The following is a 41,666-nucleotide window of genomic DNA, read 5'->3' on the forward strand; positions in this document are numbered from 1 at the left end:
CCGTTGGTCGCTTTCTGGTCCGCATCAAGGGTGATCCGGGTGTGCTGCGCGCGCTGTTTGGCACGGTTGCCGCATTCATGGCACTGGATTTCATGCGCAACCTGTCGCAGCTTGACCTGCTGAACGCCCGCAAGGGCGCATGGTTCGATCAGTTGACCAGCAGCCGCGATGATCGTCGCCCGACCCAGTTCGGATTTCACCCCGACCGCCACATTCAGGTGATGATGGCGGATCTGCCGGATGACGGATCGGTGTTTGGCCCTTACCGCGTGCTTTCTGCGCTGCAGGAAGCACTGCCGATCCGCAATGTGCTGGCCTTTCACCGGGACGAAGGGATCGTGCTTACAATCTCGGCCTCGACGGCGGCGGCGCTGGAACGCAACATTGTGGCCGCGGCCAAGGCGGCTGCGGATATGGGGCTGCATATGGGCGCCAGCACGGCGCGCGAGCAGTTCGACAATCTGGACGAAGCGGTGACCGAGGCACGGCAGGCCGCACATGCGCAACAGCGGCGCAATCAGGCGGGGCTGTTGCGATATCGCGATATGGGCATCGAACGGCTGTTCACGGACCGCACCCGGAATGAGATTCTGGACTTCAGCCGCCAGATCCTTGCGCCCCTGACCCAGCCGCGACATCGCCAGCTGCATCAGACGCTGATCCGTTACGTGGCCGAGGGAAAGTCCGCCGCGCGAACCGCGCAGGCGCTGAACATCCATCCCAACACGCTTTATCAAAGGCTTCAACGGATCGAGGCGCTGATCAGCCGCAGCCTGTCGGACCCTGCCGATTACACCCTGCTTAGCCTTGCCTGCCAGCTTGAGGCAGAATACGGCGCAGGCCCCATCTTCGATCCAGATACGCGCTGACACGCCCATGCTGTCCGCAGCGCCACAGGGGCCGGCCATCTTGGCGCTGCAGGGACTATTTCATGGAACCGGCTTGCATCTGGATATATGCGCCAGATCGCCAGATTCGACTGGCAGACCTCTCCCCCGATTTCCAAGACATTTGATCAAGGACATTTCCGTGCAGCGCATGCAATTGAGCGGGATCCACATGATGGTGATCGCGACCGCGTGTTTCACACTGAACGACACCGCGCTGAAACTGGCAATGGCCGAAATCCCGCCTTTTCAGGCGCTGTTCATGCGTGGCATCGGGGTCGTGGTCTTGGGGATGGTGCTGCTGCGCCCGTTCGGCCTGCGCCGCGCGGCCCGCATGATGCTTGAGCCGCAGGTGCAGGCAAGAAACTTCTTCGAGCTGCTTGCGGCCCTGGGCTTCGTCTTTGGGCTGGCCCATGCGCCGATCGCCGACCTGACGGCGTTGGGACAAACCTCGCCGCTGATCCTTTTGCTGGGTGCCGTGGCGTTTTTCGATGAAAAGCTGCGGCCTGCCCAGATGGGCCTGATCGTCGCGGCCTTCATGGGGGCGCTTCTGGTTGCGCAGCCCGGACTTTCGGGATTCAGCCCGTATTCGCTTCTGGGTCTGTGGGCCGCTGTTGCCGTTGCGGCACGCGACCTGCTGGGCCGCCGTATCCGCCCCGAAGTGCCCGGTCTGGTCATCGCCGTCGGCGCTGGCGCGATGGAGGTCATGGGGGCGGGCATCGCGGGTGCCCTGACCGAAAGCTGGGTGGTCCCCTCGGCGGGCACCTTGCTGCTGACGCTGATCTCCAGCGCGTTCCTGATGACCGCCCATTGGCTGATCGTCAGGATTTACCGCGTGTCCCATGTCACGGCGGTCGCGCCGTTTCTTTACGCCGCGACGGTCTGGGCGCTGCTTTCGGGATGGCTCGTCTTCGGCTCGGTTCCGAACGAACTGGCGCTGGTCGGGATGCTGGTCATCGTGACGACGGGCGGCGCGCTGGTCGCACCCGAATTCTGGGCACGGCGCAGGTCGGCGCCAAAGGGCGGTTTGGCCACAAGGGCGATCCGGCTTATGTCGCGCGGCCTGCGGGCCTGACGAAACGCTGTTCGCGAACCTTTGTCCCCCATTGCGCGCCGACCACTTCGTCGGCCAGCGCAAAGCCCGCCCGTTCATAAAGCCGACGCGCGGCATCAAGACCGGCAAAGGTATCCAGATGCGTTTCGGCAAAGCCGTATCCATCGACAAATGCCATCGCCGCCGCCAGCAGCTGGCGTCCCGCTCCTGCACCGTGCAACGCCTGATCCACGACGAACCAGCGTAGATGGGCCTTGCCCCCGCCCAGATCCTCGCCGTCGATGGCGATTGAGCCGCTGATCACGCCGTCATGGACCACGGTCCAGACGCGATTGCAGTCACGGTCCAGACGATTGCTGAATTCGGCAAGACCGGCAGCGACGCGGGATTCGAACAGCTGACCAAAGCCATGTTCCCGCGCATAGAAATCGATATGCAATTGCGTGATCCGGGCGATCAGGCCCGGCTGATAGCCCTGAACCAATGACAATTGCGGCCGTTCGTCGGTCCGGCTGCGCCCGCCCAAGGCGTCTGCATAAAGCGCTAGTCCTTGCAGGACGACGCCGGTCTGGTGAACAGGCAGTCGCGCAATCGCATCCGACACTTGTCGCTGGGCAAAGTCATGGATACCGGCGACCGACACCTTGCCCGATGGCGTCAGGGCAAGGATTTTCGCGCGGCCGTCTGCGGGGTTCGGCCGCTCTTCGATCAGCCCGGCGTCCACCAGTTTGCGCAGCATCCGGCTGACGCTTGATTTATCCAGCCTCAGCCGCGCTGCAAGATCGGCAGCAGTGGCGCTACCGCCTTCCACCTCGATCAAGGCATGGACCGAAGACGGCGGCAGCGTGGTCCCGGCGATCGAGCCATTCATAAAGCCTAGCTCGCGCACCAATGCCCGAGACGCTGACCGGATGGCGCTGATGGTTGTGTTGCTGGAAACCGGCATCGTCATCGGGCATATCCATATAGTTGCATAACGCAACTATATTCCGATTGTTTTTGCGGTTTCAAGATGGATTTGACGCGCGGGGTCGTTGATGGTGGACCGGCATGACATTCGACAAGGGGGAGACAGCCGAATGAACCGTCTTAAACAACGCATCACCGCAGGCGAACAGGTCGCCGCAGCCTGGGTCGGACTGGGCAACCCCGACATCGCCGAGATCATGGCCCGCCACGGCTGGAACACGCTGGTCATCGACGGCGAACACGGTGTGGGCGATCTGGACGATTGGGTGGCCGTCGCCCGTGCCGCCGAAGCGGCCGGGGCGGATGTGGTGCTGCGTGTGCCGGACGGGTCCGAAACTTTGCTGAAACGGGTGCTGGACCGCGGGTTCCGGTCGCTGATCGTGCCAATGGTGAACACCCCCGAACATGCCCGCGCCATCGTCGGTGCCTGCCGCTATCCCGCGCTTGGCCGTCGCGGCTATGCGGCGCCTGTGGTCCGCGCCTCGGGCTGGGGCGCGCGTCCGGGTTATGCGCGCAACGAAGCGGCGGATGAGTTGCTGCTGATCTTGCAATGCGAACATATCGAGGCGGTCGAAAACCTGCCCGAAATCGCCGCCTTGCCGGGTGTGGACATGCTTTTCATCGGCCCCAATGATCTTGCAGGCTCGATCGATCATCTGGAACGCATGATGGAGCCCGCCCCGCAAGAACTGCTACGCCGGATCGAGGCGGGCGCGGCGGCGGCAGGAAAGCCGCTTGCCACGATCACGGGCGCGGGGCGCGACTGGGACAAGCTTCGCGCGCTTGGCTATCGCTTCATCGTCGGGCCAAGCGACATCTCATTGCTGATCGCGGGCGCCCGAGGTGCGGCGGCCGAGCGTGACCAGACCGTGGCGCAGGTGGTGCGCGCCTACTGACACCGCGCCGTCTGCGCGACCGGCGCATGTGTGGTCGCTGACGGAAAGCACCGGGGAAATGCCGTGCGGATATTGCTGATCGAGGATGACAATGACCTTGGGGCGGCGGTGCGGGAACGCATCGGCGCGCAGGGCCATGTCGTCGATTGGATGACGCTGCTGGCGGATGCGGAAGCCTGCATGGACACCATAGGCTATGATCTGGTGCTGCTGGACATGATGCTGCCCGATGGCAGGGGCATCGACTTTCTGCGCGCGCTTCGCCGTCGCGGCGGGCATGTTCCCGTCATCATCCTGACGGCGATGGACCGCATCTCGGAAAGGATCGCCGGGCTGGATGCGGGGGCGGATGACTATCTGGTCAAACCCTTCGATCTGGCCGAGCTTTCGGCCCGGATCGGCGCGGTCGGGCGGCGCTATAACGGCAATCCCAGTCCGCTGACCCGGATCGGCGCATTCGACATCGACCTTGCCCGCCGCGCGATGACCGGACCAGACGGGCCGGTCACGCTAAGCGCCACGGAATGGATCGTGCTGGAAACCCTGCTGTCCGGCTCCGGGCGTCCGATCAGTCGGGCGATGATCGAGGATAGGCTGTATTCCTTTGACCAGGGCGTCGAAAGCAACACGGTCGAGGTCTATGTCAGCCGCCTGCGTCGCAAATTGGGCCGCGACTGCATCCAGACCCAGCGCGGCATCGGATACAGCATCATCATCTAAGCCGTTCAGTTTCCTTTCAGCTTCATGGGTTCATTGTGCCTTCGGATAACCGACGGGGGCTAAGATGATCATGACGCCATTCTGGCTGGCTTTCGGACTGGCAGGCCAGTCCATGTTCACGGCACGATTTCTGGTGCAGTGGATCGTCAGCGAAAAGCACCGGCGCAGCACGATCCCCATCGCCTTCTGGTGGCTCAGCCTTGGGGGCGGGGTGATGCTGCTGGTCTATGCCGTCGCGCGGCGCGATCCGGTTTTCGTCTTTGGACAGGCGGCGGGACTGATCGTCTATATCCGCAACCTTTTCATGATCCGCAAAGTCAAGCACGCGGAGGGCGCATGAGCGTGCAAGACGTCACCGCCCCGCCCCACGCGGCAGTTCAGGCGGGCCATCGTCCGCTGGTTGCCGCGCTGTGCATCTTTGGCGCGGTTTCGCTGCTTGGCATCCTGATCCGCCCCACCCTGCCCATTGATGAGACGCGCTATCTGGCGGTGGCATGGGAAATGCGGCTGGGCCATGACTGGCTGGTCCCGCATCTGAACGGCCACGCCTATAGCGACAAGCCGCCCATGCTGTTCTGGCTGATCAATCTGGTCTGGCTGTTCACCGGACCGTCCGGGTTCGCGGCGCGTCTGGTCGCGCCGGTCTTTGGGCTTGTGACCATCGCACTGACCGCCCGGCTGGGCGCGCGTCTGCATCCCCAGCGGCCGGAATATGGCGGTTGGGCCGCGCTGATCCTGTCAGGCTCGTTGGGCTTTGCGCTTTATGGCGGGCTGACGATGTTCGACACGATGCTGAGCGCCGCCACCGCAGCAGGCGTTCTGGCACTGACCCATGTCGAACGGCGCGGGCTGCGGCCCTGGCTGGTCCTTGGTGCGGCGCTTGCCTTTGGTGCGCTGGCCAAGGGGCCGGTCATCCTGATCCACCTGTTGCCCATCGCCGTGGCTGCGGCGTGGTGGAAAGGCATCGGCCTGCGCGCCATGGCCCAGGGACTGGGCGCGGCGATCTGCCTGGCGCTGGCCATCGTCGGGCTGTGGCTTGTGCCCGCCCTGACCGTCGGCAGCCCGGAATACCGCGAGGCGATCCTGTGGACGCAATCCGCGGGCCGCATGGTGCAATCCTTCGCGCATGGCCGTCCGGTCTGGTTCTTTCTGGCCGTCCTGCCGCTGCTGCTCTGGCCTTGGGCATGGTCGCCCCGGATCTGGCGGCAGGCCCGGTTCACCCCTCCGCTGGTGGTCTGGAGCGTGGCGACCCTGCTGATCTTCAGCCTGATCAGCGGCAAGCAGGCGCATTACCTGATCCCGGTGCTGCCCGCCTTTGCCATCGCATTCGCACCCGCGCTGGCGGGCAGCAAGCGCCGCGCACCCATCGCTTGCCTGCTGCCTTTTGGGTTAGCGTTGGCCATGTGTGCGCTGATCGTAGGGCTTGCGCCGCAGGAATACATCACGGCGGCGAACCCGCACCCCGTCGCCCTGCTGGTCGTGGCGTTGCTGGCCGCCGCCGCTGCGGTGGCGCTGATCGACGGGGTGACGGTATTTCTTGCCGCGCCGCTGGTCGTCTGCGCATCCGCCTGCATCTTTCTGGGCGAAATGGGCGAGTCGCATGACGCAGCCCCGCTGGCGCGCAGGCTGGCCCCGCATGACACCCAAGGCATCGGGCTGATTGACGGCAAATATCATGGGCAGTTCACCTTTGCAGGGCGGCTGCATCATCCGGTCATCGTCTTTGGCGACGCCGGATCGGCCTTGGACTGGCTGCAGGAATGCGCGGGTCGGGTGCTGACCGCACCGCTGAAGAACGGACCGGGCCAGCCCGCCGACACGATAGATTTCCGGGGGCAGCCTTGGGGCATCTGGCTGCCGCAGACCCAAAGCGACAGGGGGCAGCCATGCCGCAACTAAACCCGATCACGGTCGTCATCCCCTGCCACAACGAAGCCGGGGCAATCGCCGATCTGGTGGCCGAGACCTTTGGCGCCCTTGGGCCGGTCTGTGCAGAGATCCTTGTCGTCGATGACGGCTCGACCGATGGCACGGCGGCGGCGCTGCTGCGGCAATTCCCCGACGATCCGCGCCTTAGGCTGATCCGGCATGGGCGCTGCTGGGGCCAATCGTCGGCCATCCGCACGGGCGTGCGCGCCGCCACAACCGCTTGGATTGCCACGCTGGACGGCGACGGCCAGAACCCGCCCGACCAGATCCTTACCCTGATCGCGCGTCTGGAACAGGCGGACGCGGCAAGGGTCGGGCTGGTGCAGGGCCAGCGCCGCGACCGGCAGGACGCGGGCAGTCGCAGGCTTGCATCCGTGCTGGCGAACCGGATCAGGAATTACTGCCTGCACGACACGGTGGCCGATTCCGGTTGCGGGCTAAAGCTGTTCCGGCGCGATGCGTGGCTTGGCCTGCCGTTCTTCAACCACATCCACCGCTTTACTCCGGCCATGATGCAGCGCGAAGGCTGGCTGGTGCTGGTCAGTCCGGTCACCCATCGCCCCCGCATCGCCGGAGCTTCGAAATACACCAACTTTCGCAGGGCGATGGTCGGAATTGTTGACCTTGCGGGGGCGGCGTGGCTGATCATGCGGGCCGGTGTGCCCTCGACGACGCTGGAAGGGCCCGGAGCTGCGAACGGGGAAAGTTGATGCGCAAATCCAGTCTGCTTCGCGACCTTGTCGGCGGGTTCGGCGCGGGGATCATCGTCGTCTGGTTCGTTGCGATGTTCGTAGGCTGGATCGCACTCCGCGAGGAGCTGGACGAGATTTACGATGCCAGTCTGGCCCGCGTGGCCGATCATGTCCTTTCGATCTCGGATCGAAGCGGGGGTGGCACACGCGGATCGGACCTGTTCGTGGAACTGACCGCGCCCGATGGCACGGTTCAGTTCCGGTCACCCGGCACGGACAGCACCCTGTTTTCGATGGCCGCCGATCAGGGTTTCAGCGAGGCGGGCGATATGCGCGTGCTGACGCTGCACAACCCCGATGGCAGCGCCCTGCGCGTGGCCGACCCGCTGAAAGAACGGCGCGAGGCCGCGCGCGAAACGCTTGTGGCGATGCTGCTGCCTTCGGTCCTGCTGCTGCCCTTGGCATTTCTGGCAACGCGCGCCTTCATCCGGCGCAGGCTGGCCCCGATCCGCGCCCTGTCAGCCGAGGTCGAGGGCCGCAGTGCCGCCGATCTGCACCCCATTGACGCCCCCGCGACCCCCGAGGAGCTTGAGCCGGTGCGCGATGCGATCAACCGTCTGATGGCGCGCCTGTCCGACGCGTTCGAGGCCGAGCGCAGTTTTTCGTCAAACGCCGCGCATGAATTGCGCACACCCATCGCCGCCGCCTATGCCCAGACGCAACTGCTGATCGACAAGGCCGACGACCCCGCCATCCGGTCGCGGGCCGAGGCAATCGCCCGCACCATGCAGCGCCTGTCGCGCCTGTCGGCAAAGCTGCTTGAACTGGCCCGCGCCGAGGTGGTGCGCGACGATGATCCCGGCCTGCACGATCTGGCCCCGGTGCTGCGGCTTGTCGCATCGGACTGCAAGGGCGGGCATCGCTATGACATTCCCGACCATCCGGTGATGGTGCGCATGGATGTCGATGTCTTTGCCCCTATGGCCCGCAACCTGATCGAGAATGCGGAACTGCACGGTCAGCAACCCGTCACCATCCGCCTGACAAAGCAACTGTTTCAGGTCAGCAACCACGGCCAGATGGTCGCGCCGGACAAGCTGGCCCGCCTGACCCGCCGCTTTGAACGGGCGGGCAGTCGGGAAATCGGTTCCGGCCTTGGCCTCGCAATTGTCGATACACTGGCCCAAAACGCCGGAGGGTGGCTGGAACTGCAATCCCCGATCCCCGGCAGCGTGGACGGTTTTCGCGCCACCGTGCATTTCGGCCCGATGCGTCAAGATTCGTAGCCGAACATCGCTTCCAGCTTTTCCCAGGTCTGATCCATCGGCCATGCGGCGGTGTAGGGGATCGACAGATGACCATAGCGGATCGAGATCTGCGCCTCGGCGCGGTCTTCGTCATGCCCGCTTTGGGCCAGATACAACGCGGCGGCAAGGCCGGTGCGGTCGGCGCCGGACATGCAATGGATCAGCACGGGCTTGGGCGCATCGCGCAACATCCCGATCAGGCGTTCCGCATCCTGCGCCGACAACTCCTTGCGCGCCGACATGGCGAAATCGAAATGCTGCAAGCCAAGCTTTTCCGAGGCCGCGATCTCGGCATCATACCAGGGCGTGCCGACATGCGTGCCCCGCAGGTTGATGACGCTGCGGATACCATGGCTGTAGGTCCAGCGCGTCAGATCCTCGGCCGATGGCTGGCCCGAGCGATACGCCTCGCCCGGAACGACGGCATGGAAATTGCCCCCAAACTGCAAACCAAGCAGATGCGCTGCCAACAGGGTTACAGCCACAAGCACCAAAGACAGAAGATAGCGAAAGCGTTTCATATTGCGACAGCCCGTGCGTTTTTCGGCACAAAGCACTGCGAAACTGAACCCAGACTGAACGGCGCGCAGGCACGCAAGATTTGGTGCGTGAAAATTGACTGCGGCAGGAAAGTCGCACTTCCTGACTGAAATACTCAGCTAAATTCCCACGGCGATCCGCTCTGGCTATGATGCCTGCCACCCGCGTCGCTTGCGGACGTCCATCCTGTCGGGAGATCTGAATTGTCCAATCGTTTTCTGGTGCTGCTGCTTGCCGGCACGGTCATGCCGTCCTTTGCCATCGCGCAGGAAGCCGTCCAGCTGGATGAGATCGTGCTGAACGCTGAAAGCGGCGACACGCTGGACCAATACGGCTATCTGGCGCGCTCGGGCCGTCAGGCCATGCGGATCGATGCCGAAATCAAGCGCCTGCCGCAGTCGATCAGCGTCATCACGCAGGACCAGCTTGAAGATCAGGCCCCCCGCACAATGCTTGAGGCGCTGAGCTATACCGCGTCGGCCACGCCGGGAGTGTTCGGGTTCGACACCCGCTATGACGCATTCTATCTGCGCGGTTTTCCCGCCTATCAGACCGGGGTATTCCGTGACGGCCTGCGCAGCTTCAACGGGCTGTCGTCTTGGTATCGCAACGACCCCTATACGCTGGAGGGGATCGCCGTGCTGAAAGGTCCGGCATCGTCGATGTTTGGTGTCAGCACGCCGGGCGGCATCGTGAACCTTGTCAGCAAACGGCCCAAGGACACGCCGTATCACGAAACCAGCCTGAGCTATGGCAGCAACGCCCGTGCGCAGGCATCCGTCGATTTCACCGGGCCGCTGGATGCGGACGGCGATGTGCTTTACCGTTTTATCGCGGTTGGCCGTGATGCCGACACGCATCTGGACGGCTATGCCGACGATCACGTGCTGATCGCGCCCTCGATTTCCTATCAGCTGTCCGACACGCAAAAGCTGTTGGTCATGGCCGAATATGCCAAAAGCCGGACCGGCGCGGTGGCCTATAACTGGTTCGATTCCAGCGTTACCCCTTCGGACTGGAGCGTGACGGACGAACCCGCAGGCGATCCCGATTACAACATCTATGATCAGGAACAATTCCTGCTGGGCTATGAATTCACGCAGGATCTGGGCGACAGCACCCAGTTCCGCCAAAGCTATCGCTATACCAAGGTCCGCACCGACATGCGCTATGCGATCCGGTCCGGGACTTCGGCTGACGATCTGGCCCCGTCCTATTGGACGCGCTACCACGAAGACGCCAGCACGCATGTGATCGACGCCATGCTGGAACATAAATTCCAGACCGGCAGCTTTGGCCACACGCTGGCCTTTGGCGCGGATTACACGCTGGCGAAATACAGCGCCGACACGGGTTATACGACGCTTGGCCCGGACGCGAACGATGCGATGGATGTGCCCTTCTATGCGTCGCGCAAGCAGACGCAGAAAGGCATCTACATTGCCGACCAGATCGAGCGGGACGGGCTGACCATCTCGGCCTCGGCGCGCTATGACTGGGTGACGACCGATTATGCCGATGCGGATCTGGCGACCGGCGCGGTCGATGCGGGTCAGCAAAAGGACGAAGCCTTCACCGGCCGCCTGGGCGTGTCCTATGAACTTGCCAACGGCATGACGCCCTTTGCCAATATCTCGACCTCGTTCGCGCCCAATATCAGCCAGGTGTTCGAAAACACCTCGGACACCAGCGGCGCCCCCGCCGAAGCGACCGAGGCGCTGCAAAAGGAAATCGGCCTGAAATACGAACTGCCCGATGGCAACACGATGATCACCGCATCGCTGTTCGACATCCGGCAGGATCACGGCATGGTTCTGGTCGTGGGCAATGACGGGCGCAATCGCGGCATCGACTATAACCTGACCTCGCGCGGGTTCGAGCTTGAGGCGAACAGCACGCTGGACAACGGCCTGAACCTTGTCGCCTCATATGCGCATATGAAGGTCACGATCGACAAGGGCAGCGCAGGAACCGAGGGCAAGGAATTGTCCGGCACGCCCAACGATACGCTGTCGCTGTTTGCGAAATACGCCATCCCTTCAGGCGCGCTGGAGAATTTGGCGCTGATGGGCGGCATCCGCTATGTCGGCAAAAGCTATGGTGACGACAGCAACACGATCCGCAATTCCAGCCGCACCTATGTCGATCTGGGCCTGTCCTATGACTTCGCGAAACAGGGCTATGCGGGCACGCAGCTGCAACTGAACGTGCGTAATGCGCTGGACCGCCGGGAACAGACCTGCACCGCCGGCTGGTGCTACAAGGATGAGGGTCGGACCATCGACCTGAACCTGTCGCGCCGCTTCTGACACGTTTCCAGATACGAGCCGAGCGATGAAAAACGCCCTTCCGGTTGCCCTGATGTCACTGGGCGGGCTTTACGTCTCGCAAAGCGTGCTTGGCGGGTTCATGTGGACTGCCCTGCCCGCCTATCTACGCAGTCAGGGCATGGCGCTGGACCATCTGGGCTTTCTGTCGCTGCTGGTCCTGCCGTGGGCGTTGAAGATGCTGTGGAGCCCGCAGGTCGAACGCTGGCGTCGCCCCGCACCGGGCATCACCCGCACGCGCGGCGTCATCTTGATCGGCTGGGCCGCGACCGTGCTGACTGGCATCGGGCTGATCTGGGCAGAAACGGCGCCCTTTGCCATCCTGCTGGCGGGGCTGATGCTGATCGCCACGGCCACCGCAACCGTCGATATTGCCTGCGACGGCCACGCGGTCGAGGCGTTCGCCCCCAAGGATTACGGCTGGGCCAATGCGATGCAGGTCGGCGGGGCCTATGCTGGCGCGGCGCTTGGCGGCGGGCTGGTTCTGGTCGCGCTTGGCCGCTGGGGCTGGGGTCCGGGCATGATGACGATGCTGGCGCTGATGCTGCTGTGCAGCATGCCCTTTGTGCTGCTGCGCCAGCCGCAGCCGCTTGGTCCACCCGCAGCGGCGGGGCCAAGCCTGCGTGCGGCGCTGGCCCGTCCCACGACGTTGCAGGGGCTGGCCGTCACCGCGCTTTATGTCTCGGCCATGAAATCCTCGACCGGGTATTTCGGGCCGTTTCTGGTCGATAGCGGTTTCAGCCTGACCAATATCGGCATCTTTGGCGCGACGGGTGCGATGATCACGGGACTGGCCGGGGCGATGCTGGGCGGCCTGATCGTATCCGCGCTGGGAGCGCCCTTAGTGCTGCTGGCCGCATTGGGGGCGCAGGCGGTCGTGCTGATTTATTGCATGATTGCCGCATCGGGCGCGTCCGGGCTGGTGCCGGGTCTGCCGTGGATGGTGCAGATTGTTTCGCCTGCCTTCATGGCCGTGGGTTTCGTGGCGCTTTACGCGCGTTTCATGGCCTGGTCCGATCCGGCGCAGGCAGGCGTGGATTTCACGATTTTCCAATGCGCCGACGCGCTGATCAGCATGGCCTTCGGCGTGCTGGCGGGCCAGATCATTAGCTGGCTGGGCTATCCGGCGCAATTCGGGTTGTCGCTGGCCTTGTCGGCGCTTTGCTTTGCCAGACTGCGCGCCTTGCTGCCTGCCCCCGTGCAGGCCAGCCCTTAGGTCAACTGCCCCGGCTGCCCGCTTTCATCCTTAAGCAAGACCCCGGTCGCGCCGATACGCTGCGCCTCGGCCACCAGCCATGCCAATCGGTCTGCGGCCGCCTCATGTGTCAGCCCGCCGCGCAGATGGATGTTCGACACGCAATTGCGCGCGCTGTCGCGCAGGCCGGGCCGGGGGTTCAGCGTGAGATAGGCGCCAAGGCTGTCGGCAACCGACAGGCCCGGACGTTCGCCGATCAGGACCAGCACCATCTGCGCGCCCAAGGCCGCGCCGATGGGATCACCGATCGCGACCCGCCCGCCGTGCACCAGAACGACCGGCTGATCGGCCAGCAGAGGCAGGCGTTCCGACAGGGCCGCGACCACCCCCGGCACCTGTGCCATGACGGCAGGGGCGGACAATCCATCGCAGATCACCAGTGCCAGCGGGCAATCAAGGCGGGGCAGATCGGCACCGTCGGCCAGTTGCCGACCCAGATCGGGACGGCGCAGATAGGTGGCGCGGTCCACGGCGCGGCTTTCGACCAACAGACAGGGGCGCGGGGCCAGCCTTTCGGCCAGCGCGGCCATGTCGGGTGCGGCATGAATGGCATCGCGGGCCGCCGCGTGATCTTCCTGAAATGCCAGCAGCGCGGAAAGCGGCATGGGCCGCGCCGCCGCATCCAGCCGCACACGGGCGGGGGTCAGTCGGCGCAGACCTGCGAAATCAGGCGCGCTCATGCCGACAGCCCCATGCGGCGGGCCATTGCCGCCGGATCGGGCAACGCGCGGGTGCCCTGCCCCGCCAGCCCGAATTCAGCCAGCCAGCGGGCAAATTCCGGCGCGGGACGCAACCCCGTCACCTCGCGGAGATAGGTGATATCTTCAAAGGCAAGGCTTTGATAACCCAGCATCACGTCATCGGCCCCCGGCACCGTGATCACAAAGCTGACGCCCGCCTGCGCCAGCAGCGTGGCAAGGTTGTCCATGTCGTCCTGATCGGCCTCGACGTGGTTCGTGTAGCAGACATCCACGCCCATCGGCAGGCCAAGCAGCTTGCCGCAGAAATGATCTTCCAGCCCGGCGCGGGTGATCTGCTTGCCGTCATACAGGTATTCTGGCCCGATGAATCCCACGACCGTATTGACCAGCAACGGATGAAAAGCGCGGGCCACGGCATAGGCCCGCACCTCCAGCGTCTGTTGATCGACGCCGTGATGCGCGTCCGAAGACAGCGCCGCCCCCTGCCCGGTTTCGAAATACATGCAGTTCTGTCCAACCGTGCCCCGCGCGGCGGCCAGCCCCGCATCATAGGCTTCGGCCAGAATATCCAGCGAGACGCCGAAGCCGTCATTCGCGGCCTGCGTCCCGGCGACCGACTGAAAGATCAGGTCCACGGGCGCGCCGCGTTCCAGCAGGGTCAGGGCGTTCGTCACATGGGTCAGCACGCAGCTTTGCGTGGGAATCGCAAAGGTCTGGCGCATGTCGTCCAGCGCGACCAGCAGCGAATGGCAGTTCGCGATATTGTCCGAGGCAGGGTTGATCCCGATGACCGCATCGCCCGCGCCCTGTAAAAGCCCGTCCAGCACGGATACCGCGATGCCACGCGGATCGTCTGCCGGATGGTTGGGCTGCAGCCGCGTGGCCAAAGTGCCCCGTCCGCCGATGGTATTGCGGAATGCGGTGATCACCTCGACCTTGCGGGCGACGCGGATCAGGTCCTGATTGCGCATCAGCTTGCTGACCGCCGCGACCATCTCGGGGGTCAGGCCCGGCGCCAGCTTTGCAAGCGATGCCGCATCGGCGGCAGGCGACAACAACCAGTCGCGCAATTCCCCGACCGTCATCGAGGCGACAGCCGCAAACGCCGCCCTGTCGTGGCCGTCGATGATCAGCCGAGTCACCTCGTCGGTTTCATAAGGGACCAGCGCGTTGTTCAGGAATTCGGCCAGCGGCAGGTCCATCAGAACCCGCCGCGCGGCCACCCGCTGCAGCGCGGATTCAGCAGCGATTCCGGCCAATTGATCGCCCGACCGCTCGGGCGAGGCGGCGGCCATCACCGCAACCAGATCATCGAACCGAAAGCTTTCGCCACGGGCTGTCGCGCGGTAAGTCATCAAAGCGCCTTCAGTTGCGCGGGCCAATCGGGATCGCCGGTGATCTGGCGAAAGCGCATAAGCTTCCACATGCCGTATTTGTGGAAATCGAAATCCAGCCGCGAAACGCGCAACTGCACCATCGACCACAGCGCCCATTTCACATCCGCCAGCGCCTTGTGCACCGTAACGCGGGCCACAAGATCGCGCGGGGCGCTGCCGAAATATTCTTCGATCAGTTCCATTTCCTGCGCGGGCGTAAAGAACATCTCGCCGAACCAGATGCCCAGATCATAGCAACGGTCATTCATCGAGCTGTATTCGTAATCGATCAGCATGATCGACCCGTCCGGCCCGATCATGAAATTGCCGGGCATCGGATCGTTGAAGCAGGGAACCAGATCCATGCCAGCCGCCATCAGGGCCTCGCGCGCCATCGTCTCATTCAGCATGACCCAATCATGGTGCCGAAAACGCGGCGCGTCCAGCGTGGCGCATTGCGCGGCATGTTCGTCGATCATGTCGAATACGGTCTTTGTCAGCCCCAGCGCGGGAAGCCCATGCATCCGGCGATAGGCCGCGATTGCCGCGACGCGCTTGTCCAGCGACGCGAAATCGCTGTGGGTAGACGGGCGGTGCGCAGGCAGGAAATCGTTGATCTCGACCCCGCGATGGGCCAGATCGTCATGCACGCGCGGTCCCAGCCCCGCCGCCGCCGCCTTTTGCGAGGCGTCAAGCGCGGCCCGGCGGTCGATGAACATTTCGGTCCCCTGCCCCGGCACCTTGACGAACCAGTCACCCGTGCCGTCGGTCGCCTGCACACGCCAGTTTTCGTTCGAAATCCCGCCCGAGACGGGGCCATAGACCATACCCCTGCCGCCCCGAAACAGCGGCGCGTCGCGGATGACCTGCTCGATCGTTTCTTCCAGCGGGTGGGCTGCCGCACCGATGGGTTTCATCATCATGCTGCAATCCTTTCGCGGCTCAGGCGGATCAGCTGTTCGAAATCCGGGTGGTTCAGCACCAGACGCAGGCGCATCAGCCGCCATTCGCCATATTTCAGCCATTCGACATTGCGGCGGACAGAGACAAGGGCCAGCCGCCGCGCCCAAAATGCGTGCAGCATGTCGTCAACCGCCGACCATAGCCGGGCGCGGGCAAAGGCTGCCTGATCGAAATGCCCCCAATAGACGCTAAAGGCCGCGTGCATGTCCTGCGGGAAATCCGTCGCCTCGGCCAGCAGACAGCCCACATCGTAAAGCGGGTCGTTCATGCCGGCGCGGTCGAAATCGACCAGCATCACTTGCCGATCAGGCCCCAGCATCAGGTTCGAGGCCGAGCCGTCATTGCGGCACGGTGCCAGTGCGGCATCGTCCAGCATGGGTTCCAGCAAGCCGATCACCCGACGCAGCCAGATGCTATCTTCGGGCAAAACCTGCAGCGCCGCCAAGGCTTCGATCTGCGCATCGATCGCAGCGAACGGATCAAAGCGATGCGTCAAAGGCGCCGTTTCATGCAACTGCCGCAAAGCCAGTATCGCGTCGGGCAATGCCGCTTGCAGGCTGTATTGCGTGGCCGTGCGCCAACCTTGCGTCAAGCCCTGCATGGCTATGCTGCCAAGCCCGGAATCGGACCAGATGACACGCGGTGCGACACCTGCCGCACCGGCCTGCGTTGCAAGTTGCATCGCGGCGGGCAGATCGAACCCGTCCCGCATTTCGGGATGCATCCGCTTCAGAAAGACCGGCCCGTCCGGCGTTTCGACCAGAACCGAGCGGCTTTCCAATGCCTTGTAGCTGGGCGAGGCAAGGGGCGACGGTCCGGGTTCAAAAGGCAGCCCGCCAAGTCCCGCCGCCGCCATTGCCTGCGCCATATCGACATCTTCGGTCAGCGCCGTCATCACGCGCGATCCAGATTGCCGCCCGCCGCGTCGATGCGTCGGATCATCTCGACCAGCACGTCGCCACCTGCGGCCAGGTCTTCGGGGCTGGTATATTCGTCATTGCGGTGAATGACCCCCCCGACCGAGGGCACTGCGACAACGATCGAGGGCACGACCGCATTCACCGCCACCGCATCATGGCCGCCGATGGTATCCAGCCGCATCCGGGCATAGCCGAAGTCATCGGCGATCTTTTCCGTCAGCGCCACCAGCCGGGGATCGAACTTGCCCGCATCTCGCCGGTCGATCGACATGATCTGCGCGCTTGTGGCCGCTTTGGCGGCCAGCCCCGGCAGGGCCTCGCGCAGCCTGGTTTCGGACCATTCAAGCATCACGGGTTCGGGTGCGCGCAATTCGACAAAAAGCACGGCCTTTCCCGGCACGATATTGGGCGAGTTGGGCGACACATCGACCCGCGCGACCGAGGTGAACAGCGTATCTGCCGCCGTATCAGCCAGCTCGCGGACAAAGGCGATGATATAGGCCGCGCCCAGCACGGCGTCTTTGCGATCTTCCATGGGCGTGGGGCCGGTATGGTTCTGTTCGCCCGTCACCTCGATACGAACCTTCAGCGCGCCCCAGTGACGCAGGAATGGTGCGATACGGGTGCCTGCCCGCTCCATCTTGGCATCGCCTTCGATATGGATTTCCAGATACAGATCGGGACGCGGCGCGGGATCGCTGCCCTTGTAGCCGATGCGGACCAGTTCCTCGGCCACGGACTTGCCGTCGCGGTCGCGCCGCTCAAGCGCCCAGTCCAGATCGACCGCCCCGGCAAAGACCGATGATCCCAGCAGGCTGGGCTGGAACCGCGCGCCTTCCTCATTCATCCAGTCTGCGATGACATAGTTGCAGCGCGGGGTGATGCCCTGCTCGGCCGCGTCGCGGCGGAAGCTTTCGATGGCGGCCAGCGCCGCTACGACGCCATAAGTGCCGTCAAAGCGCCCGCCCTTTGGCTGGCTGTCCAGATGCGAACCGATCATCACCAAAGGCGCATCCGGCCCTGCCAGATCAATGCGCCCGAACAGGTTGCCGATTTCATCGACAAGGACGCGATAGCCCCGGTCGCGCATCTGCCCGGAAAACCAGTCGCGCGCCGCCTTATGCGCATCGGTCAGCGCGGGCCGGTCGATACCACCATCGCCGGTCGAGCCGAATTCGGAAATCCTGTCCATCAGCGCGCCCAGCAGATCAGCGTCGATGCGGGTCAGCGAAAGGGTGTCAGACATGCGTGGCCTCATTGGTCGGATTCAGGAAACAGGCGGCGAGCGCCTGACCGCCGCGCGACAGCAATGCCGGGTTCTGGCTGCGGCAACGGTCGAAAGCCTGCGGGCAACGGCTGGCAAAGGCGCAGCCGGGCGGCAGGTCGATCGGACTGGGTGGCTCGCCCTCCAGCAGGCAGTCTTCGGGACGATAGCGGCGCAGCTCCAGCGTCGGGGCTGCGGACAAAAGCGCGCGGGTATAGGGATGGCCGGGGTCAAAGAACAGCCGGTCATTCGGCGCGACCTCGACCGCTTCGCCCAGATACATCACGGCGATGCGCGAACAGACCTGCCGCACCATGGTCAGGTCGTGGCTGATAAAGATATAGGTAAAGCCGTGCTGCGCCTGCAGCCGCTCGAACAGGTCCAGAAGCTTGCCCTGTTCCGTCTGATCCAGCGCGGACAGGGTTTCATCCATGATCAGCAGGCTAGGTTCCAAAATCATGGCGCGGGCCACGTTCAGGCGCTGGCGCTGCCCGGCCGACAGCCCTGTCGGCAGGCTTTCATACAGGCCGGGATGCAGGCCCACTTCGGACATCACCGCCCGCGCCCGGTCCCGCCGCTCGGCGCGGTTGCCGATGCGGTGGATCTTCAGCGGCTCCTCAAGGATTGCGCCGATGGGCGATTGCGGCGGCAGCGAGCCATAGGGGTCTTGCAGCACAAGCTGAAACTCGCGCCGCAATTCCCGCAGGCGTCTGGCCGAGGCCGCGCCGACATCTTCGCCCTGAAACAGGATCTGCCCGCCATCGGGACGCTCAAGCCCGGTCAGCAGCCGCATCAACGAAGATTTGCCGCAGCCGGATTCGCCCACGATGCCGAAATTGTCCCCGGCAAAGACATCGAAATCGACGTGACGGACGGCCTGCACCAGCGCCTTGCCGGATTTGCCGCGCGTTTCATAAGCCTTTGAAACCCCTCGGACGGACATGATCGGCTTTTCGGTCGCCGCAGGGCGACGGCGTTGCGGACCTTCCTGCCAAAGCGTCGGCAATTCAGCGATCAGCGCGCTGGTATAGGCGTGCTGGGGCGCGGCTGTCAGCCGATCGGGCGTCTGGCGTTCCACCACCCGCCCCTTGTTCAGCACCATCACCTCATCCGAGGCGTCGCAGGCCACTGGCAGCGATGAGCAGATGAACAGGATCGCGGTGGAAAATTCACTGTTCAGCTCACGCATAAGCTTCAGGATCTGGGCGGCGACGGTCACATCCAAAGGCTGGGTGATGTTGTCGGCAATCAGCAGCGCCGGGTCCGAAATCAGCGCATCGACGATCATCGCGCGCTGCATCATCCCGCCGGAATACTGGAACGGATATTCGTGAAAACGCCGTTCAGCAGCCGGGATGCGCACCGCTTGAAGCAGCCGGATCGCCTTGGCCTTGGCGTCAGAGGCGGAAATATCGGGACGCACGGCGCGCAGCTTTTCGACCAGTTGCGCACCGACCGTCATGGTCGGGTCCAGCGCCCCCGCAGGATTGCCACCGACATAGGCGATCTCGCGGCCCGCAAGGCCGCGGGCATAGGCGCGATCCGCCAGCAGGTCACGGCCCTTGAACAGAACCTGTCCGGCGGTGACGCGCAGGGGGGCCGCGATCCAGCTTGCCAGCGTGCGCGCCAGCACCGTCTTGCCCGAGCCGCTTTCACCGATCACCGACAGGATCTGGCGTGGTTTCAGATCGAACCCGATGCCTTCAAGGATTTGACGCGGGCCGTCGGGGCCGTCGGCAACCACCGACAGACCGCGCACGGAAAGCAGCGTGGTTTCGGATGCGGTGTCCAGCATCTCAGGCCCCTCCGTAGATGGCGTTGCGGGCACGTTCCAGACTGGCGCCCATCAGGTTGATCGAGGTCAGGACCAGCACCAGAAACACACCGGGCATGGTGGCGATCCACCAGGCGTTCATCAGGTATTTCCGCCCATCCGAGATGATGTTGCCGAATGTCGGCGTCGGCGGCTGCACCCCCAGCCCCAGAAAGCCCAGAACGGATTCGAAGATCATCATTCGGGCAATATCCAGGACGGCAACAAAGGCCATGGGCGGCAGCACAAGCGGCAGCAGCAGCGTGAACATGATGCGCCAGTCCGTGGCGCCAAGCACCATGGCACCGCGCACATATTCCTTTTTGCGCTCGGCCATGACGGTCGAACGCATCACGCGGGCATAGACCGGCCAGCCCGCAAGCCCCAGGACCAGAATGATCGACGGGATCGTGGGGCGCGACACACCCAGAATGGTGATGGCAAGGATGATCATCGGGATCGAAAGCTGCGCATCGGTCAGCCGCATCAGCACCGTGTCGATGCGCCCGCCGAAATAGCCGGCAAAAAGCCCGATCAGCGCCCCGACCAGCAGCATGAGAACCGTGGTGGAAACACCGATCAGCAGCGAATAGCGCAGCCCGACAAGCGCCCGGACCAGCATGTCGCGGCCAAGCTGGTCGGTGCCCAGCGGATGGGCCCAGGTCCACCCCTCGCCCATGAAGACGGGCGGGGTCAGCTTGGCCTTGATGTTCATCTTGGTCGGATCAATCCCCGACAGCTGCGGATAAAGCAGCGCGGCGGCAATCAGCAGCGTCAGCACGATCAGACCGATGCGGAACTCGACCGAGGCGAAAGCCTGTTGCCAGATCCGGGTCGAGACCTTGCGTTCACGCGCGATCTCGGGCGGGGCAGAGGTAATATCCATGCTGCTCATCAATATTCCAGCCTTGGGTCGATGGCCGTCGCGATCAGATCGACGGCGATGTTGATCAGGACAAAGGCGGCGGCGGTCACGATGGCGATGCCCTGAATCAGCGGGAAATCGCGCTGCATCACAGCATTGATCGTCAGAAGGCCAAGGCCGGGATAGTCAAAGATGAATTCGATCACCAGGACGCCGCCCAGAAGCATCGAGAACTGCACACCCAGCAGATTGAGCAGCGGCACTGACGAATTTTTCAGCGCATGACGAAAGACGATCTGGTTGCGGGTCAGTCCGCGCACCCCGGCAATATCAATGAAATTCTGCCGCATGACCCCTGCGACCGATACGGTCAGCGTGCGGATGACAAAGGGCGCGATTTCGATGGCCAGCACCAATGCAGGCAGGATCGTGTAAGCAAACCCCTGATAGCCGATGGCAGGCATAAGCTGCAGTTTCACCGACAGGATCAACGCCAGCACGATCCCCAGCCAGAAATTCGGCAGGCTGACGAACAGCGATGACAGATAAAGCGCCATGCGATCCGGCCAACCGCCCGGACGAAGCCCGCCCCAGACCCCGATGGGTACGGCAATGATCAGCGCAAAGACCATTGCCAACAGCGCAAGTTGCAGCGTCATCGGCGCAGTTTCGGCGATTAGCGTCAGCACTTCGGCACGTTCGCTGCGCGTCGTGTCATCGAAACTCGCGCCGCCCACGGCCGCGCCATTTGCCGGGCGCACAAAGGACTGACCCAGATCGCCCTGCATGACGCCGCCCATATAGCGACCGAATTGCTGCCATATCGGATCGCGCAGGCCCATGTCGGTGGCGATCTGTTCGATCAGCGCCTCGGGGGCCATGCCGCCGGCCATGAGGCGCACCGGATCACCGGGCACGACACGCAGCAGTGTGAAAATCAGCGCCGAGACCAGAAAGACGATGATCGCCCCCTGAAACAACCGACGCGCTAGGAATCGAAGGATGAACATCTGCGGCTCCGCAAAGCGTGGCGACAGGCCGGGGCCCCCGTATCACGGGCCCCGGCTGGACAGGCATCAGGCGATGGTGGTGGTCGCCGCGTCGCTTTGCCCGTCGGGATAGATGAACAGGCCGTCCACATCCGCCCGCATCCCGTGGATAAGGACCGAGGTGAACAAGCTGAGCGCCGGAACCTTGTCGGCCAGCATCGGCATCAGATTGGTCTGCAACGATTCCTTGCGCGCTTCCATCGAATGGGCGTTCCGCTCGGCGTCCAGTGCGGCGTCGATTTCAGGGTCTTCGATGCCGGTGATCCGCTTGGCGCTGGAATGGAAATGCGTGCGCAGAACCAGATCAGGCTCGGGCGAGCCGGTGGACCAGCCGCAATCGACCATGTGGCCCGGCCCGCCGCCCGGACGGTCGTAAAGCCGCTCGTTCCATGCCGCGACCTCCATCACGTTCAGCGTGACGGGAAAGCCCTGCTCCTGCAGCAGCGCGGTGATGACCTCGCCATATTCCTTGGTCTTGGGATAAAACCCGGTCGAGGTGATGTATTCCAGATCCGGCAAGCCTTCGCCGCCCGGAAAGCCCGCCTCGGCCAGCAGACGCTGGCATTCTTCGGGATTGTATTCGGGATAATTCGGAATATCGAAATATCCGAACTTGATGGGCGAAATGAAGTTGTTCGACGCCTCGCCCGCCGTGCCCATGATCTCCATGATCATGCTGCGATCGATCGCATGGGCCGCGGCCTTGCGCACACGCGGATCGTTGAATGGCGGTTTCGAGCAGCGGAACCACAGGTATTTGTTCTCGACCGAGACAAGACGCGACAGCTTGATCCCCGCCTCGCCCTGCAGGGTTTCGACCTGCTCGGGTTCCAGACGTTCGATCACGTCGGCCTGGCCGTTCATCAGCGACAGCATCCGCGTGGTGGCATCGCCGACAAAGCTGAACGTAACGCCCGGCACCTTGGGCGCGCCACGGAAGTAGCCGGGGAACGCCTCCATGACGGTATTGTTGCCTTGCTGGGCCACGAATTTGAACGGCCCCGTGCCGTTCAGGCGCTGCGACAAAGGCCCCTTCGGCCCGGCCGCCACATCGGTGGCCGACAGGATCGGCAGATAGGACGCAAGGAAGATGAACAGCGACGCACCATAGCCGCCCTTCGAGGTATCGACCACGACGGTATAATCGTCCGGCGTCGTCACCTCGAACGTATCTGTCGGACCGGGATAGACCTGTTTGGGGCGATCCGCCATCGCGCCGTATTCGAAGGTCGCCTTGACGTCTTCGGCCTTGAAGGGCTTGCCGTCATGGAATGTCACGCCCTCGCGCAGCTTGATCTGCAGGCGGTGGGCGTCCAGTTCGGTGATCTCGGTCGCCAGCTCATAGACGACCTCATCGGGCTGTTCCGGGCGCATCGGCGCACGGGTCAAATAGCCCATGACGAAGCCTTCGATATTGGTCTGCGACAACGTGGTGTGCGCGGTCGGGTCCCAGTTCCCGGTGATGTTTTCCGCCGACAGAAACACCAGCGGCCGCGCGCCCTGCGCATAGGCCGAGCTGAAGAAGAAGTCGGGATTGATGCGGGCCGCGCCGAAAAGCGCCCCGGCGGCCGCGCCGTAACGAAGGAAGTTCCGTCTATCCATCTCACTCTCCTGTTGGATTGGGTCGCGGTCTTACGCCGCTTGTTGCTTGCGGGTGTCGGCCAGCTTTTCCAGCATGGCGCGATGCAGTTCCGGGGTGGCCGCGGCAAGCACGTCACCTGACGAGTCGACGCCCAGTTCATCCCCGTGCCAGTCGGTGATCACGCCGCCCGCGCCGCGGATCACCTGAACAACCGGCAGATAGTCATAGGGCTGCAGCCCGGTTTCCAGCACCAGGTCGCAATGCCCCGAAGCCAGCAGCGCATAGTTGTAGCAATCTCCGCCAAAGCGGATCAGCCGTGCCGACTGGCGCAGCGCCTCGAACGCGGCAGCCTTTGTTCCGGTGAATAGCAACGGGTCGGTGGTATAGGCAAAGGCCTGCGACAGGTCGCGGCATTCGCTGGTCTGGCAAGGCTGGCCGTTCAGTGTCGTGGGCCGCCCGGCGATCCCGCTCCAGCGTTCGTCGGTCGCGGGCATGTCGATCTGGCCCAGACAGGGTTTGCCGCCATCCAAAAGCGCCAGAAGCTGGCCGAAAAGCGGATGACCTGTCACAAAGCTTTTCGTGCCGTCGATAGGATCGACGATCCAGACATGCTGCCGATCCGCATGAAGGGGGGCTTCCTCCTCTCCGAAGATGCCGTGATCGGGCCATGCGGCGATGATGCGGGCGCGAATGTAAGCCTCGATCTCGCGGTCGGCCACCGTCACGGGGCTGTCATCGCCCTTGTGTTCAACCCCAAGCGGCTGGCGAAAATAGCGCGCCGCAATGTCGCGCGCACCGTCCGCCGCAAGGTTTGCGAAACGCAACGCTTCGTCCAGATTGACCATCAGCCGCCCTTCGTGGATTTATGTGGAACTTATCGCCAGACAAACCCAATACGCCAATCTAATCCACATAAAAATTAACAGATCGTCATATTATCGCAGTTTAGCCGTGTTTTTGTGCGGAACTGCCCCAAAATTCGCCGCTGAACCTATGGCATTTGGCAAAAATCGCATATAAATCCACAAACGAAAGTTGCAAATGTGGCATTTCTCTGGCGGCGTGCTAGGCAGAAGCCAATCAGAAGGAGATCGGCATGTGGTCGCACGAGCGTCAGGGCAAGATTCTGGAAATGCTGGTCCGCGATGGCAAGGTGATGACGAATCAACTGGCCGATCTGTTCAACGTCTCGCGTGAGACCGTTCGCCGCGACCTGCTGGAGATGGAGGAAACCGGCAGTCTGACGCGCGTGCATGGCGGCGCGATCCAGTCAGGCCCCGACATCACGCCCGAAGCCGCTTTCGACATTCGCCGCAGCGCCGATGCCAGCGCAAAGGATGCAATCGGCGAAGCGGCCTGCGCACTGATCGAGCCGGGCATGACGCTGATGATCGACACCGGAACGACGACATTGGCCTTTGCCCATGCGCTGGTGCGGCGCGGTCCGGTGCGCATCATCACCAATTCCATCGAAATCGCCCAACTTACCGCCGCCAGCGACTGCGAGACGCTTTTGCTGGGTGGTCGCCCGCACCGCGAGGTTCCCGGCACGTTCGGGGAGATGACGCTTTCCGAGGTGGACCGTTTTCTGGCCGATATGGCCATCATCTCGCCGGTGGGTCTGCATCCGCATCGTGGTGCGACGGATTATGAACTGCACGAGGCGGAGCTGGCCCGCGCCATGATGCGGCGTGCCAAGTCGCGGATGATCCTGTGCCATTCGGCCAAAATCGGGGCCGAAAGCCGGGTCGCGATCTGTGGCCTGGACGAAATCGACCACGTTGTGACCGATGCCCGCCCGAACGAGGTTTTCAGCCTGCCGCGCGGCCAGATGCATTTTACCGAGCCACGGCTTTCCGTCGCCGATCGGTCCATGCTGCAACGCTAGGCGGCTGGGGCAAGACCCGCTATCCGCAGGTCCTGCCATGCGCCGAGATCAGGCGAATTCGCGAACCTCTTGCCGCTGTTCGCCCAGCCCCTCGATTCCCAGCGTCATCACATCGCCCGCCTTCAGGAACATCGGCGGCTTCATTCCCATGCCGACGCCGGGCGGCGTGCCGGTCGTCACGATGTCGCCCGCTTCCAGCCGCATGAACTGCGACAGGTAGCTGACAAGATGCGCGATACCAAAGATCATCACCGAGGTGGTGCCGGTCTGGCGGCGTTCGCCATTCACGTCTAGCCACAGGCCAAGGTTCTGGACATCGCCCACCTCATCGCGCGTCACCAGCCAGGGACCGACCGGGCCAAAGGTCGGCAGACTTTTGCCCTTGAGCCATTGCCCGCCGCGCTCCAACTGATAGCTGCGTTCCGACACGTCATTGCAGATGCAGTATCCGGCGACGTGATCCAGCGCCTCGGCCTCGGTCACGCGGAATGCGGGGGTGCCGATGACAAAGGCGATTTCGACCTCCCAATCGGATTTTTGCGAACCCGCCGGGATCAGCACAGGATCGGTCGGGCCGGACAAGGATGACGGCGCCTTGCTGAAGACAATCGGCTCGGACGGGATCGGCATGTTCGATTCATGCGCGTGATCGACATAATTCAGACCGACCGCGATGAAATGCGACGGGCGTGGCACGCAGGGGCCAAGCCGGGTGTCGGCAGGGACCACGGGCAGCGATGCCGTGTCCAGCGCGGCCAGACGGGCCAGACCATCGGGCGACAGCGCGGCGGCGTCGAAATCGGCGATCACGCCGGACAGGTCACGGATCTGGCCGGATGCATCCATCAGGCCCGGCTTTTCACTGCCGGGGGCGCCGAAGCGGAGAAGTTTCATCTGTGCTTTCCTTGGGCAAGAAAAAGCCCGGCGGGTGTGAAGGCCCGCCGGGTCAGGGGGGTCAGTTGGTCAGCATCTCGGCAGGCAGGGGCTGGCCGAAATAATGTTCGTAAAAGCCGTTCAGCACGCCGTTATGCAGGTTCGTCGCAACCCATTCGTTGACCCATGCCTCAAGCTCGGGTTCGTTCTGGCGCAGGCCGACAGCCATGGGATAGGCGGCAAGTTCCAGCTTGATGTCCAGATTGCGCTGCGGGTTCTGCTTGATGACCGTCTGCGCGGTCGAAAGCGCGCCTGCCAGATAATCCTGTTGGCCGGTCTGGATCGCGGTGGTCGCCGTCGCCTCATCCTCATAGCGCACGATGCGGGCGTCGCCGCCGGTATCCTTGGCAGCCTTGGCCAGTTCGATATCCGAGGTGGTGCCACGCGCCACCGAAATCGCCTGCCCGTCCAGCGCCTTGAAATCCGCGACCGCCGCGTCTTTCGGCCCAAGGATGACCACCGGGATCACACCATAAGGACGCGAGAAAGAGATGACCTTTTTACGCTCCTCGGTGATCGAGAAGGATGCGATCACCAGATCGGCCTTGCTGGACAACAGGAACGGCACGCGGTTCGCGCCCGAGACCTGCACCACCTCAAGGTTGACGCCCAGATCCTTGGCCAACGCCTTGGCGGTATCGATGTCCAGCCCGGTCTGCTGCGCCTTGGCGTCCAGCATCCCGTAAGGCGGATGCGCGATGTCCACGGCGATGCGAACCGTGCCGCGCGCCTTGATTTCGTCCAGCGTATTGGCCTGCGCCTGCGGGCCAAAGCCCACCAGACCCAGCATCAGGGCCAGCGCCCCTGCCCCAAGAACGCCTCTGCGGTTCGTCTTAGTCATGTCATTCCCTCCCGGTTTATTATGAATTACAACCCGCTGCCGACGAATTGCCGCAACTCGTCGGTCTGGGGATTGGCCAGCATTTTTCCTGAACCCTGTTCCCAGACTTTGCCTTGATGCATGTAGACGACCTGATCTGCGACCTGCCGGGCAAAGGCCATTTCATGCGTGACCAGCACCATCGTCATGCCGCCCGCCGCCAGCTTGCCGATGACGCGCAGAACCTCTCCGGTCAGTTCGGGGTCAAGCGCGCTGGTCACTTCGTCAAACAGCATCAGCTTGGGGCGCATAGCCAAGGACCGCGCAATGGCGACGCGCTGTTGTTGCCCGCCCGAAAGTTGTTCGGGATAGGCGTCCATGCGGTCGCCCAGACCGACCTGCGCCAGTACCTCGGACGCCAATTCGCGGGCTTGGTCGCGGTTCAGCTTGCGGACCTTGCGCGGGGCCAGCGTGACGTTCTGTTTCACCGTCAGATGCGGGAACAGGTTGTAGCTTTGAAAGACGATGCCGACTTCCTGCCGCAGCGCCCGCAGATCGACGCCGGGACGGTGCAGGGAATAGCCGCAGACCTCCAGTTCACCGGCGCTGATCGGTTCCAGCGCGTTGATACAGCGCAGCGCGGTGCTTTTGCCCGATCCGCTGCGCCCGATCAGCGCAACCACCTGCCCCGGCGCGACGGTCAGGTCGATGCCCTTCAGCACCTCAAGCGCACCAAAGCTTTTGCGGACGCCCCGGAAGGTGACCAAGGGGGCGGCAGTGCCGGAAAGGCTGGCGGTGTCGATGGCGGACATGCTGGTCATGCGGCGCTCCGTGCTAGCTTGCGTTCAAAGCGGCAGGCGAACAGCGACAGCGGAAAGCAGATCGCGAAATATAGCGCCGCGGCGATGGTAAAGATGGCAAAGGGGGTGAAGGTGGCGTTGTTCAGCACCTTGGCCGAATAGGTCAGGTCAAAGAACCCGATCACCACCGAATAGGACGAGTTCTTGACGATCTGCACAAGGAAACCGACCGTCGGCGGAATGGCGATGCGCAGCGCCTGCGGCAGGATCACATAGATAAATTGCTGCGGTGCGCTGAGTGCCAGACATTCCGCCGCCTCGCGCTGGGTCTTGGGAACGGCCATCAGGCAGCCCTTCCAGATCTCGCCCAGATAGGCGCTGGAATACAGCGTCATGGCAATAGCCGCCGCCACCAAGGCAGACACCGAAAAGCCATAGATGCTGACCCCGAAATACACGACGAACATGATGACGGGCAGCGGCACGCCCTGCACGAACTGGACGTAAAGGCTGGATATGCGCCGCAGCCAACGCGACTTCGCGGATCGCGCCAGCGCCACCGGCAAGCCGATCACAGTGCCGCCGACAAAGCCCATCAGCGACAAAAGCAGCGTCCAGCCCGTGCCTTGCAGCAGAAATTGCAGTTGTTCTGGTGTCAGTCCCAACATCTCTGTTCCCCTCCCCGGACTGGATAGCTTGGTCTAAAGCGGCGTCCCCAAGCGCCGCAGTCGCGGAAAGCTGCCCCGCGCGACAAAGTGCAGCAGCAGGCGCAGCCCCGTCGCCAGGGCCAGATAGACCAGCGCGATCACCACATAGACGTCGAAGCCCCGGAAAGTGATGGACTGGATCTGATAGCCGACGCCCGTCAGCTCCTCGACCGAGATTTGCGACATGATGCTGGTCGCCAGCATCATCAGGATGAATTGGCTGATCAGCGCCGGGTAGACCCGTTCCGCCGCCTGCGGCAGCTGGATCGACCAGAACATCTGCCAGCGCGACAGGGCCAGACATTCGCCAGCCTCAAGCTCTCCCTTCGGGATCGACTGGAAACCGGCGCGCATGATCTCGGCGGAATAGGCGCCGGTGTTGATGACCAGCGCGATGACCGCCGCCGGGAACGGCCCGATGCGCGCGCCAAGCACCGCAAGGCCGAAGAACAGCCAAAAGACCTGGATCACCAAGGGCGTGTTCCGAATACCCTCGATATAGCCGGTGACAATCCAGCGCAGCCAGCGCGGTCCGTTCATCCGCGCCACAGCGCAGGCGGTGCCAAGCGCAAAGCCCGGCAGAATAGTCAGCAATGTCAGCCATATGGTCAGGCGGATGCCCGACCATATTTCGGCGCTGAAGCTGCCGATAAAGCTGAAGTCGAACGTATAGGCCAAGCGCGTCCCCCTCCCCTAAGCCGCGTGGTCATGGGCCTTGACAGCCCTTGGGTCAAAGTGAAATGACTTTTGCAGGCAATGTCAATTTATTTTCCGAGGGAGGGAAGGACATGACCGAACAGGGCGGGATCGTCGCGGGCGTCATCGTGCTGGATCAGGCAGATAACGTCGCAGTGGCACGGGCGGAAATTCCGGCGGGCGGGGCCAGCGGGCTTGCAGGAATCGCAGCGGCGCAGACCATTCCCAGCGGCCACAAGATCGCGACGCGGCCCATCGCGGCAGGCGAATCGGTGCTGAAATACGGGCAGAAGATCGGGCTGGCGAAATGCGACATCGCGCCGGGCGACCACGTGCATCTGCACAATCTTGCGATGCAGGACAGCGATGTGGGTCATGATTTCTGTTCGGACCTACGGGCGGTGGATTTCGTCCCCGAAGACCAGCGCCGGACGTTCCAAGGCTATGCCCGCCCCGATGGTCAGGCGGGGACGCGCAACTATATCGGCATCATTTCGTCGGTGAACTGTTCGGCCACGGTGTCCCACGCGATTGCCGACCATTTCAACCGCCACGGCGGTTTGGATGGCTTTGACAATATCGACGGCGTGGTCGCGCTGACGCATGGTCAGGGCTGCGCCATCGGCACGGATACCGAAGGGTATCAATACCTTATCCGCACCTTGCACGGCTATGCCAGGAACCCGAATTTTGGCGGCATCCTGATGATCGGGCTGGGCTGCGAGGTGAACCAGATTTCGCTTATCCAGGAAAAATACGGGCTGAAGGACGGCCCGTTCCTGCGCACGATGACGATCCAGCAGCTTGGCGGCACGCGCAAGACCGTCGAGATCGCCTGTGGCCTGATCACCGAGATGTGCGAAGCACTGCGCTCGGTGGAACGGACCGAGCAGCCGCTGTCCAAGCTGAAGCTGGCGCTGCAATGCGGCGGCTCGGACGGGTATTCGGGAATTTCGGCCAATCCGGCGCTGGGGCACGCATCGGACCTGCTGGTGCGCCATGGCGGCACCGCAGTGCTAAGCGAAACACCCGAGATCTATGGGGCTGAGCATCTGCTGACCTCGCGCGCGGTCACGACCGATGTGGCGCAGAAACTGATCGACCGGATCGACTGGTGGGAAGGTTACACCAAGCGCCACGGCGCCGAGATGAACAACAATCCCAGCCATGGCAACAAGGCAGGCGGGTTGACCACCATTCTGGAAAAATCGCTGGGCGCAGTGGCCAAGGGCGGCTCGTTGCCGATGCAGGCGGTCTATGAATATGCCGAGCCCATCGACCAGACCGGCTTCGTCTTCATGGACACGCCCGGCTATGATCCGGTTGCCGTGACGGGCCAGATCGCAGGCGGGTGCAACATGCTGGTTTTCACGACCGGGCGCGGCTCGGTTTCCGGGTTCAAGCCGGTGCCCACCATTAAGGTTGCAACCAATTCCCGGATGTATTCGCATATGGACGAGGATATGGATATCGACTGCGGCGGCATCGTCACGGGCAGTCAGACCATTCAGGAAGCGGGCGAAGCGATCTTCGAAATGGTGCTGGCCGCTGCCTCGGGTCATCGGACGAAAAGCGAGATCTATGATTACGGAAACAACGAATTCGTCCCGTGGCAGATCGGCGCCATCACCTGATGAAAAGCTGCCCGCCTATCGCCGCATCGCCGATATTCTTGGCGATGCGATCCGCGATGGGCGGCTGCCTGCAGGCGCGTTGATCAAGGTCTCGGATGCGGCGGTGGTGTTCGAGTCCAGCCGCTCGCCCATCAAGCAGGCGTTTCAGATATTGCTGGATGACGGCCTGCTGTACCCCCATGACGGGCAGGGCTTCATCGTCGGCCAGCCCCAGCCCGTCAACCGCGCGACGCTGAGCCGTGAGTTGCTGGGGCTGGACGCAGCGCCCCTGACCTCATCCGTGCAGGACGATCTTTATTTCAAGCTGGAGCATGACCTGATCCTAAGCTCGATTTCCGGGCCTGCCCGGTTGAACGAACTGGCGCTGGCGCGGCATTACAATATCGGACGCAGCACGATCCGAGAGCTGATCTTTCGCGCCCAGACGGTCGGGATCGTCGAACGTGCCTCGGGCAAGTCATGGCGCATCGTGCCCTTCGATGTCGAACGCTGCCGCAATCTTTATGATCTGCGCATCCTGCTGGAGCCTGCGGCCCTGCTGCAAGCCGCGCCCCGCCTGCCCGCGGAGAAACTGGAACAGATGCACCAGCGATTGGTGCGCGCGGTGGCCGATCCCATGGCGCTTGGCGTCGGTCAGCTGGACCAGCTGGAATCCGACCTGCACCGCGACCTGCTGTCCTATTGCACCAATATCGAAATACCCGAGGCGTTGATCCGCACATCTCCGACCTATATCTGCGGCAAGCACGTGCAGGTCGCGTTGTCCGACAGCCCGACGATCGAGACGTTTCTGCACGACCATCTGGAGATCATCGAGCATTTGCGCGCCGGTCAACCGGACACCGCTGCGGAACTGCTGCGCGGGCATCTGGACCGTTCACGGGACCAGATCATCGGCAAGCTGCGTGAATTCCTGCGCCTGCCTGCACGCACCAACCGATTGCCGGGCTTTGGCAACAACGGCTGAGCTGCGTCAGGACAGCAGCTGGACGTATCAGGTCAGCAATACCGCTCGACATAGGCCAGTTGATGGTCGCCATATCGGTCGCCATGCGCAAATCCGACGGGCAGAATACGCTGAATTTCGGCCATATCCGCAGCGGTCAGTTCCGGCACCTGCCAATCGCCAAGGTGGTCAGCGGTGCGTGTGCCGGGGATGGGAATGATATGATCGCCTTGTGCAAGAACCCAGGCCAGTGCTGCGCCGGCAACCGTCCAGCCACGCGCAGCGCAAAGGTCGCGGAACCGCGCGATCGCAGCAAGGTTGGCGGACAAATTGGGCTCGACAAAGCGCGGATTGGTGTCGCGGAAATCAATGCCTTCACGGAAATCCCGCTTTAGCGGGGCCCGTCCGAACATCCCCCGTGCCAGTGGCGAAAAGGCCACGAAGGCGACGCCCAGATCGCGGCAGGTCTGCAGCAACCCAAGTTCGGGCAAACGGGTCCAAAGGGAATATTCGTTCTGCACCGCAGTCACCGGATATTCAGCATGTGCGCGGCGCAAGGTCGCAGGCGCAATTTCCGATAGCCCATAACCACCGATCTTTCCCTCGGCGATCAGGCGACCCATGGTCCCGGCCAGCTCCTCGATCGGCACATCCGGCTGGCGGCGGTGGATATAGTAAAGATCGACATGCTCGCGCTTCAGTCTGCGCAGTGATCCTTCAAGACATTGGCGGATATACGCTTCGTCGTTGCGCACGGTTCTTGGTGGCCCGTTGAGAATGCCGCATTTCGTTGCAAGGTGAATGCTCTGCCTGCCCCATGTGCCGATGATCTGTTCCGACACACCCATGCCGTAGATGTCGGCTGTGTCGAAATGGCTGATGCCCGCATCAACCGCCGCGTCAAGGCACGCAAGCGAGGTCGCGTTGTCGGTTGCCCCGAATATGCCGCCAAAGCTCATTGTGCCGAAACCGATGGCACCCACATTGCTTTTGCCAAGCCGTCGTTGTTTCATGGATAACCTTTTCCGCCGCGCTGCGGCAAGGAAGCGCGAAGCGGAACCACAGTCAAGCATGTGTCCCCGCCAAGACATGCGCAACAGCCGGAACCGGGACGCGCAGCGGGTCATAGCGGCCGCATCGGGGATCAATTCGGCCTGAAACAGACAAAAAACGTCCTTGATCGCAGCTTTAAAGGCGCGGAGCCTGTCCCGTGGGCGGGAATGGCAGCACCGATCCAGCGTCGCTGAGACGCTTGCCGGCGGCAGGGCGGAAAGCGCGTGGCGCAGGGGGCCACAGATGTGTTGTCTGCCATGCACACTGGCGTGTTCTGCATCAGCCCAGCATTGATGATGATGCCGGCATCACTGCGACCGACGATCGCATCCTTCGCCGGTGTCCGGTGAAAATGACAGACGGGGTGCAAGGGTCACAATACCGAACACCCCCATTCAAATATCTCTGGCAATATGCGCTGCGATTGCGCCGCGATGACCACGCAAGGCGACACTTACATGGATCAGGCCGCGTCGATGGGCTTGATGAACAAAATCCATTCACTTGCATCGACATCCCAATCGCCCTTGACGACAGAACGGCGGGCGACTTCGCTGTAGCCCTTGGCCTGATACAGCCGCAGTGCATCCTGATGCGTGTCAGCGGCGATCAGGCTGATGCTGGCTTGCCCGGCATTCGCCGCAATCTTTTCGGCATGTGCCAACAATGCACTGCCCAAGCCCTTGCCGCGAAACGCATCGTAGGTCGCCAGGACGTTCAGATACCACGAACCCGGTGCCAGTGCCTCAAGCTCCAGCAGGGGCACGAAGATCGGCGGTGTGTCCGGGTCGATCGGGCCGGGTTCCTCGGCCGTATAGCCCAGCAAGCAGGCACCGACTTCGCCATCCAACTCGGCCAGCCATGCATTGTTATACGAGAAGTTGCCCGTCTCACGGGCCGCACGCTCTTGCCCCAAGGCCCAGGGATCGCCTTCGGGGCCAACCGTCTTGCGCCAGAAATGCAGCGGCAGGTCATCCGCAGCCATGTTGATGAATCGCACCAGATGCGCGGCATCCGATGCCGTTGCGTTGCGGATGTCCATGTTCGTTTCCGTCCCTTTGTCTGCCTTAGTCTTTGACGATTTGGCGATGACCCACCAGCCCCCTTGGCAACGTCCCGCACCTATCGTCTGGCTTGCATGGGGCGTGGGCGCCGCCTACCAAGAACCATGACCCACGAAGCGCCTAACGAGGATCGATATGAGCGATACGATTTTCCGCTTTCCCGCACCCGGCCCAGAGCCGATCACCACCGATCTGGACGGCTGGATCAAGGTCGAGGGCAACCCGACCATGCGGTATTGGATACAGCATAGCTCGGTCGATGGCAGCGTGATCTCGGGCACGTGGGAAGCGACCCCCGGCACCTATCACGCGACCTATCAGTTCTATGAATTCGTACACCTGATCGAAGGCCGCATCACGATCACCCCCGATGGCGGTGAGCCTGTCACGCTGAATCCTGGCGATGCCTTTGTGGTCGAGCCGACCTTCAAGGGCACCTGGGTTATCGAAGCGCCGGTGCGCAAGCACTTTGCGATCAAGCTGAAGTAAGCGCACGCCGCTTTCGATGCCTGCCTGCGTCCCGGTCGGGGCGCAGATATTCATTGCGACCGACCGTTCCGGGATACGCCCCCCATGACCCTTGCCGATCTGATCGTGACCCATGCCCGCGTCCTGACCATGGACCCGGATCGTCCCCGCGCCGAAGCGGTGGCGGTGGCGCATGGGCGCATCCTTGCCGTGGGTAGCGTGGCCGAGATTGCGGCATTGGCCGGGCCGGATACCAAGGTCATCGACGCCGCCGGACGGACTCTGCTGCCCGGCTTTTTCGAGGGGCATGTGCATGTCGGTCTTGGCGGCGCGGACCTGACGCATCTGCATATCGGCCATTTGCATGGGGCTAAGGCGGTTGGCGATGCGTTTCGCGACTTTGCCACCGCGAACCCCGATATGCCCCTGCTGATGGCGCAAGAGGCGCATTACGACATTCTGGACAAGCCCGCCACGCGCCAGGATCTTGACGCAATGATCGCGGATCGTCCCATCGCGATGATGTCGCCCGACCTGCATACGGTCTGGGCCAATACTGCAGCCTTGGAAGCCGCTGGATTGCTGCGCGGCGCCGAGATGCCGCACGGCCACGAAGTCGTCATGGGCGATGACGGGCTTGCAACAGGAGAGCTGCGCGAGTTTGAGGCTTTCGGCCCCTTGATCGCCTTTGCCGGCGAAGGGCGCATCAACCTTGGCATCGCCACTGGCGAAGAACCCGATCCCCGACCCTCTGCCGCCGAACGTGCCGCCGACAAGGCGCTGCTGCGCAGGGGCATGATGCACTGCGCCGCGCATGGCGTCACCAGCTTGGTGAATATGGACGGCAACCGCTATACACTGGAACTGCTGGCCGAGATGCGGGACGAGGGCGACCTGCCCCTGCGCGTCAAGGTGCCGTTCCATTTCAAGCCGCATATGGCGCTTGCCGCACTTGACCGCGCCTCGGCGATGGCGGCGGATTTCGACGATGACTGGATCAGTTCCGGCTTCGTCAAGATGTTCATGGACGGGGTGATCGACAGCAAGACCGCCTATATGCTGCACGACTATCCCGACCAGCCCGGCCATCGATCCGAGCCGCTGTTTCCACCCGCGCATTTCGACCGGATCGCGACCGAAATCGACCGGCGCGGTTTGCAGATCGCGGTTCACGCCATCGGGGACGGTGCGGTCAGAACGGTGATCGACGGCTATCAGGCCGCACGGACTGCCAATGGCCCACGAGACAGCCGCCACCGCATCGAACATATCGAGTTGATCGACCCCGCTGACGTTTCCCGGCTGGGAGCGTTGGGCATCACTGCCAGCCTGCAGCCGCCTCACGCACCGGGAGCCATGGATTTCCCCTTACAGCCGACGCTTTCACGGATCGGAGAGGCGCGGTGGCCGGATGCCTATCGCTGCCGCAGTCTGGCCAAGGCGGGTGCTGCCATGGCATTTTCCAGCGATTGGCCGGTGGCCGATGTATCGGTTCTGCGCGGGATCGCGGCAGCATTGACGCGCCAACCCTATGCGGGGGCGCAGGATGAACGACTGTCCCTGATCGACACGCTGCACGCCTATACGGCGGGCGGCGCATGGGCCGCGCATCGCGATCACGTCACAGGAACCATACGTGCCAGGCTGGCTGCCGATCTTGTGCTGTTGGGCGGCGATATTGGAACCACCCCCCCAGCGCAAATCCCCGATCTGGGGGTAACACTGACGATCTGCGGAGGCCGCATCATCCACGATCATGACGTATCGGCACAGTGATTGACGTGCGTCGAGGGGCAGATGACGGCTAGGCTGCGTTCGCCGAGAGACAAAGGGGATTGGATTGAGGTTTAGGGCGGTATTGAGCCGAGGGTGTGTCAAAACCCGGTGGCATGCTATGTTTTCTCGGTAGCAGGAGATCGGCATGGCGGGTTTCATTGAGGGCATTCAGCGCAGCCAGACGGTGCTTTTCCCCGATCGGCTGGAAGACTGGATCGGCGAAGATGATCTTGTCCGCGTTGTAGATCTGTTCGTCGATGAGCTTGATCATGCAGACCTTGGTTTCGTGCGCGCGACCTCGGCACGCACCGGTCGGCCGGGGTATCATCCTGCGGTCCTGCTGAAGCTGCTCATCTATGGCTATCTGAACCGGATTCCGTCGAGCCGCCGGCTGGAGCGCGAGGCGGGGCGCAATGTCGAGGTGATGTGGCTGATCGGTAGGCTGGTGCCAGACCACAAGACCATCGCCGAATTCCGCCGCACGAATGGCCGCGCAATCCGGAAGACTTGTGCACAGTTCGTGGAGCTGTGCCGCCGGATCGGCGTGCTGAAGGGGGATTGCGTCGCCATCGACGGGAGCAAATTCAAGGCGGTGAACAATCGCGACAAGAACTTCACCAGAAACAAGATCGCCAGCCGCCTCACCCATCTGGAGGCTGATGTCGAACGCTATATCAATGAGATGGTTCGCCTCGACCGGCAGGAAGAGGGCGAGGCCCGCGCCGCGAAAGTGCTGCACCTTGCCCGTCGCTACGGCCGTATACGGCAGGAAATCGCGCGGTTGAAGGCAATGGACGAAGCCTTGGCCGACACGCCGGACGGACAAATTTCCCTGACCGATCCGGACGCCCGCGCCATGGCCACCAGCGCCCGACACAGCGGTATGGTGGGCTATAATGTCCAAAGCGCTGTCGATACGGAGAGCCACATCATCGTCACGCACGAGGTCACGAACCAGGGATTCGACCGCGACCAGCTCAGCCCCATGGCGATCGCAGCCAGGGAGGCGCTCCACCGCGACGATCTGCATGCCATCGCCGACAAGGGTTACTTCAGCGGTCCCGAGATACTCGCCTGCCATGAAGCAGGCATCACAACGACCGTGCCGCGCCCGGCCACCTCAGGCAATGCGGCCAAGGGCATGTATGTGAAGGCCGATTTTTCCTATGCTCCAGAGCGCGATGTCTATGTCTGCCCGGCGGGCGAAGAGCTCATCTACCGCTACACCACCGAGGAGCGTGGCGTTCAGGTCCGGCGATACTGGATCAACGAGTGCCAGACCTGCCCGCTGCAAAGCCGATGCACCACCGGCACGGAACGCCGTATCACCCGATGGGAACACGAGCATCTGATCGACGCAATGCGCGAAAGACTGAGCCGGGATACCGATCCGATGACCCTACGCCGCTGCACCGTCGAGCACCCCTTCGGCACGATCAAGGCCTGGATGGGGCACACCCATTTCCTGACCCGCACGCTGAAAAACGTCCGCACCGAGATGGCATTGAACGTGCTGGCCTACAATATCAAGCGGGTCGCCTCCCTGATCGGCATCCGACGCCTGATCCAGGCTATTCCGGCTTGATCGGCGCTTTCTGCCCTATTTTCTGCGCTATGCTTCGCTCCATGAGGCCTCCAGGCCATCTCTGGCCGTCCACCCGCGCCACATGACGATTTGGCGCTGAAGGTTATCCGCAGTCTCGGAAATCGGAAAGCAAACGGCCATCGCCACCGTGTTTTGACACAACCTCAGCCCATTGCAGACGGTCGTGAGCTTCGCATAGCCTTATGAGATCCAGACACCTAACAGAGTTTCCGATGATGCAGGCGGTCCCTCAGCCCAGAATTAAGTTATCGAAGCTACGCGACATCGGTTGGGCGCTCTGGGATCCTATCGGACTGCTGGACCCAGAAAACTGCTCGAGCAGATGGGACGACGAAGCGAACCTGCCATTCGCAGACGAATACGACAGCTATTTGCTAGAGGCGGCTTCAGAGCTGCGCAGGGGAATACCCCGCGGCGAGGTCGTCGGGTTTCTAGTCGAGATCGAAACCCAGCACATGGGGTTAGGCGAAAACACAAGCGCCCGATCAAGGGCTGAAGCGGTTGTCGAGGCGATCCTCGCCGACCAGACTATCTGGACATGGCCTGATGCTCAGGGACGATTCGACCAGGCCGTTTGACCGCTTAGTCCCGCATACCGGACGCTTCTCCGCTCGGGTTGTTGCACAAGCGTCTAATTGCGGCTTCGGGGAAGCTCATGCGCTGGATGCAAGACCCGGCCGTGGCTATTGCCCAGCCTCGCTGCCTTGCAGCAAGCGGCAGCCCCCCGCACGGCCTGCGCCCTAAGGCGCGTCTCCGGCAAGGGTGCAGCCTTTCACCGTGACCGCAAGATTGTGGCGCAAGAACCTGTCGCGCACCTTCTCGACGGCGGCTATCGCAGTGATGTCCCACAGTTTTGCACCAGAGAGGTCGATGGTCACCGGCCCACTGTGATCGCTGGGGTCAAAAGCGTCGATAAAGGCATCGGCCGACGCAAAGAAGATCTGCCCCTCGACGATGTAAAGATCGCCGTCGCGCCGCACCTGCTGCAGGGCGGCAACCTTGACGGCAAAAAAGACCCCGCTCATCAGCACTCCGACTAGCACGCCAAGCGAGAGGTTATGGCTGAGGATCGTAACACCGACTGTCGTCAGCATCACCAGATTGGAAAGGGTCGGCGTCGTACGAAGCCGCCGCAGCGAGCCCCAGTCGAGCGTATCGATCGACACCATGACCATAATCGCGACCAGTGCCCCCACAGGCACCTGATCGATCACATCTCGGGCCAAGACCATCAGCAGAAGAAGAAGCCCCCCTGCGGCCATGGTCGAAAGCCGCCCCCTTCCGCCATACTTTACGTTCGATACTGTCTGCCCGATCATGCCGCATCCGGCGATGCCGCCGAACAGGCTGGCCGCGACGTTGGCCAGCCCCAGTCCGCGCGCTTCGGCATTCTTATCCGAGGGCGTGCCGGTCTGATCGTCAACCACCCCGGCGGTCATCAGGCTTTCCAGCAGACCCACCATCGCAATCGCGAGCGCAGGGGCGAAAATGATCTTCAGTAGCCCCAGGTCCAGCGGCACGTCTGGCAGGTGGAACAGCGGCAGTCCATCCGGCAAGATGCCAAGATCCGACACGCGCGGCACGCCAAGGCCAAATGCCGAACATGCCAGTGTCAGCAGAACCACACAGATCAGCGGTGCAGGAATCTTTGTCGTCACGCGCGGCGAAAGGTAAATGACCGCAAGCCCTGCCGCCATCACGGCCAGCCCGCTGGGACCGGCGTTCAGGATATGCGGCAACTGCGCGGCAAAGATCAGCACCGCAAGCGCGTTCACAAAGCCTGTGCGGACAGAGTTTGAGACATATCGCATAAGCGTGGCAAGTCGTGCGAAGCCAAATAGGATCTGGAACAGACCGGCCAGAAGCCCCGCCGCAAACAGATACTCCACCCCGTAATCGCGGACCAGCGGCGCCACAACCAACGCGACCGAGCCCGCAGCCGCAGAGATCATCGCCGGGCGGCCGCCAAAGACAGCGATAACGATGCTGATGACGAAGGACGCATATAACCCCACCGCAGGGTCGATACCGGCGGTAAAGGAAAATGCGATCACTTCGGGAATGAGCGCGAAGGTCGCCACCGCCCCCGCAAGAATTTCGCGGACAGGATTGTCCTGCCACTGCTGCAAATAGTGCCGTGCCCTGGTCGTGATGGGAAATACGCGAGAAATATGCGTGGTCCGGCGGATCGGCGGCCGGAATAGCCACCCGGGCTTTCACCGGGTCCATGCGATTGCCCCCGCCTTAGCCGGATGCGCCGCATTTGCCAAGTGAGGTTCCGCAGAAAGTCCTTTCTTCTACGAGTTCCTTCCAATTGCGGTGATGTCGGTATTCGCCACTGGCAACGGTCTCAGCGGTGTCGAACTTTTATCTGGTCCGTGGCAGCCCGGCTCTGTGAAGGCATGGCATGACCTTGCTGCTTCGCGCCAGAATGCCTGCGTTTTGACAGGAAGTGGACCATAGTCTATTTCTAGGCAGACCTCCTCGGCCAGCAATTGCTGGATCACGCGCTCGGACGCGTCATAATCGCCTTAGCCAGAATGGTGGTGACGGAACTGGCCCTTGGCATAGATGAAGTAAACGCGGATCAATACTGGTTCTTGAAGGCACGCCAGATGGCATAGTCGTTGTCAACCGCGACGGAATAAGTGATCGACAGGTATGCCACGGCCTTTTCCGCATTCGACATGACCTTCCCCCCGTGGATACCTCGATCATAACGAGAGTCTGCTGGTTTGTGCGCTGCTCCCCAACCTTGGACCGCCGCGGGTTAGAGTTTCGCGGCTCTAATCACGGGGGCGGGCTGGTTGCGCCACCGGGAATGTGCAGATCGATCGGCACGTTGTAACCGATCGCGCTGTGCGGTCGGACCTCGTTGTAGTCCCTGCGCCAAGCCTCCACCTTTTCGCGAGCGTCCGCAAGATCCATGAACCAGTGGGCATTCAGGCATTCCGCCCGCAGTTTGCTGTCGAAAGCTTCGATGAAACCGTTGTCCGTGGGCTTGCCCGGCCGCGAGAAGTCCAGCGTGACCTCGTTCGCACAGGCCCAGAGATCCAGATCGCGGGAGATGAACTCGCTACCCTTATCTACCCGGATCGTCTGCGGATAGCCGATCTGCCGGCAGACCCGTTCCAGCGTCTGGACCACATCCTCGCCCCGGTAGGTGAACCGGGGATCCGCCGCCGGGCAATAGCGCGAATGGATGTCCACGATGGTCAGTATCCGCAGTTGCTTGCCCAAGGCAAGCTGGTCGTGAACGAAGTCCATCGCCCAGACCTCGTTCGGGCCTGCCGCCTCCCGGCGGTCCTCGCGCAACTTGGCTTTCACCCGGCGTTTGGGATGATTGTTGCGCAGCTGAAGACCCAACTCATTGTAAATCCTGCGCGTCTTCTTGATGTTCATCTGCCAGCCCTCCCGCCGCAACAACACATGGATGCGCCGATAGCCATAGCGCACACGCGTTTCGCAGATCTCGCGGATCCGCAGTTCCAGGCCGGCCTGTCCGGTGCGACAGGCTTTGTAATGGTAGCTTGAGGTGTCTCGAACCGCAGCGCTTGGCAGGACCGCCGGATCGAGACACCCCAATCGACCAACATCCCGTCGACAAGCTTGCGCGTCCGGACAGGCCTCAGAGCTTTCGGCGAATGACATCCTGCAGCATCTCGCGGTCAAGTGTCAGGTTCCGCCACGATCTTCTTCAGCCGCGCGTTTTCATCCTCGAGCGCCTTCAACCGTCGCATCTCGTCGGGCAGCAAGCCGCCATACCGCTTCTTCCAGTTGAAGTAAGTCGCTTGGCTGATCCCCGCCTTCCGACAGATCTATGCCACGGCCGTTCCCTCCTCGCCCTGCTTCAGGATAAACGCCTTCTGCGCTTCCGTGAACTTCGATGCCTTCATCGTCATCAGCTCCTCTCCCAGCCGGGAAATGCTAGCCGAAAACTCCAGCTTCAAACGGTCCATATCTCAGGGGGCAGAGCACGATCTTGCGGCGGGCGGTCACCGGATGGAACTGGTCGGAGAGCTGGCGGCGATCCTGTCGTTTTTGGAGGGTGCTAGAGCGATTCCCAGCGTCCATGGTCCGGACATGACAAAGCCCCCGCTTTTGGCGAGGGTTGGATCCAAGTCGGTTTCGTTGGTTGCGGGAGCAGGATTTGAACCTGCGACCTT

Annotated in this window: 38 protein-coding genes, 1 pseudogene and 1 other annotated feature (1 of these 40 only partly in view); of the genes and pseudogenes, 18 read left to right on the plus strand and 21 right to left on the minus strand. The window is 62.7% G+C overall.

Annotated elements, in window-relative coordinates; genetic code table 11:
- Window positions 1-869, plus strand: the end of a protein-coding gene (locus FN835_RS15875) for a helix-turn-helix domain-containing protein (RefSeq protein ID WP_185958721.1). The gene continues 991 nt to the left of window position 1, outside the view; only the last 869 of its 1,860 coding nucleotides appear in the window; the start codon falls outside the window, past its left edge; its stop codon occupies window positions 867-869.
- Between the two features lie 190 nt (window positions 870-1,059).
- Window positions 1,060-1,962, plus strand: coding sequence for a DMT family transporter (locus FN835_RS15880; protein ID WP_281285417.1), 903 nt, complete (start codon window positions 1,060-1,062; stop codon window positions 1,960-1,962).
- On the opposite strand, the gene FN835_RS15885 is transcribed toward FN835_RS15880, so the two are convergent.
- Window positions 1,937-2,893: a helix-turn-helix domain-containing GNAT family N-acetyltransferase gene (locus FN835_RS15885; RefSeq protein WP_221930450.1), complete on the minus strand. Its 957-nt coding sequence runs from the start codon at window positions 2,891-2,893 to the stop codon at window positions 1,937-1,939. The genes FN835_RS15880 and FN835_RS15885 overlap by 26 nt on opposite strands.
- A gap of 127 nt (window positions 2,894-3,020) precedes the next feature.
- Between FN835_RS15885 and FN835_RS15890 the strand changes: the two genes are divergently transcribed.
- The 6 genes from FN835_RS15890 to FN835_RS15915 all read left to right on the plus strand — a co-directional run bounded on the left by FN835_RS15890 (window position 3,021) and on the right by FN835_RS15915 (window position 8,433).
- Window positions 3,021-3,806, plus strand: a complete 786-nt coding sequence (locus FN835_RS15890; RefSeq protein WP_142664210.1) for an HpcH/HpaI aldolase family protein — start codon at window positions 3,021-3,023, stop codon at window positions 3,804-3,806.
- 63 nt (window positions 3,807-3,869) lie between these two features.
- Window positions 3,870-4,526: a response regulator transcription factor gene (locus tag FN835_RS15895; protein ID WP_142664211.1), complete on the plus strand. Its 657-nt coding sequence runs from the start codon at window positions 3,870-3,872 to the stop codon at window positions 4,524-4,526.
- A gap of 64 nt (window positions 4,527-4,590) precedes the next feature.
- Window positions 4,591-4,866 (plus strand): lipid-A-disaccharide synthase N-terminal domain-containing protein, encoded by a 276-nt coding sequence (locus FN835_RS15900; RefSeq protein WP_142664212.1) that lies wholly within the window; start codon window positions 4,591-4,593, stop codon window positions 4,864-4,866.
- Complete coding sequence (locus tag FN835_RS21650; protein WP_142664213.1) at window positions 4,863-6,425, plus strand: ArnT family glycosyltransferase; 1,563 nt, start codon at window positions 4,863-4,865, stop codon at window positions 6,423-6,425. Before FN835_RS15900 ends, FN835_RS21650 begins: the two co-directional genes overlap by 4 nt.
- Window positions 6,413-7,165: a glycosyltransferase family 2 protein gene (locus FN835_RS15910; RefSeq protein WP_142664214.1), complete on the plus strand. Its 753-nt coding sequence runs from the start codon at window positions 6,413-6,415 to the stop codon at window positions 7,163-7,165. Before FN835_RS21650 ends, FN835_RS15910 begins: the two co-directional genes overlap by 13 nt.
- Window positions 7,165-8,433 carry a histidine kinase dimerization/phospho-acceptor domain-containing protein gene (locus FN835_RS15915; protein WP_142664215.1) on the plus strand — a complete coding sequence of 423 codons (1,269 nt, stop codon included), beginning with the start codon at window positions 7,165-7,167 and terminating at the stop codon, window positions 8,431-8,433. The genes FN835_RS15910 and FN835_RS15915 overlap by 1 nt, the downstream gene beginning before the upstream one ends.
- Here the strand turns inward: FN835_RS15915 and FN835_RS15920 are convergent.
- Complete coding sequence (locus tag FN835_RS15920) at window positions 8,421-8,975, minus strand: dual specificity protein phosphatase family protein (protein WP_142664216.1); 555 nt, start codon at window positions 8,973-8,975, stop codon at window positions 8,421-8,423. The two genes, FN835_RS15915 and FN835_RS15920, sit on opposite strands and share 13 nt — an antisense overlap.
- 222 nt (window positions 8,976-9,197) lie before the next feature.
- Between FN835_RS15920 and FN835_RS15925 the strand changes: the two genes are divergently transcribed.
- Together FN835_RS15925 and FN835_RS15930 are read left to right on the plus strand one after the other, a co-directional pair.
- Window positions 9,198-11,303, plus strand: coding sequence for a TonB-dependent siderophore receptor (locus FN835_RS15925; protein WP_142664217.1), 2,106 nt, complete (start codon window positions 9,198-9,200; stop codon window positions 11,301-11,303).
- A 25-nt stretch (window positions 11,304-11,328) separates the two neighbouring features.
- Window positions 11,329-12,537 carry an MFS transporter gene (locus FN835_RS15930; protein ID WP_142664218.1) on the plus strand — a complete coding sequence of 403 codons (1,209 nt, stop codon included), beginning with the start codon at window positions 11,329-11,331 and terminating at the stop codon, window positions 12,535-12,537.
- On the opposite strand, the gene eutC is transcribed toward FN835_RS15930, so the two are convergent.
- The 10 genes from eutC to FN835_RS15980 form a co-directional block, all read right to left on the minus strand.
- The gene (eutC, locus tag FN835_RS15935) at window positions 12,534-13,256 is read right to left on the minus strand and encodes an ethanolamine ammonia-lyase subunit EutC (RefSeq protein WP_142664219.1); all 723 of its coding nucleotides are present in this window, start codon (window positions 13,254-13,256) and stop codon (window positions 12,534-12,536) included. The genes FN835_RS15930 and eutC overlap by 4 nt on opposite strands.
- Window positions 13,253-14,632 carry an ethanolamine ammonia-lyase subunit EutB gene (locus FN835_RS15940; RefSeq protein ID WP_142664220.1) on the minus strand — a complete coding sequence of 460 codons (1,380 nt, stop codon included), beginning with the start codon at window positions 14,630-14,632 and terminating at the stop codon, window positions 13,253-13,255. The genes eutC and FN835_RS15940 overlap by 4 nt, the downstream gene beginning before the upstream one ends.
- The gene (locus FN835_RS15945; protein ID WP_142664221.1) at window positions 14,632-15,576 is read right to left on the minus strand and encodes a choline/ethanolamine kinase family protein; all 945 of its coding nucleotides are present in this window, start codon (window positions 15,574-15,576) and stop codon (window positions 14,632-14,634) included. Before FN835_RS15945 ends, FN835_RS15940 begins: the two co-directional genes overlap by 1 nt.
- Window positions 15,573-16,511, minus strand: coding sequence for a phosphotransferase (locus tag FN835_RS15950; protein WP_142664222.1), 939 nt, complete (start codon window positions 16,509-16,511; stop codon window positions 15,573-15,575). The genes FN835_RS15945 and FN835_RS15950 overlap by 4 nt, the downstream gene beginning before the upstream one ends.
- Complete coding sequence (locus FN835_RS15955) at window positions 16,511-17,782, minus strand: Zn-dependent hydrolase (RefSeq protein WP_142664223.1); 1,272 nt, start codon at window positions 17,780-17,782, stop codon at window positions 16,511-16,513. The genes FN835_RS15950 and FN835_RS15955 overlap by 1 nt, the downstream gene beginning before the upstream one ends.
- Complete coding sequence (locus FN835_RS15960) at window positions 17,775-19,595, minus strand: ABC transporter ATP-binding protein (RefSeq protein ID WP_142664224.1); 1,821 nt, start codon at window positions 19,593-19,595, stop codon at window positions 17,775-17,777. Before FN835_RS15960 ends, FN835_RS15955 begins: the two co-directional genes overlap by 8 nt.
- A gap of 1 nt (window position 19,596) precedes the next feature.
- Window positions 19,597-20,499 (minus strand): ABC transporter permease, encoded by a 903-nt coding sequence (locus tag FN835_RS15965; RefSeq protein WP_246098769.1) that lies wholly within the window; start codon window positions 20,497-20,499, stop codon window positions 19,597-19,599.
- 8 nt (window positions 20,500-20,507) lie between these two features.
- Complete coding sequence (locus FN835_RS15970) at window positions 20,508-21,488, minus strand: ABC transporter permease (protein ID WP_142664226.1); 981 nt, start codon at window positions 21,486-21,488, stop codon at window positions 20,508-20,510.
- A 66-nt stretch (window positions 21,489-21,554) separates the two neighbouring features.
- Window positions 21,555-23,129, minus strand: a complete 1,575-nt coding sequence (locus tag FN835_RS15975; RefSeq protein WP_142664227.1) for an ABC transporter substrate-binding protein — start codon at window positions 23,127-23,129, stop codon at window positions 21,555-21,557.
- A 30-nt stretch (window positions 23,130-23,159) separates the two neighbouring features.
- On the minus strand, window positions 23,160-23,954 hold the full coding sequence (locus FN835_RS15980) for an inositol monophosphatase family protein (RefSeq protein WP_142664228.1): 795 nt from the start codon (window positions 23,952-23,954) through the stop codon (window positions 23,160-23,162).
- A gap of 251 nt (window positions 23,955-24,205) precedes the next feature.
- On the opposite strand from FN835_RS15980, the gene FN835_RS15985 reads away from it, so the two are divergent.
- Complete coding sequence (locus FN835_RS15985) at window positions 24,206-24,997, plus strand: DeoR/GlpR family DNA-binding transcription regulator (RefSeq protein WP_142664229.1); 792 nt, start codon at window positions 24,206-24,208, stop codon at window positions 24,995-24,997.
- 48 nt (window positions 24,998-25,045) lie between these two features.
- Here the strand turns inward: FN835_RS15985 and FN835_RS15990 are convergent, their stop codons facing one another.
- The 5 genes from FN835_RS15990 to FN835_RS16010 form a co-directional block, all read right to left on the minus strand.
- Window positions 25,046-25,891, minus strand: coding sequence for a fumarylacetoacetate hydrolase family protein (locus FN835_RS15990; protein WP_142664230.1), 846 nt, complete (start codon window positions 25,889-25,891; stop codon window positions 25,046-25,048).
- Between the two features lie 61 nt (window positions 25,892-25,952).
- Window positions 25,953-26,771, minus strand: a complete 819-nt coding sequence (locus FN835_RS15995; protein ID WP_142664231.1) for a transporter substrate-binding domain-containing protein — start codon at window positions 26,769-26,771, stop codon at window positions 25,953-25,955.
- Window positions 26,772-26,797: 26 nt separating this feature from the next.
- Window positions 26,798-27,562, minus strand: a complete 765-nt coding sequence (locus tag FN835_RS16000) for an amino acid ABC transporter ATP-binding protein (RefSeq protein ID WP_142664247.1) — start codon at window positions 27,560-27,562, stop codon at window positions 26,798-26,800.
- A 5-nt stretch (window positions 27,563-27,567) separates the two neighbouring features.
- The gene (locus FN835_RS16005; protein WP_142664232.1) at window positions 27,568-28,218 is read right to left on the minus strand and encodes an amino acid ABC transporter permease; all 651 of its coding nucleotides are present in this window, start codon (window positions 28,216-28,218) and stop codon (window positions 27,568-27,570) included.
- A 33-nt stretch (window positions 28,219-28,251) separates the two neighbouring features.
- Complete coding sequence (locus FN835_RS16010; RefSeq protein ID WP_142664233.1) at window positions 28,252-28,935, minus strand: amino acid ABC transporter permease; 684 nt, start codon at window positions 28,933-28,935, stop codon at window positions 28,252-28,254.
- Between the two features lie 110 nt (window positions 28,936-29,045).
- On the opposite strand from FN835_RS16010, the gene FN835_RS16015 reads away from it, so the two are divergent.
- Together FN835_RS16015 and FN835_RS16020 are read left to right on the plus strand one after the other, a co-directional pair.
- Complete coding sequence (locus FN835_RS16015) at window positions 29,046-30,587, plus strand: UxaA family hydrolase (RefSeq protein WP_142664234.1); 1,542 nt, start codon at window positions 29,046-29,048, stop codon at window positions 30,585-30,587.
- Complete coding sequence (locus tag FN835_RS16020; RefSeq protein ID WP_142664235.1) at window positions 30,535-31,554, plus strand: GntR family transcriptional regulator; 1,020 nt, start codon at window positions 30,535-30,537, stop codon at window positions 31,552-31,554. The genes FN835_RS16015 and FN835_RS16020 overlap by 53 nt, the downstream gene beginning before the upstream one ends.
- A gap of 32 nt (window positions 31,555-31,586) precedes the next feature.
- Here FN835_RS16020 and FN835_RS16025 read toward each other — a convergent pair whose 3' ends face one another.
- Window positions 31,587-32,546: an aldo/keto reductase gene (locus tag FN835_RS16025; protein WP_142664236.1), complete on the minus strand. Its 960-nt coding sequence runs from the start codon at window positions 32,544-32,546 to the stop codon at window positions 31,587-31,589.
- A 503-nt stretch (window positions 32,547-33,049) separates the two neighbouring features.
- The gene (locus FN835_RS16030) at window positions 33,050-33,628 is read right to left on the minus strand and encodes a GNAT family N-acetyltransferase (protein WP_142664237.1); all 579 of its coding nucleotides are present in this window, start codon (window positions 33,626-33,628) and stop codon (window positions 33,050-33,052) included.
- Window positions 33,629-33,785: 157 nt separating this feature from the next.
- Between FN835_RS16030 and FN835_RS16035 the strand changes: the two genes are divergently transcribed.
- From FN835_RS16035 to FN835_RS16050, 4 genes are all read left to right on the plus strand, one after another.
- A complete protein-coding gene (locus FN835_RS16035) occupies window positions 33,786-34,139 on the plus strand; it encodes a cupin domain-containing protein (RefSeq protein WP_142664238.1) in 354 nt (117 codons plus the stop codon).
- 84 nt (window positions 34,140-34,223) lie between these two features.
- A complete protein-coding gene (locus FN835_RS16040) occupies window positions 34,224-35,894 on the plus strand; it encodes an amidohydrolase (RefSeq protein ID WP_142664239.1) in 1,671 nt (556 codons plus the stop codon).
- 145 nt (window positions 35,895-36,039) lie between these two features.
- Window positions 36,040-37,479 carry an IS1182 family transposase gene (locus FN835_RS16045; protein WP_142664240.1) on the plus strand — a complete coding sequence of 480 codons (1,440 nt, stop codon included), beginning with the start codon at window positions 36,040-36,042 and terminating at the stop codon, window positions 37,477-37,479.
- A gap of 233 nt (window positions 37,480-37,712) precedes the next feature.
- Window positions 37,713-38,078, plus strand: a complete 366-nt coding sequence (locus tag FN835_RS16050; protein WP_142662897.1) for a hypothetical protein — start codon at window positions 37,713-37,715, stop codon at window positions 38,076-38,078.
- 162 nt (window positions 38,079-38,240) lie between these two features.
- On the opposite strand, the gene FN835_RS16055 is transcribed toward FN835_RS16050, so the two are convergent.
- Window positions 38,241-39,629, minus strand: coding sequence for a SulP family inorganic anion transporter (locus FN835_RS16055; RefSeq protein WP_142664241.1), 1,389 nt, complete (start codon window positions 39,627-39,629; stop codon window positions 38,241-38,243).
- Window positions 39,630-39,674: 45 nt separating this feature from the next.
- Window positions 39,675-39,730, minus strand: a sequence feature (sul1 is cis-regulatory element that is thought to sense ions involved in sulfur or methionine metabolism; They are found in Alphaproteobacteria).
- 560 nt (window positions 39,731-40,290) lie between these two features.
- A pseudogene (locus FN835_RS16060) lies at window positions 40,291-41,396 on the minus strand (IS3 family transposase).
- Here FN835_RS16060 and FN835_RS21475 point away from each other — a divergent pair.
- Window positions 41,377-41,666, plus strand: a 290-nt coding sequence (locus tag FN835_RS21475; RefSeq protein WP_221930452.1) for a hypothetical protein, incomplete at its 3' end; no start/stop codon positions are given. The pseudogene FN835_RS16060 and the gene FN835_RS21475 sit on opposite strands and share 20 nt — an antisense overlap.

It is taken from the genome of Paracoccus laeviglucosivorans (genome assembly GCF_900182695.1).
Classification (GTDB): Bacteria; Pseudomonadota; Alphaproteobacteria; order Rhodobacterales; family Rhodobacteraceae; genus Paracoccus; species Paracoccus laeviglucosivorans.

Bases quoted from the DNA above. Each gene is read 5' to 3' on its own strand.
- FN835_RS15985 (WP_142664229.1), top strand. From the start codon at position 24,206: ATGTGGTCGCACGAGCGTCAGGGCAAGATTCTGGAAATGCTGGTCCGC.
- FN835_RS15880 (WP_281285417.1), top strand. From the start codon at position 1,060: ATGATGGTGATCGCGACCGCGTGTTTCACACTGAACGACACCGCGCTG.
- FN835_RS16030 (WP_142664237.1), bottom strand. From the start codon at position 33,628: ATGGACATCCGCAACGCAACGGCATCGGATGCCGCGCATCTGGTGCGA.
- FN835_RS16035 (WP_142664238.1), top strand. From the start codon at position 33,786: ATGAGCGATACGATTTTCCGCTTTCCCGCACCCGGCCCAGAGCCGATC.
- FN835_RS16020 (WP_142664235.1), top strand. From the start codon at position 30,535: ATGATTACGGAAACAACGAATTCGTCCCGTGGCAGATCGGCGCCATCA.
- FN835_RS15990 (WP_142664230.1), bottom strand. From the start codon at position 25,891: ATGAAACTTCTCCGCTTCGGCGCCCCCGGCAGTGAAAAGCCGGGCCTG.
- FN835_RS15885 (WP_221930450.1), bottom strand. From the start codon at position 2,893: ATGACGATGCCGGTTTCCAGCAACACAACCATCAGCGCCATCCGGTCA.
- FN835_RS15890 (WP_142664210.1), top strand. From the start codon at position 3,021: ATGAACCGTCTTAAACAACGCATCACCGCAGGCGAACAGGTCGCCGCA.
- FN835_RS16015 (WP_142664234.1), top strand. From the start codon at position 29,046: ATGACCGAACAGGGCGGGATCGTCGCGGGCGTCATCGTGCTGGATCAG.
- FN835_RS15965 (WP_246098769.1), bottom strand. From the start codon at position 20,499: ATGGATATTACCTCTGCCCCGCCCGAGATCGCGCGTGAACGCAAGGTC.
- FN835_RS16050 (WP_142662897.1), top strand. From the start codon at position 37,713: ATGATGCAGGCGGTCCCTCAGCCCAGAATTAAGTTATCGAAGCTACGC.
- FN835_RS15910 (WP_142664214.1), top strand. From the start codon at position 6,413: ATGCCGCAACTAAACCCGATCACGGTCGTCATCCCCTGCCACAACGAA.
- FN835_RS15980 (WP_142664228.1), bottom strand. From the start codon at position 23,954: ATGGTCAATCTGGACGAAGCGTTGCGTTTCGCAAACCTTGCGGCGGAC.
- FN835_RS16000 (WP_142664247.1), bottom strand. From the start codon at position 27,562: ATGTCCGCCATCGACACCGCCAGCCTTTCCGGCACTGCCGCCCCCTTG.
- FN835_RS16040 (WP_142664239.1), top strand. From the start codon at position 34,224: ATGACCCTTGCCGATCTGATCGTGACCCATGCCCGCGTCCTGACCATG.
- FN835_RS15950 (WP_142664222.1), bottom strand. From the start codon at position 16,511: ATGACGGCGCTGACCGAAGATGTCGATATGGCGCAGGCAATGGCGGCG.
- FN835_RS15995 (WP_142664231.1), bottom strand. From the start codon at position 26,771: ATGACTAAGACGAACCGCAGAGGCGTTCTTGGGGCAGGGGCGCTGGCC.
- FN835_RS15930 (WP_142664218.1), top strand. From the start codon at position 11,329: ATGAAAAACGCCCTTCCGGTTGCCCTGATGTCACTGGGCGGGCTTTAC.
- FN835_RS21650 (WP_142664213.1), top strand. From the start codon at position 4,863: ATGAGCGTGCAAGACGTCACCGCCCCGCCCCACGCGGCAGTTCAGGCG.
- FN835_RS15915 (WP_142664215.1), top strand. From the start codon at position 7,165: ATGCGCAAATCCAGTCTGCTTCGCGACCTTGTCGGCGGGTTCGGCGCG.
- FN835_RS16005 (WP_142664232.1), bottom strand. From the start codon at position 28,218: ATGTTGGGACTGACACCAGAACAACTGCAATTTCTGCTGCAAGGCACG.
- FN835_RS15960 (WP_142664224.1), bottom strand. From the start codon at position 19,595: ATGCTGGACACCGCATCCGAAACCACGCTGCTTTCCGTGCGCGGTCTG.
- FN835_RS15955 (WP_142664223.1), bottom strand. From the start codon at position 17,782: ATGTCTGACACCCTTTCGCTGACCCGCATCGACGCTGATCTGCTGGGC.
- FN835_RS16025 (WP_142664236.1), bottom strand. From the start codon at position 32,546: ATGAAACAACGACGGCTTGGCAAAAGCAATGTGGGTGCCATCGGTTTC.
- FN835_RS16045 (WP_142664240.1), top strand. From the start codon at position 36,040: ATGGCGGGTTTCATTGAGGGCATTCAGCGCAGCCAGACGGTGCTTTTC.
- eutC (WP_142664219.1), bottom strand. From the start codon at position 13,256: ATGAGCGCGCCTGATTTCGCAGGTCTGCGCCGACTGACCCCCGCCCGT.
- FN835_RS15975 (WP_142664227.1), bottom strand. From the start codon at position 23,129: ATGGATAGACGGAACTTCCTTCGTTACGGCGCGGCCGCCGGGGCGCTT.
- FN835_RS15945 (WP_142664221.1), bottom strand. From the start codon at position 15,576: ATGATGATGAAACCCATCGGTGCGGCAGCCCACCCGCTGGAAGAAACG.
- FN835_RS15940 (WP_142664220.1), bottom strand. From the start codon at position 14,632: ATGACTTACCGCGCGACAGCCCGTGGCGAAAGCTTTCGGTTCGATGAT.
- FN835_RS15970 (WP_142664226.1), bottom strand. From the start codon at position 21,488: ATGTTCATCCTTCGATTCCTAGCGCGTCGGTTGTTTCAGGGGGCGATC.
- FN835_RS15900 (WP_142664212.1), top strand. From the start codon at position 4,591: ATGATCATGACGCCATTCTGGCTGGCTTTCGGACTGGCAGGCCAGTCC.
- FN835_RS15920 (WP_142664216.1), bottom strand. From the start codon at position 8,975: ATGAAACGCTTTCGCTATCTTCTGTCTTTGGTGCTTGTGGCTGTAACC.